Here is a 55,794-nt window from a genome sequence, read left to right as displayed (position 1 = left end):
GCGGAACGCCGAGGCGGCCCACGACGACCTCACCGTGCTGCCGCCGAGCCCGAGCCGCACCCGGCTGGCCCGCCTCGCCACCCTCGCCGTCGACCGGGACCGGTAATGCTGAGGGCGCACCTGGAGACCTGGCGGCCGTACACGCTCTGCTACCCAGGGCTGGTCGGTCTCGCGGGAGCCGTGCTGGCGGGCGACCCCGGCCCGGCACGGCTGGCCGCCGCCTGGGCGGTGCCCACGCTGGGCTGGCTGGCCGGGCTCTACGGCGGCGACTACTTCGACCGGAAACTCGACGCGGCCGCCAAGCCGCACCGGCCCATTCCGTCCGGCCGCATGCGCGCCGGCACCGCGCTGACCTGCATGATCGTCTGCGTGGTGCTCGGCGCGGTCCTGGCGCTGGTGCTCAACTGGCGGACCTCCCTGCTGGCCGCGGCCGCCCTGGCCATGGGCATCGCCTACAGCAAGGTCTTCAAGGCGCGTGGGCTGTCGGGAAACCTGGTGCGCGGGGCGATCACACCGCTGGCCTTCCTGGTCGGCGCCATGTTCGCCGCGCCCCTGCCGCATCCGGCGCTGCTGGCGGCGGCGGTCGTGTTCTGCCTGCAGGACGCGGCCTCCAACCTCGTCGGCACGCTGCGCGACATCGACGGGGACCGCGAGGGCGGCTACCACACCCTCCCGGTACGGCGCGGGCCGCGGGTGGCCCTCGCCGTCGTGACCGTCCTCGCCGGGTACTGGGCGCTCCTGGCCGTGGCGGTGCCCGCCGTCCTGCCCCGGACTCCCGGCACGGCGGCGTTCTGGCCGCTGCTCGCCGTGGCCTGTGCCCTGGCGGCGGGCGCGATCATCCTGCTGTACCGGGGCATCGACCCGGAGCGTGCGCTGCGCGCGCACGGCGTGCTGGTGCTGGAGCGCACGATCCTGGCCGGGGCGTTCGTCGGGCTGGGCACCGGCCCGGCACTCGCGCTGCCGGTCACCTTCGTGTCCCTCGCGGTCACCTGGGCCGCCCAGCACGCCATGCGCGAGCGGTACGAATTCGGTTCCGGCGACGCCCGCGGTGACCACTCGCCTTCGCCCGGTTCCCGTCACGACGTGCTGAGCTATGTGGACGCGCGGCTGGTCGCGCTGGAGGGGCGGCGGCTCACCGCGCTGGACGGCTGGGAGCGGCGGATCGACGTCGAGGTCACCGACCTAGGCCTGCGGATGACCCTGCTCGCCGAGCACGGCGCCATCCGCCGCGTCCCATGCGACGGGGACGGCGCGGGCACCATGCCCGCACCCGTGGTCACCGGCTCCAAGCCCACGGTCACCATCTCCACGACGGCGGGGACGTTCCGCGACATTTTCCTCCTCGGCCGGACGAGCCCGCGCCGGGCCTACCTCACCGGGGCGATCAAGATGAACGCCTCCGCCCGCGACATGCTCCACATCAACCAGCTGTTCAACGAGTTCCGGCGGACGGACGCCGGCGCCGTCACGCCGGTGGAGGTGCGCGAGCCCGAGCCGTTCTCCGAGCCGGGCCCTGACGCACTGCCGCCCACGGTGGTCATCAGCGACACCACGCTGCGGGACGGCGAGCAGATGCCGGGCGTGGCGTTCGCGCCGGAGGAGAAGGTCGAGCTGGCCCGTCGGCTGGCCGCCTTGGGCGTGCCGCTCATCGAGGCCGGATACCCGGCCGTCTCGGCCGAGGAGGCGCACGCCGTTCGGGCGATCGTGGACGCCGGGCTTGACGCGGCCGTCCAGGTGATCGCCCGGCCGCTCCCGGCCGACATCGAGGCGGCGGTCGAGTCCGGCGCGCACAGCATCGCGCTGTTCACCGGCACCTCCGAGGCCCACGTACGGACCAAGCTCCGCACCACCCCCGAGCGGCTCGTGGCCGGGATCCGGGACGCGGTGACCCTGGCCAAGCAGTCCGGCCGCAACGTGGTCTTCGCCGCCGAGGACGCCACCCGCACCGACCCGGCCTTCCTCGTGCAGGTCTACCTCGCGGCGGCCGAGGCCGGGGCGGACGCGATCGGCCTGGCCGACACGGCCGGCGTGGCCACACCCTGGCGGATGGCCGCCCTGGTACGGCACGTCGCCGCGGCTTGCCCGCTGCCGATCGCCGTCCACTGCCACAACGACCTCGGCCTGGCCACCGCCAACTCCGTCGCCGGGCTGCTCGCCGGCGCCTCCGGGGTGCAGTGCTCGGTGCTCGGCGTCGGGGAGCGGGCCGGCAACGCCCCGCTGGAGGAGGTGGTGATGACCCTGGAGGTCGCGTTCGGGCACCGGACCGGCCTGGACCTCACCGCGCTCACCCCGCTCGCCCACCACGTGGCGACGCTCACCGGACACCTCGTGCCGGCCGGCAAGCCGGTGGTGGGCGGGCACGCGTTCGTCCATGAGAGCGGCCTGCACGTGGACGGGATCGCGCGCGACCCCGGCACCTACGAGCCGTACCCGCCGGAGCTGCTGGGACGCGAGCGCAGCTTCGTCTTCGGCAAGCACTCCGGGCGCAGCGCGCTGCGCCGGGTGCTGGACTCCCACGCGGTCGGGCTGGAGGAGGGGCAGTTGGCGGCCCTGCTGGCAACCGTCAAGGAAAGGCGGGAAAGGCGTACTGCCGCGCCGCTGGACGAGCGCGCGGTGATCGAGATGGCAAGGACACTCCTGACGGCGGAAGGACAATCATGATCACCGTCCACGGACTGGCGAAGCGCTACCGGCGCCGCCGGGTCCTGGAAGACGTCAGCTTCACCGTGCCCCGGGGCATGCTCGTCGGCATCCAGGGAGAGAACGGCGCGGGCAAGTCCACCCTGCTGAAGTGCCTGGTCGGGCTGCTCAAGCCGGACGCCGGCCAGATCATGCTGGACGGCCGCGTCGGCTACTGCCCGCAGGACCCCTCCCTTATCGAGAGCCTGACGCTGAAGGAGCAGTTCCAGCTGTTCGGCGCAGGGTACGGGCTGACGCCCGGCCGCGTCGCCGACCGGTCCCGCGAGCTGATGAACGAGTTCGGGTGCGCGAAGTACGAGACGACGCGGGTGGACCGGCTGTCCGGCGGGACCCGGCAGAAGGTCAACCTGATCGCGGCCCTCCTGCACCAGCCCGACCTGCTGGTCCTCGACGAGCCCTACCAGGGCTTCGACTACGAGACCTACCAGCACTTCTGGGCGTACACCGAGCGGTTCCGCACCGAGGGCGGGTCGGTGATCGTGGTCAGCCACATGCACACCGAGCTCGCCCGCTTCGACGCCATGCTCGACCTCGCCGCCGGTCAGGTCACCGCCAGTGGCCGCCGCGCCGGGGACGTCCTGATCTGACCGGGAGGAACGATGACCGTGCGGCTCGAACCCGCTGCTTCCGACACGGTGCGCGACATGCGCCCGTACCGGGCCATCAGGACCGCCACCCGCATGTCGGTGCTGGAACTGCTCCGCCGCTGGCCCTCCATGCTGTTCATGATCTTCATGCCCGCGTCCTACTTCCTGGTCAGCTACCTGACCAGCGACGCGGTCACCGTCGTGCCCGCCAAGGTGTACGACGGGGCCGCGCAGACGGTCGCCCAGGTGCTGGACCGGGACTTCAAGGCGCTCTACCTGGCGGTGCTGGGCATCAGCGTGACCGCCTCGTTCGCCGCCATGACGGTCGTGCGGCCGGGCATGACCGCGTTGCGCAGGCTCCGGCTGGTCGGCTACCGGGCGCACCACCTGCTCAGCGCCCGCCTGTACGTCCTGCTCATCATCACGGCCGTGTCGACGGCCGTCTTCATGGTGATCTTCGTGCCGCTCGTCACCCTCAGGTCCGTGGCGCTCGCCGGGGCCGCCCTGCTGCTCGTCGGCCTGGTCGGCGTCGCGCTCGGCACGCTCGTCGGGCTGCTGGTCCCGCGCGAGTTCGAGGCGTCCATGCTGCTCGTCGCGGCGGCCGGGGTGCAGATGGCCCTCGGCCGGGCCGGCGCCGACGCCGAGCGCTTCCTGCCGTACTGGCCCGGCATCGAGGCGCTGAAGTCGGCCGCGTTCGTCCCCGGCGCCGACGTCACCCGGTTCCTCGGCCTCGGCGCGCTCTACGCCCTGGTCCTGTTCGGCCTGTCCCACATCGTCTGGAACCGCCGCACCCGCCTATGGCGGCGGTAGCAAGGGAAGAGGCGCCATGCAAACCACGCAAACCGGTATGAGCTGGCTCAAGGACTATATGCAGACCGCCAAGTCGGGCGAGCTGACCGCTCCGCCCTCCGCCTGGTGGATCGTGACCCGGGCCTGCAACCTGAAGTGCTACTACTGCTTCGCGGACGCCCGCAAGCGCGACCCCGACGAGCTGGACACCAACCAGGCCAAGGCCGTGCTCGACGACTTCGCCGACAGCGGCGTGATGTTCGTGACCTTCCTCGGCGGAGAGCCGCTGACCAGGAAGGACATCTACCAGCTCGTCGACTACTCCACCGACCTCGGCATTTACACCGCCCTGCTCACCAACGGGCTCAACGTCCGGCCTGAGAAGGTCGACCGGCTGGTCGACGGCGGCCTGGAGATGATCGGCGTCTCCATCGACAGCAAGGACGAGGCCGTCCACGACGCCGTCCGCGGCGTCAAGGGCTCGCTGGCCGGCGCCCGAGGCACGATCAGGCACGCCATCAAGCGCGGCCTGCGCACCAGCATCCGCATCGTCGTCAGCGAGGACAGCTACCCCGCGATCCCCGACCTGTTCCGCTGGGCTATCGACGAGGGCGTCGAGGAACTCATCCTGCTGCCGATCTTCATGGTCGGCCGCGCCGCGGGCGGCGCCGAGGACCGGCGGGCCGACCTCATCGGCAAACAGCTCTTCATGAGCACACTGGAGCGCCTGCGCGACATCGGCGCGCCGCTCGGCATCAGCGTCCCCACCCAGACCCGGCTCGCCTGTCCCCAGGGCATCGAACTGCGCGCACCCGACGACGACCTGCACCACGCCGGGCACGCGGTGGGCTTCGAGCAGAGCGCCGGCTGCAAGGTCGGCCGGTTCATGGTCAGCGTGCAGCCCAACGGCGACGTGTTCTCCTGCCCCTTCGTCCACGCGAAGATCGGCAGCCTGCGCGAGCAGAGCATCACCGACATCTGGCAGGCCCCGCTCCTGCGCAAGGCGCGCGGCGAGGACATGGGCTGCCTGGCACGCTCGATCATCCACACCGGCCAGGTCGACGTGCCCGACCCCACCTATGTGCGGCCCGCCGCCGAGATGCTCGCCGAGCTGCCCGACCTCCCGGCCGCGGCGGCGGCCAAACCCCTACCCGCCGCCGACCAGCCCTTCTTCCCCGTGGACGGGCTCTCCCTGGCGTCCTACAAGGCCCGCGCGGTCACCACCACACCGGCGAGGAGCTGACGATGCGAGACACCATGACCGTGCAAGAGGCCGTGGCCGAGCTGCGCGAGATGCTCGCCGCGAGCGGCAGCAACACCACGATCGCCGACCGGCTGGCCCGCGGGTCGCTCAGCGTGCTGTACGAGTTCCTGGGCCCGGACGGCGCGGTCGAGCCGTACGTCATGCGGGTGCGGCGCGACCTGCGCGAGGTCGCGGCCGGCGCGGTCCCGTACGACCAGGCGGACATCGTGATCAGGACCGAGCCGCTCACCCTGCACCGCCTCACCAGCGGCGAGCTGGGCGGGCGCGAGGCCATCGTCAGCGGCCGCCTGGACATCCGCAAGGCGCCCTCCATGCCGAAGCTGCTGTTCATGCGCTCGCTGTTCAACAGCTACAAGAAGACCCGCCTGCGCGCCGGCCCGCCGTCGGAGTGCGCGGTCGAGGCGAGCACCGAGGCCGCGCAGGCCGCCCAGCAGGGGACGTCCGGCTCGACGTGCGCGGTGGAGCTGGTCATGGAGAACGGCGCGGCGGCATCGTCCCCAGCCCTCGGCGGTGCGGCGCCGGAGTCCTCCTGCGGGGTGGAGACGAGCCAGGCGCGTGTCGCGGAGCCCGCGCCGTGACGACGACCCTGTCGGTCGACGCGGGCATCGCCAAGGCCGCCGAGGGCCTGTTCGCGCGGCAGCGTCCGGACGGGTCGTGGGAGGGGTTCCTCTCCTCCTCGGCCGTCTCCACCGGGTCCGTGATCATCGCCCTGCGAGTGGTCGACCCGGACACCTCCCGCGAACTCGTGGCGGCCGGCGCTTCCTGGCTGCGCCGGCATCAGCTCGACGACGGCGGCTGGGGCGACACCCCCGAGGCGCCCGCGAGCCTCAACGCCACTGCCATCGCCGTCGCCGCCCTCCGCCTCACCGACGCGGCGGCGAGCGAGGAGGCGGTGGCCGCCGGGCTGGCCCGGATCGAAGGGTTCGGCGGATGGGACGCGGTCGCCGACCGGCGTCGGTGCACGCTCAAGGCCGTCTGCGAGCAGTACCTGGCACTGGCCGGCTTGTACCCGGCCGAGCGGGTGGGTCGCATGCCGTTCGAGCTGGCCCTGGCCTCGTCCTGGCTGCGGAAGAAACTGTCCTTCACCGTGCCCGGCCTGATGTCCTGGGGCGTCATGCAGTCGCGCACCCAGCGCTCCGGGCCGCTGCGCCGTGCCGTCAACCGGCTCGCCGAGCCTCGCGCGCTGGACTACCTGGAGGACCTGCACGACCACGAGGGCCCAGACGGCGCCGTCGAGGAGTCTGCGCTGATGGCGTCGGTCGTCTGCCTGGGCCTCGCCCGTGCGGGCGCCGCCCCCGGCATCGTCGCCGACTACCTGCGCTACCTGCGCCGCACCGTCCGACCCGACGGAGCCTGGCCCGTCGACCGCGACATCGAGTTCTCGGTCAGCATGTACCTCACCCACGGACTGGTCGACGCCGGCTTCGGCGACGACCCGCGGCTTCGGCGCACCGGCGAGTGGATCAGGGCGAGCCAGCGCAGCCGCCCGTTCGCACCCACCGGTTGCCCGGCCGGCGGCTGGGGCTGGTCCCTGCCCTCGGGCTGGCCGGACACCGACGACACCTCCTGCGCGGTGGCGTCGCTGGCCGCGCTCGGCGCCGGTGCCGACGACTCCAGCCTGCGGCGCGGTACGGCCTGGCTGCTCACCATGCAGAACAGCGACGGCTCCTGGGGGTGCTTCGCCAGGAACGCCAAGGTCAGCATGGACGCGCCGTGCTCGGTCATGACCTCCCACGCCGTCCTCGCGCTGCACGCCGCCGCAAGCCCACCGCCGGCCCACGGCCTCGGTGACGACTTCGCGGCGCCGCTGGCGCGCGCCGTTCGCTGGTTCGACAAGGCGCAGCGGGCCGACGGATCGTACCCCTGCATCTGGTTCCGCGACAGCACCGCCGGTACCGCCCGCGTCCTGGACGCGCTCGGCCGGCTGGGCCTCGGCGGCACGCCAACCGCCACCCGCGCCCTGACCTGGCTGCTCGGCCACCAGCGGAGCGACGGCGGCTGGGGCGACGGCGGATCGCAGCCGTCCTCGGCCGAGGAGACCGCGTGGGCCGTCCTCGGCCTGGTCAGCGCCGGGCACGCCGACCACCCCGCCACCGGCAAGGGCGTGCGGTGGCTCCTCGACCACCAGCGAGCCGACGGCCTGTGGGACGCCACCCGCCTCGGGGTGTACTTCCTCGGGCTCACCTACTGGTGCGACCACATCGCCGACGGCTACGCGCTGCAGGCACTGGGCCGCTACCGGGCGGCCACGAAGGAGTGAGCGACCGATGCCGGACTACGACGTCATCGTCTGCGGCGGGGGCATCGGCGGCCTGACCCTCGCCCGCGCCCTCGGGCGGCAGGGACGCCGCGTGCTGGTGCTGGAGAAACAACGGCACGTGCCGCAGGTGCACAAGGGCGAGCTCCTCCAGCCCCGGTCCCTGCACATCCTCGGCACGCTGGGCGCCCTCGACGGGCTGCGCGCTGCGGGCGCCCTGACCGCCGAGCGGCTGAGCTGCCGTACCGAGAAGGGCGAGGAGATCGGCGCGCTGGACTATCGGGGCCTCGAGGACCCGTACCGGTACTGCCTGGTGCACACCTACGCCGCCATCAAGGGCACGGTGACCGCCGGACTCGACGCCGAGGTACGGTACGGTGCGCGCGCCGACAAACTGCTCCGCTACCGCTCCGGGCGGGTCCGCGGGGTCACTGTCGTGGCGGGCCGGGAGCGCGAGGAGGTCACCGCCGCGCTCGTCGTGGCCTGCGACGGGTCGGGGTCCCGGCTGCGCACCCAGGCCGGCATCGAGGTGCGACGCACGCCGTACGGGCATCAGCTCGTCGGCTACGACCTCGCCGACCCCGGGCTCGGCCCGGACATCGCCGCGCATCTGACCCGGGACGGGCTGCGCCTGCTGTTCCCCATGCCCGCCGGCCGTGCCCGGCTGTACGCTCAGGTGCCCGCCGGAGGGGTACGCCGGCCCGAGCTGGCCGCCTGGACCGACGACATGCTCCGCCGGGTCCCCGCGCTCGCCGAGGTGGCGGAGCCGCTGCGTGCGAGCGTGCACGACGCCCAGGTGGTGGCGGCCTACCGGTACAACGCCGCCCGCTGGGTGACGCCGGGCTTCGCGCTGACCGGCGACGCCGCCCACTGCGTCCACCCCATGGCCGGGCAGGGCATGAACGCCGCCATCGCCGACGCCTGGACCCTCGCCGAGAACCTCACCGACGCCGGGGAACTCACGCAGGAGTCGGTGGACGCCGCGCTCGGCCGCTACGACGCGATCCGGCGGCCGGCCATCGACTACGTCTCCCGGCTCAGCCACAACCTGGCGATGCTCTTCACCGACACCTCCTGGCGCATACGCGTCGTCGGCCGGCACATGCTGCGCCGCAACCAGGACAACCACCGGCTCCAGACAATCATCACCTACAACATGTCCGGTCTCGGCGTGCGCCGCTTCACCGTACGGGACAGATTCGTCCAGTTCGGCCTGCTGCACGACCGTGAGGAGGCCCCGACCTATGCCTGAACTCCTCGAAGAGACTTCCGCACCGGGGGCGCCTCCGTCCGGTTCCACTCGCCGCGCGTCTGTGAGGAGCCGTTGACGCATGTCTGAAGTGCTGCAACAAGAGCCCCGCGTGGTCGACCGGCGACCGACGGGTCCGCTGGTGATGGCCGGGCTGGTGTGCGGGCCCATCGCGTCCATGGTCGACTCCAACGCGGTCAACGTCGCGGTGTCGGAGATCGGTCAGGAGCTGAACGCGCCGCTCGCCACCGTCGGCTGGATCGTCAGCGCGTACCTGCTAGGCATCGGCGTCTGCCTTCCCGCCACCGCGTGGCTCGCCCGCCGGATCGGCAACCGGCGGCTGTACATGATCGCGCTCGCCGCCTTCGCGCTGTCCTCGGCCGCCTGCGGGCTCGCGCCCGGGATTGAGGCGTTGATAGCCCTGCGCGCGGTGCAGGGGTTCGCCAGCGCCCCGCTCATCCCCCTCGCGCTGACCCTGCTGTTCGGCGGCGAGCGTGAACGGGGGGCACGTCCCCCGATGGTGGCCGGCCTGCTGTTCTTCCTCGCCCCCGCGCTCGGCCCCACCATCGGCGGGCTGCTCGTCGCAGCGGGCGGATGGCGGCTCATCTTCCTGATCAACGTGCCGCTCGTGGCGTTCGGCCTGCTCGGCGTGAGCCGGCTCCCCGCCGACCCACCCCGCACCGACGCCGACCGCGGACCGCTCGACCTGGTCGGGCTGGTGCTGCTGGCCCTCGGCGCCACGGCGGCCATCTACGGCGCCTCGCTCATCACCAGCGGCACCCGCTGGGGCTGGGCGCCTGCGGTGGCCGGTCTCGCGCTGCTCGGCGGGTACGTCCTGCACGCCCGCCGTACCAGCCACCCCGCCCTCGCCCTCGGCCTGCTGTCGACACTCGGGAGCCGCGTCGCCGTGCTGGTCTCGGTGGTGGCCTCAATCGTGCTGTTCGCCGTGATGTTCCTGATCCCGGTCTTCCTGCTGCAGGAGCAGGGCCTGTCCCCAGTGGCCGCCGGGCTGGTCCTGCTGCCCCAGGGCATCGCCATGGGTGTGTGCACGGGACTGGGGGAGAAGCTCGCCGCCGCCCGTGGCCTGCGCACCACCGTCGCCTGCGGGATGCTGCTGCTCGCCGCGGTCACCGGGCTGCTGCTTCTGGTCACCGCCACCACCCCGCCCTGGCTGCTCGCCGCGCTGCTGGCCGGACGCGGCGTGGCGCTCGGGCTCACCCTGCAGCCCATCATCATGGGCATGATGAACAGCCTGACCAAGGAGGACATGGCCGACGGCACCACGGTGTTCAACGTCGCCCAGCGCGTCGGAGGCTCCCTCGGCATCGCCGGGATCGCCGCCTTCTACGAGGCCAGAGCCCCGCACGGCGACGCGTTCCACGAAACCGTCCTGCTCCTCGTAGTCCTCTCCCTCACCGGCCTGGCCCTCACCCCCGTCCTCAGCCGCCCCACCGCCTCCTCCGGGTGAACCGTCGGTGACCTCGGGGAAGTTCTCGACTGCTTCAGCCCTTCAGGCCGGGCCAGGAGTCCGGCCGCGAGCGGTCCTTCCGCCGGGCGTGTGCGGCGCCGCCTCGCCCGAGCGGGGAGGCGATTGCGCGGTTCAGCGCATGAAGGGTTTGAAGATGGAAACCACCTTCGTGGCAGCACGGTCGGCGTCCCCGTCCGCGATCGCCTCGACCAGCTCGTGGTGGTAGCGGTGTGCCGCGTCGTCGTCCTCGCCCTTCTCGTCGCGCATGTGGGCAGCGAAGATGTCGAGCATGCTGGAGTACAGCTTGACGTAGAGAGGGTTGTGCGTCGCTGCCACGATCGCGCGGTGCAGGGCGAGGTCCGCGCTCGCTCGCAGGTCGAGATCATCGGTCGACCAGCTCGCTTCTCGACGGTCGCGCAGCTCGCGCAGCAGCTCGACGTCGGCATCTGACCGGTTCAACGCGGCCAGTGACGCTGCAGCGCTGTCAAGGGCAAGGCGTAGTTCCAGGTAGTGGCGACGGGTGCCACCGGCGAGCTGACGCTCAAGAGTGCCTGTCAGCTCAGAGCTGGAGATGACGAAGGTACCGCGGCCTTGCTCACGGCGCAGTAGGCCTGCGTGCACCAGCGACTGCAGCGCCTCGCGCACCGTGTTCCGGCCTATCCCGAACTCCGACACCAGTGCGGCCTCGGTCGGTATCCGCTCGCCGACCGGCCACCGTCCAGATACCACCTCCTCGCGGAAGTGCTCGGCAGCCTGGTCGATGAGTCCCACTCGACGCATCGGCTGTCGCGTGCCAGACTCTCCGGAACTCATCCCATAATCCCATCATCTGCTGACCTTGCACCGGAGTATAACGTGACATCGCTCTCCTCATCGCTCGTTCCCTTGCACCGTGGGCGGCTGATCTTGTGGGCCTGGCTCGCCATCGCCTTGACAGCGGTCAACCTGCGAACGGCCGTGACCGGGTTCACCCCGCTCCTGGAGATCATCGGATCCGATCTCGGCTTCGGGGTGACGCTGTCCGGCCTGCTCGGCACTGTGCCGGCGGCGTCCTTCGGCATCTTCGGGTTTCTCGCCCCAGCGGTGACGAGGAAGTTCGGACTCGAGCGCACGGCCACTGTGGCGCTGGGCCTGACGGCTCTATCGCTCCTGATGCGCGCCTTGTCTCCAAGGCCCTCGTTGCTGGTGCTTTCGACCGTGCTGGCCCTGGCCGGGATTGGAGCCGCGAACGTCGTCATCGTCCCGTTGGTGAAGGTCTGGTTCGCGGATCGACTGGCCCTGGGGACCTCGCTTTACCTGATCCTCCTGCAGGCGGGTCAGTTCATCGCCCCGCTCCTCGCGGTCCCGGTAGCGGAAGCGGCGACGTGGCGGCTCTCAGTAGGTATCTGGGCGGGACCGGCTGCTGTGGCCGGTGTGGTCTGGCTCATCCTGGCAGTCAGGCTGCCCGCCGATCACCACGCGCCCGCGGCCGTGACGGCGACCGATGCGGGCCCGAGGATCAGCCGATCATCAACCGTCTGGGGCCTGGTGATCCTCTTCGCGATGCTGTCGCTGTCCAACTACGGGATCATCACCTGGGTCCCGGCAGTGCTCAGCGACGCAGGAGGCGGCGCGGCACTGGGCGGCTCCATGGTCGCGCTCTACTCGGCATGGGGCATGCTCGCGGCCTTGGTGGTTCCGCACCTGGCCACGCGCATGATGAACCCGTTCATCGTGGTCGTCGGGTGCGCGATCTTCCTGGTAGCGGGATATCTGGGCCTGCTCCTGTCCCCGCTTGACGGCACTCTGATGTGGATGTGCGCGCTGGGAATCGGGGTGAGCACCTTCCCGCTCTGCATGACCCTCATCAACCGTCGAACCAAGAGCCCGCAGACAGCCTCTGCCGTGTCGGGCTTCGTTCAAGGCATCGGCTACGGGCTGGCGTGCTTCGGCCCGATCGGATTGGGCGTTCTGCGCGAAGCGACCGGATCATGGTCGATCCCGCTCCTTGTGCTCGCTGTGACTGCCATCCCAGGGGTGATCGCCGGCTGGTTCGCTTGCCGTCCGCGCTTCGTGGAGAACTCTGCGCCACAGCCGACGAAGCGCGACGCTGACCAGCAGCGCCCCTGACGGCCAGGCCAGCCCACGACGCGTGCTCGTCGCCACGACGGCGGCGGCGTCGTCGACCGGATATCGGATGGCGATGTACTCGGCGCCGCCGACCAGGGCGGTCTGTTCGGTGACGGTGCGGGCTGGGGTGGTGCCGATGGTGGCCACCTCGGGCCGGTCGACGACGTCGGCGGGGCTGGTCGGGGTGGGCGGCGCCGGGGTCCCACCCGCTGACGCCCACCATGCACGCCGGACCGGCATGAGGTGCCCGCCCAGCCAGCGGGTCATGGCGACCTGGTGCACGATGCCCGAGGAGCGCACCCGCAGGTGCGCTCCGCCGGCGTAGGCCGCGCGGGCGGCGGCCGCGATATCGGCCAGCGCCTCGTGGGAGCCGCTCACCTCTACGGCCCGGTGACGGGGTTGTCGGTCCAGCGGTCGCCCTCTTCCAGGTAACCCAGCAGGGCCCGGGAACCGTCGGCCCATCCGCCGTGGCGGCCGATGCGCTCCAGCGTCTTGCCTTCGCGGCGGGCGGCGGTGGCGAACCCGTGCCGCAAGCTATAGCCGGCCCTACAGCGCGGCGGCTGCGGCAATGCGCGTGACGCTGTCGGCGACGGCCTCGGCGGTCATACGGCCGTCTGGGTCGCCGATGGGGCGCCCGGCCCGGGTGAGCGGCGGGTTGAGGCGGCCGTGCTTGTCGATGCGCACCAGCAGCGGGCCGACGGTGCGCCCGGCCTCGGCGAGTGCGGCTAGTAGGTCGCGCACCGCGCGCACCGGGACGGCGGCGTCGGCCTTGCGCGGCCGGGCGGCGGGGTCCTTGGTCACGGCCAGGCGCTCCGGTAGCCGGACAGCACCTTGCCAGCGGCCTTGGTCTGCGACGGGGGAGCGTCGGATTCCCCGCCCCCGAGACCGTCAGCTTCCTTCAAGCCTTGAGCGACACCGGAACTTCATCCGCGACGATAAGAACTCTCGCGAAGGCCTCAGAAGCTATGGACATCACCCCCTGGCCGCCAAGCTCCGCGTCGAAGGACTGGCCGTCGAACTCAGCAAAGCCGAAACCAGCGCGAATCGCCGCCTCACCACCTCCGCCGTTCACGACCTCGAAACCAAGATCACGAGTTGTGGAACAAGCAAGCCAACTCCCCCACCTGGTCGCCACCTACGCCCGCGTCCTCAGCGTCCAGTTCCCACACTCAGGCGAGCCAACCGGTCTCGCTGACCCTGCCTCCCTCGAGCAGGGGTGTCGCGATCGACGGCAAGCCGTGAGGCGCTACCTATGCTCGAGCAGGAACTGCCGGGTGAGGGTAAAGGCATGTGCAATTGGTTCGGCTCCGACCTCGGACACGCACTCTGGTACATGCTGGGCCTGGCCTCGACGTGAACGACTCTCTCTGAAGGGTCGTAAACGAGGCGCAGGCCCATCTGCGTGTAGAGATCGTTTCTATCCGCCGGGTCCGCCTCGCCCAGCAGCCGGACCATCTCGGTCATCTGCGGGATCATCTCTTTGATCTCCTTCTCCGTGAGTTCGTGCTTCTTCCTGATCGCCCGCATGCGCCCCTCCGCCTTCATGCGCTCGGCGCGGGTCTCGGCCATCCACCGGCCGACCTCCTGCGGGTCTGCGCCTGCCGTTAATGCCATCCGGCCAGGTCATAGCCTTGCGCCGCCGGATTCCTGCTCAAGGACACCCTCGCCGACGAACTGCTCCAAGCCGTCCGCGCTGTCGCCGGCGGACACAACGTCGCCGCGCCGACCGTCACCCGCCGGCTCATTCAGCACTTCGTCGCCGCCGGCCCCCGCGTCACCGGCACCGCGCCGCTCGGCGCACTCACCGCCCGCGAGCGCGACGTACTCGAACTCATCGCCATGGGCTTGTCCAACCAGGAAATCGCTGACCGGCTGGTGATCTCCGAAGGCACCGTCAAGACCCGCGTCAGTCGCATCCTGGCCAAGCTCGGGCTGCGCGACCGCATCCACGCCGTCATCTACGCGTACCAGAGCGGCATCGCCTCACTCCTGCCGGTGCTCGCTGGAGTACTAGCCCGGCAGGCTCACGGTGACGGTCAGGCCGCCCCCTTGTCGTGCCAGAGCGAGGACGGTGCCGTTGTGGGCGGTGACGATCTGGGCGACGATCGCCAGGCCGAGGCCATGCCCCGCGACGCCGGTGCGCTCGGCCAGTCGGCGGAACGGCTCGAAAAGCCCGGGCACCGCTTTTGGATCGATCATGGGGCCGGTGTTGTCGACCATGAGTACGGCGCGCCCTTCCAGGTGGCCGGTCTTCACCCAGACCTCGCCACCGGGGACGTTGTGCCGGATGGCGTTCTCGACGAGATTCGCGACCAGACGTTCGAGGGTGACGGGGTCGCCCAGTGTGGGGGCGGCCTCCAGGTGCGCGTGGACGGCCTGCCCGGTGGCGTCGATCACGTCCTCGGCGATCGTCGCCAGGTCCACCTCCTCGTGCGTCGGCGGCCGTTCCGTGCGAGCCAGCGTCAGCAACCCGTCGATCAGCCCCTCCGCTTGGTGCACGGCTGTGGCCACCTCGTTCCCCATGCCGGTCAGCTCGGCATTCGTGGGCACGGGTTTGGCCAGCACGACGTCAACGGCCGTGCGCATCACGGTCAGCGGGGTGCGCAGTTCGTGCGCGGCGTTGGCGACGAACCGGCGCTGCGCCGCGTGCGCGGCCTCGACCGGGCGCAGCGCACGGCCGGCCACCAGCCATCCGGCGGCGGCCGACAGCACGATCGTGGCCAGCAGCGTCAGCGTCGAGTACTGGAGCAGATTGTCCAGTGTGAGCTGCCGCTGGTTCTGCGCTCCGGCGGCCAGGCCCTCCTGGTAGAGCCGGTCACAGCTGAGCCTGAAGGCCGGGTCGGCGGTGTACTGCGGGTCCTGGCACCTGGCCTGGAAGTCGTCCTGGTTCCCGGCCGGGCGGACGCCGACCTCCGCCGGCGATGAGGGCAGCCCGGCGACCAGGCCGTACGTGATGGTGACCACGACAGTGCCGCAGACGGTGAACAGCACGACGTACAGCAGGGTCAGCCGGGCCCGGACGCTGTTCACAGCCGGTAACCCCGGCCCACGACGGTCTCGATCACCGGCGGCGAGCCGAGCTTGCGGCGCAGCCGGGCCATCGTGACCGACACGATGTTGCTGAACGGGTCGGCGTGCGCGTCCCAGACGTGTTCGAGCAGATCCTCGGCGCTGACGACGGCGCCTTCCGCGGCCGCCAACATCTCCAGCACGCCGAACTCCTTGCGCGTCAGCGACAGCGCGCGCTGGCCGCGGGCGGCCCGGTGACGGGCGCGATCGACGGTCAGATCGCCCACGCGCACCACGGGCGGGGCCGACGGTGCGCGCCTGCCCAGCGTCCTGACGCGTGCGACCAGCTCGTGGAAGGCGAACGGCTTACCGAGGTAGTCGTCCGCGCCGAGTTCCAGGCCGTCCACGCGGTCGTCGACCGAGGCGGCGGCGGTCAGCATGAGGATGCGCGGCCCGTGCCCGGCGAGTGTGCGGCACACACGGTCGCCGTGCACCACGGGCAGGTCCCGGTCCAGCACGATCACGTCGTACGCCGCGCCGTCCGCGGCTTCGAGCGCCGCCGCGCCGTCGCCGACCACGTCGACGGCCAGGCCGGCGTCGCGCAGCCCTTCCGCCAGCCGGGCCGCGAGTACCTCATGGTCCTCGACCACCAAGACACGCATGCGTCACATTGTGCGCGAAGCACATGACATCAGCCCGACATCGGCGGTAGCGGCCGTATCACCACCGTTTCGCTAGTTCTTGGCCCCATGAGACGGATCGTGTTACTTCTACTGGTGGCCGCCACCGCGTGCGGTGCGCCCTCGACCGCTACACCGTCGCCGCCGCCGAGCGCCGGGTCGATGGCCGCGTACGCCGCGTGCATGCGCCGCCAGGGCCATCCGCTGCCCGAACCGATCGACGTGAACCACCTGCCCGCCGACGCGCGGGCCGCGGCCGAGAAGTGCCGTCCGCTGCTGCCCGGCGGTGAGGCCGCGCGCCAGGCGCGGCCCCCCGCCGAGGACATGGCCAAGCTGCGCGCGTTCGCCCAGTGCATGCGCGCGCACCGGATCCAGATGTCCGATCCGCTGCCCGACGGCAACATGCGCATCCTCGGCCGGATGCAGCAAATGACCCGCGCGCAGCTCAACGCCGACCCGGCCTACAAGGCCGCGCTCGCCGCCTGCCGCGATCGGCTGCCCGAGGAAACGGGGAAGAAAGGGTGAGACGCGCTCTCGTGCTGGGCGCCGGAGCGCTGGCGTGCGCGGGCGCGATAACCGCGGCGGCCGCCGGGTTCGGGGGCGAGACCACTGCCCCGCCGGTCGTGCGGCAGGCCGTCGAGCCGGTGCTCCGCCAGACGCTGACCAGAATCGAGCCGGTCAACGGCGTCCTGGGCTACGGCCCACCGATCCCGGTGCCGGGCGCCGGCCAGGGCACGATCACCTGGCTGCCCGCCACCGCCACCGTGCTACGCCGGGGTCGGGCCGTCTTCCGGGCCGACGACCGCCCGGTCCCGCTGTTCTACGGTTCGCTGCCGTTGTACCGGACGCTCCGCACTGGCTTGTCCGGCCGCGACGTGCGCCTGGTCGAGCGCAACCTGTGGGCGCTCGGGTATCGCGGCTTCACCGTCGACGGCCGCTTCACCCCGGCCACCTCGGCCGCGGTGCGCGTCTGGCAGCGGAAGCTGCACCTGCCGCGCACCGGTGTCGTGGAGCCTTCGAGCGTCGTGGTCGCCCGTGGAACCGTCCGGGTGGCGGTGGTGAGCGCGCATCTCGGCGATCCGTCGTCCGGGCCGGTGTTGTCGTACTCGGGGACCACGCGGGTCGTGACGGTCGCCCTCGACGTGGCGCTGCAGGAACTCGCCGTGCGCGGCTCGGCGGCCGAGATCACGCTGCCCGCCGGCCGGATAGTACGGGGCCGGGTGACCAGAGTCGGACGGGTGGCGAGCGTGGCCCAGCAGGGCGGGCCTGCGACGATCGCGGTCACCGTCGCGATCCGGGACCAGAAGGCCCTCGGGCGGCTCGACCAGGCTCCGGTCGTCGTCGGACTGCGTGGCGCGAGCGCCGAGAACGTGCTCACGGTCCCGGTGACCGCGCTGCTCGCCCGGCCCGGCGGCGGCTACGCGGTCCGGGTGGCGGGGCGCGAGGTGCCGGTCGAGCTAGGCCTGTTCGCCGACGGCCGGGTCGAGGTGCGCGGCGTGACCGAAGGCACCCTGGTCGGAGTCCCCTCGTGATCGTCTTCGAGGATGTGCGCAAGGAGTACCCCGGCGTGGTCGCGCTCGACAGGGTCAGCCTCCGCGTCGAGCCGGGCGAACAGGTCGCCGTGGTCGGCCCCTCCGGCTCGGGCAAGTCCACGCTGCTGCACCTTATGGGCGCACTCGACATCCCCACCTCCGGCGCGGTCAGCCTGGCCGGCCACCCGCTGCGCGGCCTACCGGACGCGACGCTGTCGGCGCTGCGCGGCCACGTGATCGGCTTCGTGTTCCAGCGCTTCCACCTGACCTCCGGCGTACGGGCGGTGGACCTCGTGGCCGACGGACTGCTCTACCGGGGCGTACCCGCCGGGACCAGGAGGGAACGAGCCGCCGAGGCGCTGCGCCGAGTCGGTCTCGGCGACCGGCTCGCCCACCGGCCGCACGAACTGTCCGGCGGCGAACGCCAGCGAGTCGCGGTCGCCCGCGCGGTAGTCGGCGACCCCGAGGTGCTGCTGGCCGACGAACCCACCGGCAACCTCGACTCGGCCTCCGGGGCGAATGTGCTGCGGCTGCTGCGCGGCCTGTGCCCCACCGTCGTGGTCATCACGCACGACCGCGACGTCGCCGCCGCGTTGGACCGCCGGATCGAGCTACGTGATGGGCGAGTGGTCGTATGAGATCGCGTTTGCTGCCCCGTGATGTACTGCGCACGGGCGCCGCGGGGTTGCGTGCCCGCCCGGGACGGATGACGCTCGCCGCGATCGGCATCGCGATCGGCATCGCGGCCATGGTCTGCGTCGTCGGGGTGACCGCCTCCAGCACCGAGAACCTGAACCGGCTGCTCGCCGTCCTCGGCACCAACCTGCTGACCGTCGCCCCCGGGCCGTCGGTGGACGGCAGTCCCACCCACCTACCTGTGGAGGCGCCCTCAATGATCGCGGGGATCCCCGCGGTGACCGCGGTGACCGCGACCGGCACGGTGACGGCATCGGTGTTCCGCAGCGACCTGATCCCGTCGATCGAGAACGGCAGCCTCGCGGTCCTGGCCGCCCACCCCGATCTACCGGACACGCTGCGCGCCACCCTCGCCCGAGGTGTGTTCCTCGACGCCGCGACCGCGCGCTTCCCGGTCACCGTGCTCGGCTCGTCGGCCGCGGTACGGCTGAACGTGGCGGCCCCCGGCGAGCGGGTGTGGCTGGGCGGCCACTGGTTCACGGTCGCCGGCATCCTGACTCCCACCGCGCTGGCGCCCGAACTCGACTCGGCCGCCCTCATCGGCTGGGACGTCGCCGAGCGTCTGCTCCGCTTCGACGGTCACCCGACGACCGTGTACACGCGCACTCATGACGACGCGGTCGAAAGTGTGCGCGCGGTCCTGGCCGGCACGGCCGACCCGGAGACACCCGACGAGGTCCAGGTCTCCCGGCCTTCGGACGCGCTGATCGCCAAGCGCGCCGCCGGCGACACGCTCACGGGCCTGCTGCTCAGCCTGGGAGCGGTGGCGCTGCTCGTCGGCGGTGTCGGAGTGGCCAACACCATGATCGTGTCGGTGCTCGAAAGGCGATCGGAGATCGGGCTACGCCGTTCGCTAGGGGCCACCCGGCGCCACATCCGGCTGCAGTTCCTGGCCGAGTCGCTGGCCCTCTCGGCTGCCGGCGGGTTGAGCGGCGTCCTTTTCGGCGCGGCATTGAGCTCGGCATACGCACTCAACAAGGGCTGGCCGGTAATGATCCCGCTCTGGGCAGCCGGCACCGGCCTAGCCGCCGCCATGTTCATCGGAACCGTCGCGGGCGGATACCCCGCCTGGCGAGCCGCCAGAGTCTCACCGACCGAGGCGCTTCACTGAGCCCATCCACTGAAGTATCCGGACTCGCAGTTCTCACCCATGCTTCTACTGCTGCTACACCCTGAGGTGCCCCGGGTTACGTGAAGTCCGGTTTACCTGGCGCCGGTCGGCGCTGGTGTGTTGGCCGAGCGGTAGTAGTTTGCCTCGTATTCGGCAGGTGGCACGTTGCCGATGGCTGAGTGCAGGCGGCGGTGGTTGTACCAGCCGATCCACTCGACGATGGCGTATTCCACCTGGTCACGGGTCCGCCAGGTTTGCCGGTGGATCAGCTCGGCCTTGAACGTGCCGTTGAGTGCCTCGGCCATGGCGTTGTCATAGGAATCGGCCACCGACCCCACCGACGCCATCACTCCCAGATCCGCCAGACGGGTGGCGTAGCGGAAACTGGTGTATTGGGCGGATTCAACTGGTCGTCGCAACACTCCGTCCCTGGAGGTGTTGTGCATTATGGGCCTGGGCAAGAAGCAGCAGGCTGTCCGGTTGTATCGCGGTCAGGTCCCGTCTCCGGGGCGGCCGACGGTCGCCTGGCGACAGGACCGTGTCCGGTTCTGGTAAGCGATCGCTCGAGGGTTGACGTCGGAGGACGCCGCAGCGGGGATCGGTGTGTCGCCAGCGGTCGGGACGCGCTGGTTTCGCCAGGCTGGCGGGGTGAATCCAGGCATTGCCCCGACCGTGTCGGGCCGCTATTTGTCGTTCGCCGAACGGGAGGAGATCGCGTTGTGGCGTGCCCGGAAGGCCGGCGTGCGTGAGATCGCCCGGCGCCTGGGACGGTCGCCGTCGACGATCTCCCGAGAGCTGCGGCGCAACGCCTCGACGCGGACGTATGACGTGGAATACCGGGCGACGGTCGCGCAATGGCATGCCGAGCGCCGGGCCCGCCGGCCGAAGACCGCCAAACTGGCGGCCAGCCAGCAGCTGCGTGAGTATGTGCAGGAGCGGCTGGCTGGAGGGGTCCGCCACCTGGACGGCACGCCGGCGACGGGACCACGGACGGCGCCCTGGAAGGGGCGCAACAAGCCCCGGGCGGCAGGACCGTCGCTGGGCGAGGTCGTGGAGCCCTGAACAGATCGCTCATCGGCTGAAGGTCGACTTTCCCGAGGATGACGCCATGCGGATCTCACCTGAGGCCATCTATCAGGCCCTGTTCGTCCAGGGGCGAGGAGCGCTCAAGCGGGAGCTGGTCGCCTGCCTGCGTACCGGGCGGGCCCTGCGGGTCCCGCGCGCACGCACCCGGCGCAAGAACGGTGGCCACGTGACGCCTGAAGTGCTGATCGGTGAGAGGCCGGCCGAGGCCGACGACCGCGCGGTCCCGGGCCACTGGGAAGGTGATCTCGAGCGCCACGAGGCGCCATGCAACCGAGCGGAGGTGAAAGGACTCCGCCGCTGTGCTGTCGTAGCAGCGTAGCGAAGCTGGGGGCAGGCTGATCCGGGGAACGCCGGTGAGGCTGGCAAGCAGCCCCGACAACGACGGGACGGGCCAGTACTACCGGATGGCCCGGGTCCGGCAAGCGAGACGGGAAGGTGGACGAGAGAAACCAGCGCTGTCACGCCCCTTAAGTTTCCCGCCAGCTCAAAATCCGGTGGATCTGGGCTGGATCGCGGTGCGCACCCGTCCCTTCATCACGGGGCGGGGAACTCCTGGGCCGGTATTGAGGTCGCCGGTCGGGAGGCCACGGTGAAGGTCTGCGGCGTAGCCGTGGCGAAATCGCAGGGGTATAGCTGGCCACCTCACCCGACGATCGGTTCATGGTGAACGTGGGAACCATTCCCCGGTTCCCGTCTGGGCCCGGCCATCCAGGCCGGAGGCAGCGGGTTGGCGCGTTGTCCGCCGACGACTGCGGGGTGGGGCGGAGGACCCGTAGTAGTCCGAGCCGGGGAAAGCCCGAGCACATGGCGAAGGGGGCCAGCGGGTTCACGCACGCGAGACGCTGCAAGGGACGGAGACGCTGGTGAATACCGGTGAACCGTGGCCCGACCCGTACTGGGCGGAGCGACGGGTACGACGGATGCAGGCCAAGCTGCACCTGTGGGCGACCAACGATCCTGGTCGTCGGTTCGATGATCTGTACAACCTCATTCATCACCCGGACTTCCTCGCGGTCGCGTGGGAGCGGGTGAGCGGCAACAAGGGCGCACGGTCGCCGGGGGTGGACCGGGTGATCCCGGCCGCCATCGGCGGCGAGGCCGAGGTCACGGCGTTACTGAACGACACGTGCGAGCAGCTCAAAGCCCGCACGTTCACCCCGCTGCCGGCCAGGGAACGCATGATTCCCAAGGCTGGTTCTCCGGGGAAGTTCAGGCGTCTGGGCATCCCGTCCGCGATGGACAGGCTCGTGCAGGCAGCTCTTGTGCTGGTGCTGGAACCGATCTTCGAGGCGGACTTCAAGCCGGTCTCCTACGGCTTTCGCCCGAAGCGACGGGCCCAGGACGCGATCGCCGAGATCCACGCCTTCGGCACCCGGAACTACCACTGGGTGTTCGAGGCCGACATCGCGGCGTGCTTCGATGAACTGTCACACTCGGCGATCCTCGACCGGGTGCGGAGGCGCATCGGAGACAGGCGAGTTCTGGCCCTGATCAAGTCCTTTCTCAAAGCGGGCATTATGTCCGAGGCGGGACAGATCGAGGGGACGGCATCGGGCACGCCGCAAGGAGGCATCGCCTCGCCGCTGCTGGCCAACATCGCTCTATCGGCGTTGGATGAGCATTTCTGCGCCAAGGACGATCACGGCACCCGGTGGCAGCGAGAGAAGCACCGCAAGACCGGCGGGGCCTATTACCGGATCATCCGTTACGCGGACGATTTCGCGATCATGGTATGCGGTTCCAAGGCTCACGCGGACGCGCTCTGGGAGGAGGTCTCCGACGTGCTTGCCCCGCTGGGGCTGCGATTGTCGGAGTCCAAGACCCGCGTGGTCCACTTGGACGAGGGGTTCGACTTCCTGGGCTTCCATATCCAGCGACGCACCAAGAAGGGAACCACGAAGAAGACCGTCTACACCTACCCGTCGAAGAAGGCACTGCTTTCGATCGTGGCGAAGGTGCGGGCGCTTACCAACAGATCACGACATCTGACGCTCGAAGCCCTGCTGCGCCAGCTCAACCCGGTGCTGCGGGGATGGTGCGCCTACTTCCGGCATGGGGTCTCCAAAGCGACCTTCCACTACCTCGACGCCTACGCATGGCGGCGGGTTGCGGCATGGCTGCGCAAACGACACCTCGGGATCACCTGGAAGGAGCTCTACCGGCGCTTCCTGACCGGCAGGCCAGGCAACCGACCGGCGGAGAACGGGATCGTCATGTTCGACACCCTGCAGGTCGAGGTCACTCGTTACCGATGGCGCGCGAACAACATCCCGACACCATGGATGAGCATCCTGGAGGCAACAGCCGCCAGATGACACGGGAACCCGTGGAGCGCCGGATGCGCGGAGACGCGCTTGTCCGGTGCGGAGGGCGGGCCGGGGAGACGGTCCGGGAGAGATCCCGGAACCGCGCCCCGGTCCGACCCCTACATCATCGGCACCGGCCGCTCAGCGATCGGCACTCTGGTGGAGCGCACGACCCGGTTCACCCTGCTGTTGCACCTGCCCCCGATGGAGGGCTACGGCGTTCAGGAGCGTGTCAAGAACGGTCCGGCGCTGGCCGGCCGCGGCGCCCAAGCCGTGCGGGACGCGATCACCAAGGAGACCACCGGGTTGCCCGGACAGCTACTCCGCTCGCTGACCTGGGACCGGGGGACAGAACTGGCCCAGCACGCGCAGCTGCGCATCGACACAGGCGTGCGGGTCTATTTCGCCGACCCGCACAGCCCCTGGCAGCGAGGCAGCAACGAGAACACCTATTGGGCAATCTGGGTCGCGCGGGGCTTCTTCGACGGGAGAGGCTCGGTGCTGGGCGGCTGGGTGACTCGGAGAACACGTGCCGGAAGGCTTTCCGTTGATCTGTCCACAGTCGCCCGCAGGGCAAGAGCCCTGGCCGGGAGTGACTTGATAGAAGCCTGCTGAGCCGTCAACTCGCAATAGGTCTGTCCCCTGGCCAGGGCCCTTGCCTCTGTTCGTCATCCGCTCCAGCAGAGGACAGGATTTCTCGATGGTGACAGTGGGGATCGACCCGCACAAGCACGTCCACGTCGCGGTGGCCGTCGGACCTGACGGCCGGCAGATCGGCAAGCCGTTCACGGTGAAGAACGACGCTTGGCTGATCACCGCGCTGCTCGGCTGGGCCCGGACGATCATTGACAGTACGCCTGTCGTCTGGGCCATCGAGGATGGCCGCGGATTCGCCCGCCGCCTGGCCGACGGGCTCCTGCTCGCAGGCCACGAAGTGGTCTGGGTTCCCACCCGGCTGACCGCTGCCCACCGCAGACTTCACGCCGCCACGGGCGCCAAGTCCGATCCCGCCGACGCCGCCGCAGCCGCCCGCGCTGCCATCGCTACCCCTGAACTGGCTCGGCACCGCATCGACGAACACGTCCGCGAACTGCGTGTACTGGTTGACTACCGCACCGACCTCATCAAACGCCGCACCACGCTGATCAACCAGCTCAAAGCCCAGCTCCACCTCTGGCTCAACCACACCCCGGGCGATCTGGCCCGGCCCAAAGGCACCAACGCCCTGGCCTTGCTGCTGACCGCCGCCCACATAGGCGCCCACGTCCGCAGGGTCCTTTTGGACATGACCACTGAGCTTTCCGAGCTCAACCAGCGTGTGCACGACCTCGACACCACGATCAAGGAAATCGTCATTCCGCTGGCCCCGGCCCTCCTGGAGATCACCGGCATCAGCCACACCTCCGCCGCGGTCCTCATCGCCGAGATCGGCGACATCACCCGCTTCCCCACCTCAGCCAAGCTCGCCCGCTACACCGGCTGCGCCCCCATCCCCGTCTACTCCTCAGACCAACAACGCCACCGCCTCCACCGAGGCGGCAACCGCCGCCTCAACAGCGTTCTCTACACCGCGGCCATCGTCCAGAAACGCTTCCACCCCGCCGCCCAGGAACTCCTAGCCCGCCATGAACCCGCCAAAGGCAAACGCGGCGCCCGCCGCATCCTCCAACGCCACCTCATCGACGTCATCCACCGAGCAATGACCACCGACCGAGCATCCTGGCAACACCAAATCACACCACCAGCCCGCAGCTTGACATAGAAGCATCAACGGACTGTTGCGCCAGTACTTCCCCAAAGGCACCGACCTGTCGCGATGGAGTGCCGAAGAGCTGGCAGCCGTGGCGTTCGCGCTCAACACCAGGCCTCGAAAGACCCTCGGGTGGAAGACACCGGCCGAAGCCTTCACCGAGCATCTAAACTTGCTGATAAGCAGCAGTGTTGCGACGACCGGTTGAGCCCAAGCAGTACACCGCGATTCGCTTCACCCGGCGGCTTGCTGACGCCGGCGTCGCCCCCTCGACCGGCTCGGTCGGGGACAGCTTCGACAACGCCCTGGCCGAAAACCTGTGGTCCACCCTCAAGACCGAGTTGATCTTCCCCTGAATACGCCCGATTAGGCTTTATGCCCGCCTTGCTGTGAGGGGAGCCCAAGGAGCGTACGGATCTCCTCCTGGACGGTGTCCGGATCGCGGCTCGCGTCGACGACGAAGAGCGGAGCCTTGCGCCGGAGCCGGTCCAGCAGGGCGGCGATGCTCTCCCGGTGGTCATCGATCCGGGCGGTGAGCGCTTCCGGGGTGTCGTCCTCCCGCGCCTCGAGAGGGCCGCCGCAGGAGTCGCAGACGCCCTCGCGCCGGGGCCGACCCCCGATGAGGTTGTAGTCGAGGCCGCAATCGCCGCACATCCGTCTGGACAGCGCACGGTCGCGAGCCTGCGCGTCGGGCACGTCGAGGCAGATGACGGCGTCGACGTCGTAGCGCTCGAGGAAGAACTCCGCCTGCCGCTGGTTCCGCGGGAATCCGTCGAGGACGAAGCCGTGGTTCCAATCGTGCTGCTCCAGGCGCTCACGCATGATCCCTTCCACGAGGGAGTCATCGACGAGCCGGCCTGCCGCCATGGTCTCCCGTACGCGTGTGCCGATCTTGGTGTGGTGGCCGACATGCCACCGGAGGATGTCCCCGGCGCTGATCCGCACGAGATCGAAGTCCCGGGTCAGCATGGCGGTGTGGGTGCTCTTACCACCGCCGGGCACTCCTACCAGCAAATACTTACGCATCGTAAGACCATCACACACTCTGTGTATCGCCCGCCAGCAGGGCACCCAGCGAGGCGCCGCTGCAACCGGCTCGGCTACGCGCTGTGACAGCATTGTCCGATACATCATGCATTTGTCGCGCGACAGCGGGTAGTCATCCCGGGATTTCGCCTGGCTACCGGCGAGGAGCGCCAATGGCCACCAGTGATCAGCGCCGGCCGGAGATCGTCGTCGGACTCGTGGCGACCCCGCCGGACTACCCGGCCCTGGTGGTTGCGCGGCTCACCGCCGAGCTGGCCGACCGGCTCGCCGAGCAGGTGGACGCGGACGTGCGGTGGATCGTCCGTGAAGGCTGGGGGGAAGTGGCTCCGCGGCGCGACGGCGGCGTCGAGGGGCTACTCGACGATCTTGCTCGCCGGCGCGCCGAGGCCCGGTGGGACGTCGCGATCTGCCTGACCGACCTGCCGCTGCACACCGAGCGGGTGCCTCTGGTCGCGCAGACGTCCGCCCGGCGCCGAGTTGCGATGGTGTCCTTGCCCGCGCTGGGGCTGCGCCAGCTGCGAGCGGTCCGCGCAGCCGTTCCGAATCTCGTGGGCCGGCTACTCACCGACGCTACCGAGGAGCGGGTGCTGCTGGCCGGCTGGACACCGGCCGAGCTGACCAGCCAGGTCACCGCCGTTCACCGGGTGGTCGGCGAAGTCGACGCCGGGGAACTGGGCTACGTCGCCTCGCGGCTGATCGGCCGGCTGCGGCTGGTGATCGGAATGGTCCGGGCCAACCGCCCGGGGCGCGCCCTGCTGGGCTTGTCCAAACTGCTGGTCGGCGCCTTCGGCACGGCCGCGTTCGCGCTCACCACCGACACCATCTGGCAGATGGGCGATGCGCTCGGCGGACTCCGCCTCGCCGTGATCATGATTCTGGGGCTGACCGCGCTGGTCGCCTGGCTGATCGTAGCGCACGACCTATGGAAGAAACCGGACCGGGAGACACCGGCTGAGCTGGCCCGGCTGTTCAACCTGGGCACGATCCTCACCCTGACCCTGGCCACCGCGGTGTCCTATCTGGTGCTGTTCGCCGGAACGATACTCGCCGCAGCGCTGCTGATCGACACATCCTTGCTGGAACGGGTCCTGGAGCGGTCGGTCGATTTCACCGACTACCTGATACTGGCCTGGATCATCAGTTCGCTGGCCACCGTCGGCGGCACGATCGGCTCCGGGCTGGAGGACGAGGAAACGGTGCGGGCCGCCGCTTATGGCTACCATCCCGAACCCGGCGGCTGGCGGGACGAGAAGGACGCGTAGTTCCCGCCCCGGGGCAGGGCTCGTCCGCATTGCCGGGCGGGCACCGCGGACCAGCGCCGCCGGATGGACCCGCATCCTGCCGACACGCTCGCCGCGGCGGTCGGATGGGGGTGGTCGTCAGGGTTTGAGGACGACCTTCTCGCAGTTGTCCTGCTTGTTCTTGAAGAGCTCGAAGCCGCGTTCCGCCTCGTCGAGCGGCAGCCTGTGGGTGATGATCCGGGTGGGATCGAACTCTCCGCGCTCGATGCGCCGCAGCAGCGGCTTCATGTAGCGCTGCACGTGGCATTGCCCGGTACGCAGGGTCAGCGCTCGGTTCATCCACGCGCCGGCGGGGAACTTGTCCAGCAGGCCTCCGTAGACGCCGATCACCGAGACCACGCCGCCGCTGCGGCACGACAGGATCGCTTGGCGCAGCGCGTGCGGGCGGTCGCTCTCCAACCTGACGGCCTGCTTGAGCCGGTCGTACGCGGCGATGTGCGCACTGCCGTGGGTGGCCTCGAGGCCGACCGCGTCAATGCACTTGTCCGGTCCTCGACCACCGGTCAGTTCCAGCAGCCGGGACCGTACGTCGACCTCCTCGAAGTTCACCGGCGTGTGGCCCGCCCGTTCGGCCATCTGCAGCCGGTACGGCTCCTTGTCGATGGCGATGACCTTCGCGGCGCCGAGCACCCGGGCGCTGTCCATGGCGAACTGGCCGACCGGGCCGGCCCCCCACACCGCCACCACGTCACTGGACTGGATGTCGCACATCTCGGCACCCATGTAGCCGGTGGGCAGGATGTCGGAGAGGAACAGCACCTGCTCGTCGGTCAGATCGGACTCGATCTTCAGCGGACCGACATCGGCGAACGGCACCCGCGCGTACTGTGCCTGACCGCCCGCGAAGCCGCCGGTCAGATGCGAATAGCCGTAGAACCCGGCGACCGGATGACCGAACATCTTCTCCGCGATCCCGGCGTTGGGGTTGGAGTTCTCGCAGCAGGAGTAGAGTTCGGCGGCGCAGGCGTCGCACGCGCCGCAGGCGATCGGGAACGGCACGACGACCCGGTCCCCGATGCGCAGCCGATCCGGATCGACGCCCGGGCCGACCTCGATCACCTCACCCATGAACTCGTGACCCATGACGTCGCCGTCCTGCATCGTGGGCACATACCCGTCGACCAGGTGCAGGTCCGAGCCGCAAATCGCGGTGGAGGTGATCCGTACGATGGCATCGCGCTTGTTCAGGATCCTCGGGTCCGGCACGTCGCGGACCTCGACCTTGTTGCGGCCCGCCCAGGTGTTCGCCCTCACTCGTCCGCTCCCTTCGCCAGTTCGGAGTCCGAGAGCGGTTGCGCCGGACGCTGCGGGAACTCCTTGCGGGCCTGCTTGCCCCACGGGGCGCCGTCGGAGCGGACCACCTCGCCGGTCTCCAGCACCTGCTTGAGCCGGCGCAGGTCGTCGTCGAGCTGCTGGTGCGGTTCCTCGCCGAAGTACTTGGCGATCACCTTGCCAACCACGCCGCCTGGAATGTCGTACCTCAGAACAACCTGCACCTCGGTGCTCACACCGTCCGGGGCCGGCATGAACCGGACCGTGCCGGCGTTCGGCACGTCGGCATCGCCGATCGACCGCCACACGATCTTTTCGCTCAGCGCATCGTCGACGATCTCCGCGTCCCACTCGACGTCCTTGCCGAACGGGGCGCCGGCGACCCAATGGCTCGTACGGTCACCGGTGGCGCGGACCTCATCGAGATGCGCCATGAACGTCGGCAGGTTCTCCAGATCGCGCCAGAACGCGTAGACCTCCGGTACGGGTTTGCGAATGGTCGTCGTGGCCGTCAGCTCCATAGATCCTCCTCCGCGTACGCCCCGCATCGCCGGCACGGAGTCCATTTGCTTCGCCCGCATAGCCGCCACGCCGGTCAAAAGGTCCACCACTGTGATCCGAAGACGACGCCGGTGACACCGATAAGCCGCCGCCGAATGCGCTCGCCACGGTGGGCGATGGCCATCCGAGCGAGGTCAGGTTCACCTCGTCGCCCCCGACGCAGGGCACGGCTGATTTAAGCTGTGCCTACCCCTCGGGATTCCACCCAACCCACCGACCGACCACCGCGGGTGAATCGCACGGTTACCTGGGCCGCCGCATAACGACTTTGGGACAAACCGTGGGACGGTCAATTCAGTGGCGGTGGGACGGCTGCCGCGAGGGCTGCGCCGATGCGATCTCGCCGCTGGAGGCGTAGGCGGCGACAGCCGGAGAAACCGTGCTGTCCACGATCACTGTGATGAGTCCAGACGATCCACCCCCGTCCCCACCTGGTGCCCGACCCGGATCGCCGCCACCCGGCGTTGGGGGTCGGCGCGGTGGTACACGGTCTTCCGTTCGCGGCGGGAGGTGAGGACGTCACCGTCGCGGAGGGTGGACAGGGCCAGAGAGTCGGCCGGCGACTTGGGTGACTTAAATTTCCGGAATCCGAATAACCGCGGTTCAGAGATAGGGTCGTTGGATTTTCCGCGATTGCTGCCGGGACCCCAGGAGTGTCCTTGGCTTGAGTAGGCTCGCGTATTCGATCTTGTCGCCTGCCGTACCCGCTGTTTGAGCCAAAAATGGATATTTGGGGGTTTCGGGGGAGCCATCCGTGCCCTTTGACTGGGTCTGTAGAGGTCAGAGAGCGGAGGGCCGATCTTTGGGCTATGGCCGATAACACGTGACCGAGGCTTCTCGGTAGCCGGAACAACCGACACAGGGGTTGATCCATGGGAACCCGAGACATCCACGAGAGCCACCAGACAGTGCTGGCGACCTACGCGCCCACGACGCGGCCCGGCACGCGATGGACACACTCGACGAGGTCGTGGAGCTCGGCGCGGCGGTCCAGGCGGCCGTCATCAGGGGCGAGGTCAAGGACGTCGTGCTGCTCGACGTCACCTCGCTGTCGCTCAGCGGAGCCGAGCGGCGCATCACGATCAGCGAGAGCTCCAACCTGGACACACGTGATCGACGCCGAGTTCACCAGGCCGGAGTGACATGACCGGCAAGGACAGGATCCCGCGTCAGTGGCGTGTTCCAGCGGCCGAGGCCATGGGGGCCGGACCGGCCGGGAGCACGGTGGAGGACCCGGAGGCCGAGGCGGGTACGGTCGTCGCCGTCATGCGGCCCGGCTACGGTGACGGCCCCGACCAGTTGCGCCTCGCGTCGGTCGTCGCGTCCACCAAGGCGGAGGACTGATGGCGGATCGCGACTTCTACGAGATCCTCGGGGTGCCGCGAACGGCCGGCCGCGAGGAGATCCAGCGGGCCTATCGCAAGCTCGCGCGCTCCTACCATCCCGACGTCAACAAGGACCCCGAGGCCGAGGACCGCTTCAAGGAGGTGTCGGAGGCCTACGACGTGCTGTCCGATCCCGAGACTCGGCGGCGCTACGACGCGTTCGGCCGGGACTTCCGGCAGGTGCCCGAGGGAGTGGACCCGGCGGCGTACGCCCGGGCCGGGGCCGGGGCGGGCACCGGAGGCCGGGCCGGATGGGCACGCGGTCCGGCCGGGCCGGAGGTCCGGTTCGAGACCGGAGAGGGCATCGACTTCGAGGAGCTGTTCGGCGGCAGGTTCGCAGGGCGCCGGGGCCGTGCGGGCCGCGGCTGGGGTCCGATGCCCGGCGCCGACCAGGAGGCCGAGTTGCCGCTGACGGTCGAGGAGGCCTACCGCGGCGGCCGCCGGACGATCACCCTTCCCCACCGCGGAGGTTCCCGGACGCTGGAGGTCACGATCCCCCCGGGCGTCCGGAACGGGCAGCGGATCCGGCTCGCAGGTGAGGGCGCCGGCGGCGCGACGAGGGGCGACCTCTACTTGATCGCGAGAATCACTGATCATCCCCGCTACCACGTCGAGGGACGGGACATCCATGTCCGGCTTCCCCTCACCCCGTCGGAAGCCGCGCTGGGCGCGACCGTGGCGGTCGAGACCCCGGGCGGGGAGGCGAAGGTCAAGGTTCCGCCCGGTTCCTCCTCCGGACGCCGCCTGCGCCTGCGGGGGCAGGGCATGCCCAACCCCCGCGGCGATCCCGGGGACCTGTTCGCCGAGGTCCAGATCATGGTCCCTAGCACGCTGAGTGCCGAGGAGCGTCGCCTCTATGAGCAGCTGGCCGACGTCTCCGGCTTCGACCCGCGCTCCGGATCGGGAGGGAGGACCCGGCCATGAGCCATCCCCGCGTACGGTTCCCGCTCCTGCACCTGGAGTCCTTCGCCCGGGTGACCGGTGTGCATCCGGAGTTGGTGCGCCGCCTGGCCGCGCTCGACCTGATCGATGCTTTCCGCGACGCGGCGGGGAACCTGTGTTTCCCGCTCTCCAAGCTCGCCGCCGCCGGGCGCCTCCAGCGGCTGCACACGCAACTGGCCGTCAACTACGCCTCGCTGGGCCTGTGGCGGACCTGCTCGACCGCATCGCGGAGCTCGAAGCGGCTCCGCGGACCCGCACGAGAACTCCGGGAGGTACGCCGTGGACGTGAACCGCCTTACCCAGAAGTCACAGGAGGCCCTGCACAGCGCGCAGACCAAGGCGACCCGCTTCGGGCACACCGAAGTCGACGGCGAGCATCTCCTGTCCGCGTTGCTGGAACAGCCCGAGGGGCTGGCCCCTCGCCTGCTCTCGGCCACCGGCGCCGACGTGGACAAGCTGGCGCTGGAGCTGGAGGCCGAGCTGGAACGCCGGCCCCGCGTGACCGGTCCTGGCGCCGCACCGGGCCAGGTGTACCTGACCCAGCGGCTGTCCCGTCTGCTGGAGGCGGCCGATCGGGAGGCCAAGAGGCTGAAGGACGAGTACGTCTCGGTCGAGCACCTGCTACTGGCGCTGCTTGAGGAGGGGCCGGACACCGCCGCCGGCCGGCTGCTCAAAGCGCACGGGCTGAACCGCGAGCGCTTCCTGGAGGTCCTCACGCAGGTGCGTGGCAACCAGCGAGTGACCTCTGGCAACCCGGAGGTCGCCTACGAGGCCCTGGAGAAGTACGGCCGCGACCTGGTGGTCGCCGCCAGGGCGGACAAACTCGACCCGGTGATCGGCCGCGACGGCGAGATCCGCAGGGTCGTGCAGATCCTGTCGCGCAAGACCAAGAACAATCCCGTTCTCATCGGCGATCCGGGAGTCGGCAAGACCGCGATCGTCGAGGGCCTCGCCCAGCGCATCGCCCGGGGGGACGTCCCGGAGGGCCTCAGGGACAAGACGATCTTCAGTCTGGACGTGGGTGCCCTCGTCGCGGGGGCGAAATACCGCGGCGAGTTCGAGGAACGCCTCCAGGCCGTGCTGACCGAGGTCACGTCGGCGGAAGGGCGGATTCTGCTGTTCGTCGACGAGGTCCACAACGTCGTCGGGGCGGGCGCGGCCGAGGGTTCCATGGACGCCGGGAACATGCTGAAGCCGATGCTGGCCCGCGGCGAACTCCACATGATCGGCGCCACGACGGTCACCGAGTACCGCAAGCACATCGAGAAGGACGCCGCGCTGGAGCGCCGCTTCCAGCCCGTCTTCGTGGACGAGCCGTCGGTGGAGGACTCCGTCTCCATCTTGCGCGGCCTGCGCGAGCGCCTCGAGGTGTTCCACGGAGTGCGGATCACCGACGGCGCCATCGTCGCGGCGGTCGTCCTGAGCCATCGCTACATCAGCGACCGCTTCCTGCCCGACAAGGCGATCGACCTGGTCGACGAGGCGTGCGCGATGCTCCGTACGGAGATCGACTCCATGCCGGCCGAGCTGGACGAGCTCACGCGCCGGGTGACGCGCCTGGAGATCGAGGAGGCGGCCCTCGCCAACGAGGACGACCCGGCGAGCCGGTCCCGCCTGGAGGCACTGCGCGCCGAACTCGCCGATCTGCGCCCCCAGGCCGACGCCATGCGCGCCCAGTGGGAGGCCGAGCGGCACGCTCTGCACAAGGTGCAGCAACTGCGCCAGGAGATCGAGGTGGTCAGGCGCGAGGCCGAGCAGGCCGAACGCATGTACGACCTGAATCGCGCCGCCGAGCTGATGCACGGCAGGCTGCCCGAGCTGGAACGCAAGCTGGAGGCCGCAGACAGGCAGCTGGAATCCAAGCACGGCGCGGGACGCCTGCTCCGCGAGGTCGTGACGGAAGAGGAGATCGCCGGCATCGTGTCCCGCTGGACCGGCATCCCGGTCAGCAGGCTCCAGGAGGGCGAGCGGGACAAGCTGCTGCACCTGGACCAGATTCTGCACGAGCGCGTCATCGGTCAGGACGAGGCCGTGCAGGCCGTCACCGACGCCATCATCCGGGCCCGCTCCGGCATCAAGGACCCGCGCCGGCCCATCGGCTCGTTCATCTTCCTCGGCCCGACCGGCGTCGGGAAGACCGAACTGGCCAAGACCCTCGCCGAGGCGTTGTTCGACACCCAGGACAACATGGTCCGCGTCGACATGAGCGAGTACCAGGAGCGCCACACGGTCAGCCGGCTTGTCGGCGCCCCGCCCGGGTACATCGGTTACGAGGAGGGCGGCCAGCTCACCGAGGCCGTACGGCGCAAGCCGTACTCGGTCGTGCTGTTCGACGAGATCGAGAAGGCGCACTCGGACGTCTTCAACACCCTGCTGCAGGTGCTCGACGACGGACGCCTCACCGACGCGCAGGGCCGTACGGTCGACTTCCGCAACACCGTGATCATCATGACGTCCAACATCGGCTCGCATTATCTGAGCGAGAAGCCGGGGCCCTCGGGCGAGATCGACCCCGAGGTGCGCGAGATGGTGATGGCCGAACTGCGCGCACGGTTCCGGCCCGAGTTCCTCAACCGGATCGACGACGTCGTGCTGTTCAAGCCGCTCACCGAGCCGGAGATCGAACAGATCGTGTCACTGATGTTCACCGAGATCAGAATCCGGCTCGCCGAACGCAGGATGACGCTGGAGGTCACACCCGAGGCCGTGCGCTTCATCGCCGAGCAGGGCTTCGACCCCGTCTACGGCGCACGGCCGCTGCGCCGCTTCATCGCCCGTGAGGTCGAGACCCGCCTCGCCCGCGCCCTGGTCGCCGGCGACGCCGTCGACGGCGCGGTCATCCGTGTCGGACTGACCGGCGGCACCCTCTCGGTGACGTATGAGAATCCGGAGGTCTGACAATGCGGTCACAGGCCAAGGACGCGAGCGTCGTCCGATGCTCGAAATGCGGACGGAAGAACCGCCTGCCCAGTGCCGCCTCGGGGATCCCGCGGTGCCGCGAATGCCACCAGCCGCTTCCCTGGGTCACCGAGGCGGGGGACGACGACTTCAGCGAGGTCGTCGAGGCGGCCCAGGTCCCGGTGGTCGTCGACTTCTGGGCACCCTGGTGCGGGCCGTGCCGCATGGTCAGCCCGGCGCTGGAACAGGTCGCGGCCGATCTGGCCGGTCGCCTGAAGCTGGTGAAGGTGAACGTGGACGACGCGCCCCGGCTCTCGGAACGCTTCACCGTAAAGGCCATCCCGACGCTTGTCCTGATCGATCGGGGCCGAGTCGTCACCCGGCGATCGGGAGCGGCACCGGCTCCCGCGCTACGCGAGTGGGTGGACCATGCGCTGGCCGCCTGAGCTCCGCGAGACGCCGGACCCGCTGGGGGCCTACCCGCGGCTGAGCGACGCGCAGCTCCAGGCGCTGGCCCCGCACGGCGAGCGGCGCCGGGTCCGCCAGGACGAGGTCCTGTACACCGAGGGCCTTGCGTGCACCGAAATCTTCGTGGTCCTGGCCGGCAAGGTGGCGACGGTCGAGGGATTCGGGACGGACGACCAGGTGATCGGTGTCCACGGGGCAGGCCGGTTCCTCGGAGAACTCAACGTGCTCACCGGCCAGGTGGGCTTCGTCACCGGCGTGGTGGCCGAGGACGGCGAGGTCCTCGCTGTGCCGGCGGACGCGCTCCGCCGCCTGGTCGCCGGGGATCCGGCGCTCGGTGACCTCATCCTGCGGGCCTACCTCATCCGCCGCACGATGCTCATCGGACTGGGGGCGGGCTTCCGCATCATCGGCTCCCGCTTCTCGGCCGACTCCCGGCGGCTGCGGGAGTTCGCGGCACGCAACCGGCTGCCGCACCGGTGGAGCGACCTGGAGCAGGACCAGGAGGCAGAGCGGTTCCTGCGGAGCATGGGAGTCACCCCCGAGGAGACCCCGGTCGTGATCTGGCGGGGCGAGACGGTGCTCCGCAATCCGAGCAACGCGGAGCTGGCCCAGGCGATCGGGCTCCCCACACCACGGGTTGAGGAGACCCGATGCGACCTGCTCGTCATCGGGGCCGGGCCGGCGGGGCTGGCGGCGGCGGTCTACGGGGCGTCGGAGGGCCTCGCGACGATGGTCCTGGACAATGTCGCGGCGGGCGGCCAGGCGGGCACCTCCTCGCGGATCGAGAACTACCTTGGCTTCCCGTCCGGGATCTCCGGCGGCGAACTCGCGGACCGGGCGGCGATCCAGGCCGGCAAGTTCGGCGCGCGTTTCTACGTGCCCGCACAGGCGTGCGGACTGCACCTGAATGCGGGCGATCACATCGTCACCGTGCGGGAGGGCGGCGCGATCCACGCGCGCACCCTGATCATCGCGACCGGCGTCCGCTACCGGAGGCTCGACATCCCGAACCTGGAACGGTTCGAGCCCACGAGCGTCTACTACGCGGCGACCATGTTCGAAGCCCAGATGTGCCAGCGGGACCCGATCGTCGTCGTGGGGGGAGGCAACTCGGCCGGCCAGGCCGCCCTGTTCCTGGCCCGGCACGCCGCCTGCGTCCGGCTGCTCGTGCGGGATGACGCGCTGTCCAGGAACATGTCCCGCTACCTGGCCGTCGAGATCGAGCGGCACCCCCGGATCCAGATCATGCTGAACACCGAGGTCCGGGAGCTGATGGGGGAAGAGTCGCTCGCCGCGGTCATCGCCGAGAACAACGTCACCGGCGAGCGTTCCACGATCGAGGCCCGCGCGATGTTCATCTTCATCGGCGCGGAGCCGTACACCGCCTGGCTCCCCGACGAGATCGCGCTCGACCGGCGGGGCTACATCCTGACGGGCGCGGACGCCTCCGGGTCCGGCAAGGAAGGCGCGCCCGACTCCGCCGGCCGGCCGTTCCCGCTGGAGACCAGCAGGGCGGGCGTGTTCGCGGCCGGGGACGTACGGAGCGGGTCGGTCAAGAGGGTGGCCTCGGCGGTCGGTGAAGGCGCCATGGCCGTACGGCTGATCCATGACTACCTCCAGGCTGGCGAGTGACTCAAGGCCGGAAGGAAGGAGACCTCCATGGTGCTCATGGCGGTGTCGAGATTCAAGCGCTTCTTCCGCAGCGCCGCTGGTGTCGACGTCGACAAGGACGACCTCCGGCGCTACAGCGACTTCGTGAACGACAAGGTCTACGACCTTCTGGTGATCGGCCAGGCCCACGCCAAGGCGAACCGTCGCGACATCATCGAACCCTGGGATCTACCCGTCACCAAGGGCCTGCAGGAGAGCATCCACCGGTTCCGCCGCCTCGACGAGGACATCGAGCTGAAACCCATCCTGGAGCAGCTCGCCAGGCTGCCTCCGCTCGACCTGTCGATCGGCGAGGAGACCGTCGGCCGCCTGCCCGAGATCGTCGGCGGACTGTCAGTGGCACTGGCTCAGGCCTTCAAGATCGTGGATCCGGAGGTGAAGAACCCCGCGACCGAGCAGTGGGAGCGCACGACAAGTGTCTTCGACCTGCTGCTCTGAGGCGGTGGGGACGGCCTCTTGACCTGCTGTAAGGCGTGGGACCTCTCGTCCGTCCTTGACGGGTGAGGCGATCCTTCGCAATCAACCGCACGGGGAGGAAATCATGAGAGCAGTCGTCTACCAGGGACCTCGGCAGGTCAACGTCGAGAAAGTCCCAGACGCGCGCATAGAGCGGCCCACCGATGTCCTGGTTCGCATCACCACGACCAACATCTGCGGGTCGGACCTGCACATGTACGAAGGCCGGACCGACTTCGAGACGGGTCGCGTCCTCGGTCACGAGAACCTCGGCGAAGTGATCGAGGTCGGACCGGCCGTCGACCACGTCCGCGTCGGCGACGTGGTCTGCGTCCCGTTCAACATCTCGTGCGGCTTCTGCCAGAACTGCGAGAAGGGCCTGACGGCCTACTGCCTCACCACCAATCCCGAGCCGGGCATGGCGGGGGCGGCGTACGGCTTCGCGGACATGGGGCCGTACAGCGGCGGCCAGGCCGAGTTGTTGCGCGTGCCGTACGGCGACTTCAACTGCCTCGTCCTGCCGGACGACGCGAAGGAGAAGCAGAACGACTACGTGATGCTCGCCGACATCTGGCCGACCGGCTGGCACGCGACCCAACTCGCCCAGGTGGAGGCGGGCGACTCGGTCGTGATCTACGGGGCGGGGCCCGTCGGGCTGATGGCCGCCTACTCCGCCACGCTCAAGAGCGCGAGCAAGGTGATGGTCGTCGACCGCCACCCCGACCGGCTCGCCAAGGCCGAGGAGATCGGCGCGATCGCGATCGACGACTCCCAGTCGTCACCGGTCGATCAGGTCATGGAGCTCACCAAGGGCCTGGGCGCCGACCGGGGCTGCGAGTGCGTGGGCTACCAGGCACACGACCCGCAGGGGCACGAGCACCCCAACATGACGCTCAACGACCTCGTCAAATCGGTCAAGTTCACCGGGACCATCGGCGTCGTCGGCGTCTTCATCCCGTCGGACCCCGGCAGCCCGGACGATCTCTTCAAGCAGGGCGAGATCGCCTTCGACTACGGGATGTTCTGGTTCAAGGGCCAGACGATCGGCAACGGCCAGTGCAACGTGAAGCGCTACAACCGGCAGCTCTGCACGCTCATCCACGAAGGGAAAGCGCGGCCGTCCTGGGTCGTCTCGCACGAACTGGGCCTGGACGACGCACCGGACGGCTACGAGCACTTCGACCGGCGGGATCTCGGCTGGACCAAGGTCGTCATCCATCCCGGCGAGCTCAGCTGACACACGGCGCCCGGACCACCGCCGCGAGTGCGCACGCCATCACCGCGGCCGGCCCCGAGCGAGGGCCGGCCGCCGTGATGGCGCATCCGTCGCCGGAAGGGTCCCTCTCGAAGGGTGATGACGATGGGCGACGCTCGCGCGCTCAAGGACAAGCTGTACGAGGCCTTCAACGCCCACGATCTGGATCGTGTTCTTCAGTGCCACAGCCGGGACGGGGTCCTGGTGACCCCAGAGGGCGTCGCGGAAGGACACGATCAGATCGCCTCGTTCTACGAGGAGGTCTTCAAAGGGTTTCCAGACCTGCACATGACGGTCTGGCACACAGTGTTCTGCGCCGATCCCGCGGTGACCGAATGGATGCTCACCGGCACGCACAACGGGCCTCTCATGCTGCCCGGCGGGGGCGTGCTGGGCGGAACCGGCCGTTACGTCGCCGTTCGCGGCACCAGCACCTGCACTGTGGGCAACGACAAGATCATCACTCATCGGATCTACTACGACCAGCTGGAACTGTACAGTCAGCTTGGTGGCGAACTCGTCTTCGACGATCGCTCGTCATCCGCGGGCGAGGGACGGCCGTCGCCCGGCGACTGAGGATTCGATGCCGCCGCCGTCTGGCGTGGCTGCCGGGCGGCTCCGCGGGCATCCTCCGGTCACTCCGCTGACAGTGGTCCGCCGCCGGTACCGCGCCCGACGGCCGGTTCCTGATCGGCCACCCGCTGGGACCATCGCGCGACGGCCAGCGCGGCGACCAGCAGGAACGCCACGCCTGCGTAGACGGCCAACTCGATCCACTGCGCGCGGCTCTCGGCCGCGGTCATGGACACGGTGAGCCGGACGACCACCGACAGGATGTGCCGGACCACCGCGATGACGCCCACGATGATGAAAGGCTCCAGTTGGAGCCGCCCGCCTTCGAGATGCGCCAGAACGGTGACGAAGATCTCCAGAATGATGAGGACGAGAAGCAGCTCTTCGATGACGACGATCGTCTTGGTCGTCCACGATCCGGAGCTCTGCGCCACTGTGATCCACATGAAGACGACGACGGCCGCGGCGACAACAAGCAGCATGAGCGAGACCAGATAGAGCACCACATGCTCGGCCCAGACGAGGAAACGCAGCATCTTCCGCGCCGACCCGTTCCGCATGATCTCGGTCCCCCCCGGAACCCCGCCTGCCCCCGGGCAGTTGCCCACCCTCCATGGCCTCGCCGCTCTCCTTGGACGTCCGCGCGGCCGGAATGCCGGGAAGATGGCCGCGCCTCCGATGCCAAGACCCGCCGATTGCCGTCCCCCAGCACGCCGGTACGCCGCGACAGAAGGTTAGGTACCCGTCCCACCATCGGTGCCGTATCCGTACCGCGCCCTCTTGCCATGCTTCGCCCAAGACGTGACAGCTTGTTTATGGTCGACGCACATCCGAGACGTCAACCGGCGGCTGGCGTCAACCAATAGCGCCTCCGCCGATCCCGGAGCGGTTCAGCACTGCCGAATTAGGCTCAAAGCTTAGAAGCTTTAGAACACCTCGCCCGAGCAGGCCAGGTGCTGCTCGCGTTTTAGGCAGACTTCGCCCATAGCCGGTCCTTCGAGGCGTGCTCCACCAGAACAGGGATGTAGTCACGCACCGTACTGGCCTTGAACGGCTCGTAGCACTGCATCACCACGGCTTCGACTTGATCGGGCGAATATGAATCGCTGAATCTGGCCGTCAGCCGAGTCACTAGATCATGCAGCGCCTCATGCTCACGACTCTCGCTGTAAACCATGACCCCTCCCTAGCCCGTTCCCAGCGCAGCAACCACGCTGCTCCAAATCGTAACCCGCTGTTTCCCGCACGGCCATCTACCGAGGTGTAATCCGACCACTGTCCGAGCATCGCGGAAGCGTCATAGCTCAGTAACGGTTGAAGAACAGCAGGTAGCATGCCGGGAAACCTGGCACACCATGGAACAAATGGCGGTACCACTGAGCGCTCCCCGGACCACCGAAGCGCCTTACCTGGAACAGGCCGTAGCCCAGCTCAGGGAGTGGCCCGCTCTAACGTTGAGTCAGATCCCCGGCGGATTCGCGTTCGCCATCCAGGACATCGAGATACTCCGGCTCACCGGCCACAGCACCGCCCAGCTTCACCTGACCGGACCCATGATCGAGCGCTTGCACCACGCTCTGTGTACCTCCACGCAGATCAACCCGGCACCGATCACGGATGGCTGACCATGCAAATCGAAGCCGCCCCAGACCTCGATCTACTCCTCGTGCTCGTCAGCGTCGCGATCAAAGCCAACACCTGACCCCACGCTCGATGTCAGTCTTCAGATGAGGCCTGTCGGATTCGTTTCGGGTTGGGCAATACCAGTGGGTTACCCGGGCGCGAGCGGAGGCTGCGGCGAGCCACGCTGGATGGATGATCAACGAACTGCCCAGTCCCGCTCTCGCGCAGGTGTTCCGCCTGCACGCCGTGCTGGGTGCCCCGCTCGATTTCGGCGAACTCGGGTACGGAAGGCGCCTGATCGTGCCGCTGACCGGTGGCCGGTTCACCGGTCCTGAGCTCAACGGCAACCTGATGCCCGACGGCAGCGCCGAGTGGCAGTCCACGCTCCCGGACGGCACCGTCCTGGGGTACCTGCGGTACACGCTCCGTACTGACGGGGGTGATCTGCTCCAGGTGCGCTCGCGAGCCGTCAGGTACGGCGGCTCGGCGGACGACTTCCTGGTCCGCGCCACCACGCGCCTGCAAGCGGCTGCCCCGCATCTCGGTTGGGTCAACCGGGGTGTGTTCGTCAGCGTGGGAGCCCATCGGGGCGTGGGCATGATGACCTACGAGACATACTTGGTGTCGTGAGATAGCTGCCTGTCACCAGGTGCGGTCATACTGTTGTGATGACGGGCAGCTCTGTCACCGAGCCACCGCTGCTTGGCCGTCAGGCCGAGTGTGCCGCCATCGACGCGGTGCTTGAATCCGCTCGAGACGGACAGGGGTCGGTCCTGGTCGTCCGTGGTGAGACGGGTGTGGGCAAGACGGCGTTGCTGGACCGCGGAGCCGCCCGTGCCTCGGCCTTCCGTCTCGCTCGTGTGGCCGGCGTGGAGTCGGAGTCGGAGCTGATGGGCGCGGGCCTGCAGCAGCTCCTCGGCCCGCTGATCGAGAAGGCCCGTCGACTGCCTGGCCCGCAACGCGAGGCCCTTGAGACCACGCTGGGGCTGCAGGAGGGACCTGCCGCCGACCGGTTCCTGGTCGGTCTCGCCGTGCTCGGTATGCTGAGCGAACTCGCCGACCAGCGTCCTTTGCTGGTCGTGGTCGACGACGCCCAGTGGCTGGATGCGGTCTCCACGCAGGTCCTCGCCTTTGTCGCCAGGCGCCTGGCCGCTGAGCGCATGGCGATGCTGTTCTCGCTGCGCGAGCCGGGCGGCGGCACCGACCTCGACGGGCTGCCCGCCCTGCACGTGAGCGGCCTCGGCGATCACGATGCCCGCCGGTTGCTGAGCTCGGTGATCCCGGGTGGCCTGGATGAGCAGGTGCGCGACCGGATCGTGGCCGAGACCCGCGGCAACCCCCTGGCCTTGCTCGAACTGCCTGCCGCGATGACGCCGGCGGAACTGGCCGGCGGGTTCGGGCTGCCCGATGCCCGCATGCTGTCAGGACGTATCGAGCACAGCTTCGTGCGGCGTGTGGAGGCGCTGCCCGACGACACGCGCCTGTTGATGTTCGCCGCGGCCGCGGAACCGGTCGGCGACATGCTGGTGCTGATGCGTGCGCTGGAGCGCCTCGGCATCGCCATCGGCGCCGCCGAGCCCGCCGAGTCGGCGGGCCTGATCGACCTCGGCCCGAGGGTCGTCTTCCGGCATCCCACGGTCAGGACCGCGGCATATCGGGCTACGCCGGCGCAGGTGCGCCGGCGTGGGCACGCGGCGCTGGCTGAGGCCACCGACGCCGAGGCCGACCCGGATCGCCGCGCCTGGCACCGCGCCCACGCGACGGCGGCGCCGGAGGAGGATGTCGCGGCTGAACTGGAGCGCCGCGCGGCTCGCGCGCAGGCCAGGGCCGGCGCTGAGGCGGCGGCAGCCTTCCTGGAGCGGGCGGCCGAGCTGACACCCGACCCGCGATTACGTGGGGTGCGGGCGCTGGCCGCCGCCCAGGCCAAGCTGGATGCGGGTGCGCTCGGCGCGGCCGAGTCGCTGCTCGCTCTGGCCGCGATCGCCCCGCTGGAGATGGCCGATCGGGCGCGGCTGGAGCGCGTGCGCGCCCATATCGCGTTCGCGCGCACCCGGGGCAGCGGCACCCCCACCTTGCTCAGCGTGGCGGCCAGGCAGCTGGAGCCGGTCGATCCCGAGCTGGCCCGCGAGACGCACCTGGAGGCCATGTGGGCACTGATGCGCAGCGGCCGCTTCGGCGGTGCAGACGGCGTGCCGGCGGCCGCGAAAGCCGCGCTGGCGCCGGTCGGCGATGAGCCCGTGCGGGCCGTCGATCAGTTTCTCCAGGTGCTCGTCATCCGGCGCACGCAGGGTCACAGCCAGGTGCTGCCGGCGGTGAGGCGGGCGATCGCGACCTTCCAGCGCGAAGGATTACGCCGCGACAACATCGCCTGGTGCTGGCTGGCCTGCCAGCTGGCCATGGACGTCTGGGACGACGAGGCCTGCGCGGCGATGGCCGGCGGTCTGGCCGAGGTGGCCCGCGAGCGCGGCATGCTCACGGTCCTGCCCTTCGCGCTGAATTACTCCGCCGCCCACCAGCTGTTCGCCGGACGCTTCGACCTCGCGCAGCAGCTGATCGGAGAAGCCGATTCGATCACCCGCGCGACGCGCAACGTCGCCATCGCCGACTTCTCCGTCCTGCTCGCCGCCTGGCGAGGAGAGCGCGATCGAACCCTCGGCATGCGCGAACGTATCCTCGCCGACGCGACGGCGCGCGGCGAGGGTTTCGCCGTGGAGGCGGCCGAGTGGGCCGCCGCGACCCTGTATCTGGGCTACGGCGAGTACGGCGCGGCCGCCGAGGCCGCCCGGCGAGCCTACGAGCCGGAGGGGCTCGGGTTCACCGTGTGGGTGCTGCCCGAGCTGATCGAGGCGGCCGTCCGGGCCGGCGACCCGGCCACGGCGCAGCAGGCTTTCGAGCGGCTGGCAGAACGCTCGGCGACCAGCGACACGGCCTGGGCGCGCGGCATCGAAGCCCGTTCCCAGGCGTTGCTGAGCGATGACGGCAGCGCGGAGGAGCTGTATCAGCAGGCGATCGAGCACCTTGCCCGATCCCGCGTCGCCGTACACCGGTTCAGGGCTCAGCTGATCTACGGCGAGTGGCTGCGCAGGCAGAACCGGCGGGTCGACGCACGAGTTCAGCTCAAGGCCGCCTACCAGGCCTTCGACGCCATGGGCGCCGAGGCATTCGCCAGGCGTGCCGAACGGGAGCTGCTGGCGACCGGGGAGACCGTGCACAAGCGAACCGGTGACGCGGGCGTGGAGCTCACCTTTCAGGAAGCGCAGATCGCGCGGCTGGCCCGCGACGGGCACACCAACCCGGAGATCGCCGCACAGCTGTTCCTGAGCCACCGCACCGTCGAATGGCACCTGCGCAAGGTCTTCACCAAGCTGGACATCACCTCGCGCAGGGAGCTCGCGCGAGCGCTTCGGGCCACCGAGCCCGCGACAGCCTGACCGTCGTTCGTCCCATCCCCAGTGGACGGCCCGTGGACGGCCAGGGTGAGGGCCAGGGGCTGTCACGGGCGCGAGAGGCGGTGACCGCGCGCGATCGTGAAGACGTCACCCCCCAAGGGGAGCCCCGAAAGAGCGGCCCCCGCAGCCTCCGTCACAAGGACGGAGGAACCCAAGGAGGAATCCTCATGCGACGTCTCCAGAAGGCCCTGATCGCGACCGCTACGACCCTGGTCCTGGGCATCGGGATCACCGGCCTCACCGCCGGCCCCGCCGCTGCCGCCACCGGCACGTGGAAGCTGTGCGACGACTGGAACATGTGGACCATCACCCGGGACTGTCTGACCGGCACCGACAGCAACCCACCCAGGGTTGCCGACCTGCGGACCTGGGCCTACAACGACGCCATCTCCTCCATCAAGACGAACTCGGTCGCCATCGAGGCTTGGACGAACGTCAACTTCCAGGGCACCTACGGCTACTTCGCACCGAACTCCGTCTGGAACGCGCTGGAGTACCCCTACGACAACTCCATCAGCTCGATCTCCTACCCCGGAGCCTGACGTCCCCCTGCGGGGGTGGACGCGCCCCCACCCCCGCAGCCCCCGTGAAACGATGAACGGAGGTGCGCCATGCCAGGCAAGCCGCGCAGAACAATCCGGTCCTTCGCGTCGATCGCCCTGCTCGTCCTTGCCATCGCCGGCTGCGCTTCTGCCCGGCCCGCGGAATCCGCCTCGGCGGATGTGTCCGCCCAGCACATGGTGCACCTGCTCCAGGTCCAGCTCCCGCCGGGGAAGGTCTCAGGGCAGCAGGGGCAGGGATTGAGCGCCGAACCCGGTCCGGCGCCCTCCGCGCAGGTGCTCTTCGAGGCGGGCGGGAGCGCGGCGAAAGTGGCGGTGAAGCTGAACAGGTGGCCCGTCCCCGTTCCCGTTCAGTACGCGCAGTGCCCCGACTCCGCCTACCACCCCTACAGCCGCTGCAGCCAGACCTTCCTGCCAGGCGGCGCCAGGCTCGTGCTGGACCGCTCTCCGAGCGACGAGGACGACCCGGCAGGTGGCGAGCTCCTCAGCGCCCTGCTCACCTACCGGGACGGCAAGCAGGTCCTGGTGTCGGAGGCCGGTCGCGCCACCCTTCCGCTGACGCATGAGCAACTCGCCGCCGTGGCGACCTCTCCGCTGTGGCATCCGGTTCTCGCGGCCATGCCCGCGCCGCCTGCCCGTCCCCGGACCGGATCGGTCGCCAGACTGACAGCGCCGCAGATCAGCCGCATCATCGAGAGACTGCTTCCGGAAGGCGTGCGCGCCGGGCAACCGGGCGGCGCGGACGGCTTCGGACACATCACAGTCGACGACGGCCGCGGCAAGAGCCTGCTCGCCGTGAACGTCCAGCAGTGGAAGCCCGGCGATGCGGCCATGACGCAGGTGTTCCAGAACGCTGTGACCCTGCCCGACGGCACCCACGTCAGCGTGCGCCAGGGTCCCGCTCCGCGCGGCGGACCAGGCACGATCGAATGGACCGTCGACACCATCGGTACTGACGGCCTGCGGGTCGTGATCTCGGCGCTCAACGCGAGCGCCTACCGCCTTCCCTCCGGCCGCAGCACACCAGCCCTCAGCCTTGAGCAACTCCGGCGGATCGCGCTCGATCCGGCCTGGCGGCAGGCCATTGGCTGACACCACCAGTAAATCCCTTCGATGCACGGCATCGGGGGCAAAGCGGATGACGATGCCATGCGGGTGCGGTTCAAGTGAGGGAACGGAGGACGGGCTGGAGCGCGCGGTGAAAGGTCGGGTACGCGAAATGCATTCCGGCCAGTGTGCTGACCGGGACCTCCGCGTGGATCGCCGTCACAAGCGCGCCGAGCACCTCGCCGCCCGCGCTTCCGACAACGGTGCCGCCGACCAGCACGCCCCGGTCGGCGTCCGCGACCAGCTTGATCGGGCCGGCCTCCTCGGCGATCCAGCCGCGGGTCCCCAAGTCGCCGATCGCTGTGCGGACGTTGACGCCGCGTTCGCGGGCCGCGGCCTCGGTCAGTCCGACCGAGCCGACCTCGGGGGCGGTGAAGGTGACTCGGCCGACGGCCCGGTAGTCCGCCCACGGGCCGTCCACGCCGGTGAGGTCACGGATCGCCACGTCGGCCTGGTACATCGACATGTGCGTGAACGCGCCCTTGCCGGTGATGTCACCGATGGCCCACACGCCTTCCGCCACCCGCATCCGCTCGTCGGGATCAAGCACCCGCGCCTGCGGGTCCAGGCCGACATGCTCCAGGCCGAGGTCCCGCAGGTTGTTGCGCCGGCCCGCGGCGACCAGCAGGCTCTCGGCCGCGACCGCGCCGTCGGCCAGGCTGATCTGGAAGCGGTCGCCGTCGTGCTCGACCCGCTGGGCCCGCGCCGACGTGCGCACCGAGACACCGTCGGCGGCGAACGCCTTCGCCACGGCCGTGGAGGCTTCCGGCTCCTCGACCGCGAGCAACCGGCCGGATGCCTCGATCACGGTCACCTGGACGCCGAAGGCGGCGAACGCCTGCGCGATCTCACACCCGATCGCGCCGCCGCCGAGCACCGCCAGCGAGGCCGGTAGCTCGGTCAGCCGGACGACGTCCCGGTTGGTCCAGTACGGCGTGTCCGCGAGCCCGGGAACCGGTGGCGCGGCCGGGGAGGTCCCGGTGTTGAGCACGATGCCGCGCCGGGCGGTGTACGACGTCAGCGACCCGTCGGGGCCGGTGACGGTCACCACGCCGGGCGCGGTGATCCGGCCACGGCCACGCGCGAAGACGCCGCCGGCATCGACCAGCCGGTCCACCGCGACCTGGTCGTTCCAGTCGTCGGTGGCCTCATCGCGGATCCGGTCCGCGACCGGCTTCCAGTCCGGGCTGACGGTCGACGAGCCGGCGTGGCCCTCGACAAGCCGGGCGACGCGCAGCTTGTCGGCCGCGGCGATCATCATCTTGGTCGGGATGCACCCGAAATACGGGCACTCACCACCGACCAGGCGTTCGTCCACACCCACGACCGACAGCCCGGCCTTGGCCAGGCTCCCGGCCACGTGCTCGCCACCGGGGCCTAAGCCGATCACTACAACGTCGCATTCGCCGGTCTCGCTCATATCCGTGCACCTTTCGGGGTCGTGTCGTCTCGGCATCCGACCATGCCGCACATTCCGTGTCGTCGCACCTGTGACAGCCCCGCGGCTGTTGCCCGGTCCCAGGGCATCGGCCTGCCTGCTCGGGGCGGGACCAGGGGGTCTCCCTGGTGCGACGGCACCACCGGCGGACGAAGCTGGCAACACAACCTCACCAGCGGAGGAAACATGAACACCTCGCTGATCAACCCCAAGACCATCACGGTCGACGGGCTCACCGTCCGCTACGCCGAGAGCGAGCAACGCGACACGCACGCGCTCCTGCTCAGCCCGTGGCCCGAGAGCGTGTACGCGTTCGAACCCACATGGGCCGAACTGGCGGCAGACGTCCACGTGGTCGCTGTCGACCTGCCCGGTTTCGGAAGGTCGCAGAGCCGTCCGGACCTGTTCACCCCGCGAGCCGCCGGTGCGTTCGTGCTTCAGATCCTGGACGCGCTCGAACTCGACAAGGTCCACATCGTCGGCCCGGACATCGGCACCAGCGCCTCCCTGTTCGCGGCGGCGCGACAGCCGGGCCGCTTCCACAGCATCGTCATCGGCGGCGGCGCCGCGTCGGCGCGGCTCGAACTCGGCGAGCCCCTCGCGAGCTGGGTGTCGGACCCCGACATCAGCTGGTACGAGCAGAACGCACGCCGTGTCATGCAGACGACGTTGGACAACATCTTCCCCGCGACGCCTCTCGGAGATCATGTGCGAGAGGACTACCTCGCGTCGTATGACGGCCGCCGGTTCGCCGAGTCGATGCGGTACGTCCGCAGCTACCCGACCGAACTCAAAGTGCTGGAGCGTTTGCTCCCGACGGTCGAGACACCGGTGCGGATCATCGTGCCCGAGCGGGACCAGGTCGTCCCGCGCGCGCACGCCGAGTTCCTCGCCGACCGGCTACCCACCAGTGCACTCGACGTCGTCGACGCCCGGCACTTCATTTGGGAAAGCGATCCGAAGTCCTACGCCTTCCTGGTCCTTGACTGGTGGGACCGCCACCGGCCCGACAACAACCACGCCATCAACGCTGAAAGGTGACCACCATGACCAGCACCACCCCCGCCGCGCAGAAGGCGGATCTGAAGCTTGAGGCCGTCGTGATCCCCGTGTCCGACGTCGACCGGTCGAAGAAGTTCTACCAGGATCTCGGCTGGCGCCTCGACGCCGACTTCGCCTTCGACAACGGCTTCCGCGTCGTTCAGGTGACGCCTCCGGGATCGCCCGCCTCCATCCAGTTCGGAACCCAGATCACCAACCAGCCGCCCGGCACCGCCGAAGGCATCTATCTGGTCGTCTCCGACATCGCCGCGGCCCACGACCAGCTCACGGTCCTCGGCGCCGACGTCAGTGACGTCTTCCACCCCGAAGCCCCGGGAGCCCAGTTCGGCCAGGTCCCCGGCGGCCAGGCCGGCGGGCTCGCCACCGATCAGGCCAGCTACGGGTCCTTCGCGACCTTCCACGACCCGGACGGCAACGAGTACCTGATCCAGGAGGTCACCACCCGGCTCCCCGGGCGCGTCGACTCCGGCACCACCGCGTACGCGTCGCTGAACGACCTGGTCGGCGCGCTGAAGAGAGCAGCGGCCGCGCACGGCGAGCACGAGGCCCGCAACGGCGGCACGTTCGACGAGAACTGGCCGGAGTGGTACGCGGCCTACATGGCCGCCGAGCACCACGGCGACGAACTTCCCCGCTAAGGAGCCAGTTCGCGGCGCTCGTCCATGAGCTCCCGAACGGCCTTGCACACTTAGTGCCACCCAGGCGACTGATCGTTAGAATCGAGACGTGGCAGCAGCGCCGGTGCTCCGAGGACGCCAGCATGAGCGTGATCGGCTGGATCAGGCGCTGCGGCACGTCAGAAGCGGCGAGAGCGCCGTGCTCGTCCTGCGAGGCGAGGCCGGGGTGGGCAAGACCACCCTGCTGCACTACGTCGAGAGCCAGGCCGTCCGATGCCGGGTCGCCCGGATCACCGGCGTCGAGTCCGAAATCGATCTGCCCTTCGCCGCCCTCCACCAGCTCTGCGGCCCCCTGCTCGCGTCGGCCGACGCGCTCCCGATGCCCCAGCAGCACGCGCTGAACGTGACGTTCGGGCACGCCGCCGGAGCCGCGCCGGACAAGCTCGTCCTCGGCCTGGCGGTGCTGAGCCTGCTCGCCGATGCGGCTTCGGAGCAACCGCTCGTCTGTCTCATCGACGACGCCCAGTGGCTCGACGTGGCCTCCAGGCAGGTGCTCGGGTTCGTCGCCCGGCGATTGCTCGGCGAATCAGTGCTGCTGCTCTTCGCCGTACGGGAGCCGAATCCGGACACCCTGCTGGCCGGTCTTCCGGCTTTGACCGTAGGCGGTCTCGAAGACGCGGACGCCCGCGCGCTTGTGATCGCGACGACCCCGGGCCACTTCGACGACCGGATACTCGACCGCATCGTGGTCGAGACCCGCGGCAACCCTCTGGCCCTGCTCGAGCTGTCCCGCAGCAGCCGGGCCGAGCTCCTCGGCGGGTTCGCCCTCCCCTCGGTCGGCACCGACGCCCTGCAGGACCGATACGAGCAACGCATCCGCGCCCTGCCCGAACCCACCCAGCGGCTGCTCCTGCTGGCCGCGGCTGACCCCACCGGGGACGCCGCCTTGCTCTGGCGTGCCGCGCAGGACCTCGGCCTCGGGCCGCAGACGGCGGCTCCGGCGGAGAAGGTGCAGCTCGTCGAGATCGGCCGGAGCGTCCGGTTCCGCCACCCACTGGTGCGCTCAGCGGCCTACGCCGCGGGCGGCATCGAGGACCGGCGTGCCGTACACCGTGCGCTCGCCGATGCCCTCGACGCCGGAAACGACCGGCAACGCCGGGCATGGCACCTGGCCGCGGCGGCAGCCGGTCCCGACGACCGGCTCGCCACCGAACTCGCCGACGTCGCACAGGACGCGCAGTCCCGCGGCGGGATCGCGGCCGCGGCGGCACTGCTGCGGCGTTCCGCCGAGCTGACAACGGACCACCGGCTCGGGGTCGAGCGTACGCTGTCGGCGGCCGAGGCCTACCTTGACGCGGGCGACTTCGCCTCGGCGCTCGGTCTGCTGGCCAGAGCCGAAGCCCTCTCGGCCGACGACCTGCAAGGCGCCCGGATCGACGTGATCCGCGGACTCACCGACCGCGCCGCCCGCTCCGGAAGGGAGGCGCCGGCGACGCTGCTCCGCGCCGCCCGCCGGCTCCAGCCCCTGGACAGCCGGTTCGCACGGCTCACCTTCCTCGACGCGTGGGGGGCGGCCCTCGTCGCCGGACGGCTGGCGTACCCCGGCAGCGACCTGGCCACCGTCTCCGCAGCCGCCCGCGAAGCACCTCCGGCGCCCGGCGAGATCACCGCCGCCGATCACCTGCTCGACGGCCTGGCGGCCCTCGTCACCGACGGGACCGCGACGGCACATCCGCTGCTGCGTGAGGCGGTCGCGGGCTTCCTCGACAACGAGGTTCCCCCCGCTCAGTGGTTACACTGCGGCGTGCTGGTCGCCAACGCGGCCTTATCGCTCTGGGACTACGACCGCTGGGAGGCGGCGAACGCCCGGCACGTCGAACTGGCCCGCGCCGGCGGCGCACTCGCGCCCCTCGCCAACGCGCTGAACGTCCGCCGGGTCATCGCGCTGTGGCGCGGAGACGTGGAGCACGCCCGCGAGCTGGGCATGGAGGAGTCGACGGTAAAACAGGCCACCGGCATGCGCAGGGCTTCCTACGGAGACTTGTTCCTGCTCGCCTACCAAGGGCATGCGGCGGAAGCGTTGCCGCTGCTCACCGAAGCGGCCGCGGAGTCCACCGCGCGTGGGGAAGGGCTCGGCCTGTACTTCACCGACCGAGCCACCGCATTGCTCCACCTGGGCCTCGGGCACTACGCCGAAGCGGCGGCCGCGGCCGTACGGGCCGCGAGCGGCGACCTCGGCCCGTTCACCGCGCAGGCGCTGCCCGACCTGGTCGAAGCCGCGGTGCGAAGCGGCGCGACCATGATCGCCGAAACGGCCCTCGAGCGCCTCGCGGCGTACACCGCGGGCTTGGACCTGGAATGGGCGACCGGCCTGCGAGCCCGTTCCCAGGCCCTCGTCAGCGACGGGGAGCAGGCCGAACAGAGCTACGCCGAGGCCGTCGACCGTCTCGGCCGAACCCGGCTGACGTTCGAACTGGCCCGTACCCGGCTGCTGTACGGCGAGTGGCTGCGCCGCGAACGCCGCCGGACCGACGCACGCCGCCAGCTGAAGCAGGCGTTCGAGGAGTTCGCCGGGATGGGCGCCGACGGATTCGCCGAACGGGCCAGGCACGAACTCCTGGCGACCGGCGAGAAGGTGCGCAAACGCACCGCCGGCACCGTCGACGAGCTCACCCCGCAGGAGGAGCACATCGCCCGCATGGCCAAAGACGGCCGCACCAACACGGAGATCGGCGCCGAACTGTACATCAGCGCCCGCACCGTCGAATGGCACCTCCGCAAGATCTTCGCCAAACTCGGCATCAGCTCACGCAAGGAACTCCGGGATGCGCCGATCCACCTGCGCAGCCGGACTCACTGACGCGGAAGCCCGCCCAGGGGAAACAGCTCATCCGCGCGGCGATGCCTGTTACTAACTCGTCCAGTTCGTCGTCAGGGACCGCACGGTTGACCCATCCATAGCGTTCGGCGAGGTCGGCGTCGAAGTCCGACGAGGTCAGCACGACTTCGAGTGCTCTGCCCCGGCCCATCAGACGAGTGAGGTGCTGAATGGCACCCGCTCCGGGGGGTGTTCCGAGTCCCACTTCAGGCTGGCCCAGGACGGCGTTCTCGCGGGAAGCGAAGCGCATGTCACAGGCAAGGAGGAACTCGCTGCCGGCTCCCCGGGCGCGGCCGCGCAGCTTGCCGATCGTGACGACCGGCAACTGGCTCATCTTACGAAACAGCATTCCCAGGGAGGCATCGCCAAGACCTCCGCCCTTCGCAGCCTCAGCGGTGTACTCGGAGACTTTCGTCATGTCGACGTGCGGGAAGAAAAAGTCGGCGTCCGCGCTCTCGAAGATCACCACGCGTGGAGCAGTCGGGTGTGACAGTTCGTGCAGCAGCGCGACCAGGTCCCGCACGACCTCAGGACCGATCAGGTTCATCGGCGGTGCATGGAATGTGGCGGAAAGGACGTTACCGTCCTGCCTGATCTTGATGGTTTCGTGAGAAGGGTTCATCCCGGCTCCCTGTCATCACTCGGCCCTAGCCTGCGCAACCAGCATGGCAGTGGTCATGGCAGTGGTCATGGTGGCGGCGGAGGTGCGTGGGCAAGCAGGGCGGACTCCTGCGCGCGGTGATCGCGTCCCGCCTCGTTGACGACTAGTAGCCGGTGAGCCACTCCAGACCCTGCTGAAGCGGCGGATCATGGCATCATCCGCGCTCACCTGGCCGAACCTGATCTCAGCGCGGCGGGGGATCGCGAACGACTCGATCATGGCGTGAGCGGGCGTCTCCCCCGCTTCAGTCATGCGGGCATTGAGCCGCTCCCGGAGCACGCCGGCCTCCACCTCGTCGTGTCCTGGCCAGTAGCGAGGTGAGCCCGCCAGGCGGCCACCTCCCGGACGGTGATCGCCGAATCCGATCACGACCAAGGCCGGCCTCGCTTTGGAGTTCACCGCGCTACGGGACTGGCTCAGCGGCGAGCGAGCTTTGGCCGGCAGGGTGCGTCTGGTGCAGCGGGCGCCCGGTGAGGACGAGTTGGGCGGGGCGTTCGAGATGCTGGCGGTGGCGGTCAGTTCAGTGGCGCGGGGATCGCGTTGGCCAAGGCGCTGACCGTATGGCTGCAGACCCGCCGCGCTGATGTGACCGTCACGGTGACCTCCGCGTCTGGAAGCGTGAAGCTCGAGGTTCAGCGGATCAACGACGCCGGCGTGCTGCCGCTACTGGAGGAAGTGCTCCGAGAGCGCGATGAGCCCTGAACTGCCCGGCTACTCCCGGTCCAGGGCAATCTGATCGGCACCTCGACCTACCAGGATCCGCTGTTCCCGACACTGCCGGCGGTCGCCAACAACCTGCACGGACTACGGGAGGTGCTCACCGATCCCGGGCTGTGCGGCTGGCCGGTGGATCGGCTGACCGTCCTGCACGATCCCTCAAACGTCCGGCGGCTCTTGAGACCCTGCGCCGTCTGTCGCGGGACACCGAGGATGTGTTGCTTGCCTACTTCGCCGGGCACGGCACCATTGTGCGGCGAGGACAACTCTGTCTTGTGCTGACCGACACCGACACCGACGCCGACGATCCCGACATCACCGGCCTGGAGTTCGAGCGAGTCCGGGAAGCGCAGCTGACGCCTACACGTCGTTCACCGGGGAACTATTGGACTTGGTCCGGACCGGCATATCCGGTGGCCCGCAGCAACTGCCCCTGAGCCTGATTTACCTTCACCTGCGGCGCCGCCTCCGGGAACGCGGGCTCCCCGATCCCCAACCAACGCGGCACCGACACCGCCGACCGATACGCCTTCACCAGCAACGCCGCCATCCTTTCCCCACCGCACGAGCCCTCCACTCCAGAGCCCCCATCCCCAGGGCCGGTATTTCGAAAGAAACCCCGCGCCACCGGCCACAACCCCCGGCCGGTACCGCCGGCGCAGAACCGGCCGGGATGCCAACCGCCGCCACCCGGCCGCCGGGACGTGCGACGAGACGAGGCCGGCGCTGCCGGATGCCACGCAGAGCCCCCCGAGCCTCACGAAGCCGCCCCCACCGCGACGGGGCAAGGGCCGCCGCTCGCTGCTGCGCGTTTCCCTCATAGGCGGGGGCGCTTGGCCTGTCAGGGCTCCGCAGCCCGACGATCCACGTCGTCCTGTCCGCTGTTGCCGCCGCTGTCGGCTTCCGCTTTGCCGAGGTCGCGGCGGTCGTCGCGGCGGCGGATGGGCTCCGTCTTGAGCCACTTGATGAGGAGCGGGAGTCTTCTCCCCACTGCACTTGGTCGGTCGATTCGTGCTTAGTAGATGACCGACCTCGTCTGGATGACGGTCCCGCCGTCGCAGTAAGCCCACGACCATTCAGTTGTTTCGGCTTTCCTGGGCGGGCCGTAGCGCTCCCAGTAGAAGGGCGGCGTAACTCTGGAGTCAACGCATTTGACCCAGGCTCCGAACCAGCCGGTTCCCTGGCAGTCCCACGCGCGATAGTACGAGTCCTGAGCTTGGATAGTGCATAGTTCTGGTGCCGCGTTGGCTGGTGTCGCGACCGCAATCGCGGACATGACGCCACATGCCGCAGCCAGGCCAGCCATGGCCATGCGTAACTTCATGATTCCTCCTGGAATTCCTCCGCTCGCTGAAACCGCTTGGGCCAGTGTCCGATTTGTCGGTACTGGTCGACAACATGTTTCGACCCAGATGAAAAGTCGTAGGTCACTCGCTTGCCGATCGAATTCCGGAAAGGAGTCGCCGTGCGCGCGGACATCACGCTCGCTACCCCCGTGCGACGCACGGCCAGGGTGTTACAGCTTCAGGGCATGTTCGACGTGCCGTCGGAGGAGAAGCTGACGAACTCCTGATCGGTGCACCTGCCCGTCGAGGAGCGGAAGTGGACTGTTGGCCTGCTCGTCGGCCCGTCCGGCTCTTCCGCGTCGGCCGTGGCATCAGCCACACCGGCTGCCGGGCCGAAATCCCCGGCGACGACTGCATGCCCATCGCCCACCTCCTCGACCAGCTCACCCGGTGACCAGCAGCACACGACCACCTCGGCCGGGCCGCCCCGTCTCCTCGTCGCTGACGGGTTGACCTGACCGCCAGTGTCCACGCCGCGCTACCGCTCCGGCCACGGCCGCCGGCTCGGGCTTCACGCCGGACTCAGCGCAGTGCACGCTGGTCGGCGCAGGCCGCTACCTGGTCAAGTTCGGCGAGTACGGTCTGGGCGGCAAAGAGATCGAGCCGTACCACGACGACGTCACCGACGCAGAGCACCTGCGCGACGAGCTGGCCGCGCTCGTGACGGCACAGGGCTGGTTCGGGTTCTACATCAAGCTCGATGGCCTGGCCGACCGGGTCCGCCTGGACGTGGAGCCTGGCAACCCAGACCTCCTCGGCACGTTCACCCTGCAGCCTGACCCCGAAGTAGAGGGTCCGGTCGAGTTGTCGGGGGCGTTCTCGGACGACGTGTCCGGCGGTTGGCCGCTCGCCCGCGACGAGCAGGCGACGGAGGTGTTCCATGCCAAGGTCGCCGGGCGGGCCGATCTATTCGCATGTGGCGACCTCGCGCCTGCCCGGGTTCACCGGCGCTGGGGTGGCCAGTATGGGTGGGCGGCACCAATACTTGCTGGAAATGCTTCGGCGAAACGGGGGGTATATGTGGCGCTTTCACTTCACTGGCGAGGATTTGGCTCGGTTACGGTTCGAGACTTCACCTGGGCCCGTCATGGAGTCCTGGTTCGGCCTTAGCGTGTTGGTGAGGCGGGGCTCGGAAAGGACCCTGTTCGACCCGTGGCGGCGCGGTGTCGAGCCCCGCGGTTCTCTTCGTTTGCTGTCCGAGCTGATTGGTGTCCATCCCCTTGATGTGTACACCTTGGCCGGTGGGGGAGCTCATGTTGAGGAGGGACTGGACCGGCTGTTGTCGGCACCCGCTTATCAGGTGAGCATCGAACTCGACACATGGGGATGCTTCAGCCGTCTGCCTATCTGGACCGGGCACCTGCCCGATGACGCTGGTATACGCAAGCACTTCGCCGCGGCCGTGCAGGACATGCATGCCGCTCTGGTCGCGCCGTATCGTGATCCGATCCGCGCGCATCTGGAGGCGGAGGTCGCCTCCCGCGGCCGCACCATGGCGCGCGAGGGCGCCGAGCGCATGTTGTCTACGCTCCACCCCGACCTGGTTTGGGGGGAGATGACCCTCACGGTCCCCACCCGTTTCACCACCATGACGGTCGAAGTACACCTGGGTGGGAGGGGCCTCGTGCTGGTCCCCTCGATCTTCTGCCGTCTCCCCTTGGCGAGCTTCGATGATGCCCGGCCTGATGGTCCGCCGGTGTTGTTCTATCCAGCTCTGCGGGACCCTGCTCATGCCTTCGCTGTGTGGGGACGTCGTACGAGTGCTTCCAGTCAGACAAAGGTTCTGGCCGCCCTGCTGGGCGAAACCCGCGGCCGCTGGTTGCGTCCACGGAGGTGGTGTACGAGTTTTCGCTGGTGACAGGCGTGGCGTCGTGAAATGAGGACGGCCATCGCGTGATCCTTTTCGATGTTCCA

General features: G+C 69.6%; 53 protein-coding genes and 7 pseudogenes (1 of these 60 only partly in view). 44 read left to right on the top strand and 16 right to left on the bottom strand.

The genetic code is table 11. The features are described from left to right. From ACFP1K_RS22960 to ACFP1K_RS22920, 9 genes are all read left to right on the top strand, one after another. On the top strand, positions 1 to 106 hold the final stretch of the coding sequence (locus tag ACFP1K_RS22960; RefSeq protein ID WP_380756666.1) for a polyprenyl synthetase family protein. The gene continues 869 nt to the left of window position 1, outside the view; 106 of the gene's 975 nt are visible here — the last part of the coding sequence; its start codon lies off the left edge, out of view; it ends in the stop codon at positions 104 to 106. After that, entirely contained in the window at positions 106 to 2,661 is a 2,556-nt protein-coding gene (locus ACFP1K_RS22955) for a UbiA family prenyltransferase (RefSeq protein ID WP_380756664.1), read from the top strand. The genes ACFP1K_RS22960 and ACFP1K_RS22955 overlap by 1 nt, the downstream gene beginning before the upstream one ends. Further along, positions 2,658 to 3,287 carry an ABC transporter ATP-binding protein gene (locus ACFP1K_RS22950; protein ID WP_380756662.1) on the top strand — a complete coding sequence of 210 codons (630 nt, stop codon included), beginning with the start codon at positions 2,658 to 2,660 and terminating at the stop codon, positions 3,285 to 3,287. The genes ACFP1K_RS22955 and ACFP1K_RS22950 overlap by 4 nt, the downstream gene beginning before the upstream one ends. A gap of 12 nt (positions 3,288 to 3,299) precedes the next feature. Continuing rightward, positions 3,300 to 4,097 (top strand): hypothetical protein, encoded by a 798-nt coding sequence (locus ACFP1K_RS22945; RefSeq protein WP_380756660.1) that lies wholly within the window; start codon positions 3,300 to 3,302, stop codon positions 4,095 to 4,097. Between the two features lie 16 nt (positions 4,098 to 4,113). After that, on the top strand, positions 4,114 to 5,319 hold the full coding sequence (locus tag ACFP1K_RS22940) for a radical SAM/SPASM domain-containing protein (RefSeq protein ID WP_380756658.1): 1,206 nt from the start codon (positions 4,114 to 4,116) through the stop codon (positions 5,317 to 5,319). 2 nt (positions 5,320 to 5,321) lie between these two features. Continuing rightward, positions 5,322 to 5,918: a hypothetical protein gene (locus ACFP1K_RS22935; RefSeq protein ID WP_380756656.1), complete on the top strand. Its 597-nt coding sequence runs from the start codon at positions 5,322 to 5,324 to the stop codon at positions 5,916 to 5,918. Next, positions 5,915 to 7,600, top strand: a complete 1,686-nt coding sequence (locus tag ACFP1K_RS22930; RefSeq protein WP_380756654.1) for a prenyltransferase/squalene oxidase repeat-containing protein — start codon at positions 5,915 to 5,917, stop codon at positions 7,598 to 7,600. Before ACFP1K_RS22935 ends, ACFP1K_RS22930 begins: the two co-directional genes overlap by 4 nt. A gap of 7 nt (positions 7,601 to 7,607) precedes the next feature. Continuing rightward, positions 7,608 to 8,849: an FAD-dependent oxidoreductase gene (locus ACFP1K_RS22925; protein ID WP_380756652.1), complete on the top strand. Its 1,242-nt coding sequence runs from the start codon at positions 7,608 to 7,610 to the stop codon at positions 8,847 to 8,849. A gap of 79 nt (positions 8,850 to 8,928) precedes the next feature. Continuing rightward, complete coding sequence (locus ACFP1K_RS22920) at positions 8,929 to 10,314, top strand: MFS transporter (protein ID WP_380756650.1); 1,386 nt, start codon at positions 8,929 to 8,931, stop codon at positions 10,312 to 10,314. A 132-nt stretch (positions 10,315 to 10,446) separates the two neighbouring features. Here the strand turns inward: ACFP1K_RS22920 and ACFP1K_RS22915 are convergent, their stop codons facing one another. After that, on the bottom strand, positions 10,447 to 11,085 hold the full coding sequence (locus ACFP1K_RS22915) for a FadR/GntR family transcriptional regulator (protein ID WP_380756648.1): 639 nt from the start codon (positions 11,083 to 11,085) through the stop codon (positions 10,447 to 10,449). 84 nt (positions 11,086 to 11,169) lie between these two features. On the opposite strand from ACFP1K_RS22915, the gene ACFP1K_RS22910 reads away from it, so the two are divergent. Further along, on the top strand, positions 11,170 to 12,423 hold the full coding sequence (locus tag ACFP1K_RS22910) for an MFS transporter (RefSeq protein ID WP_380756646.1): 1,254 nt from the start codon (positions 11,170 to 11,172) through the stop codon (positions 12,421 to 12,423). 380 nt (positions 12,424 to 12,803) lie between these two features. Here ACFP1K_RS22910 and ACFP1K_RS22905 read toward each other — a convergent pair whose 3' ends face one another. The 4 genes from ACFP1K_RS22905 to ACFP1K_RS22890 form a co-directional block, all read right to left on the bottom strand. Continuing rightward, positions 12,804 to 12,956, bottom strand: a complete 153-nt coding sequence (locus tag ACFP1K_RS22905; RefSeq protein WP_380756644.1) for a hypothetical protein — start codon at positions 12,954 to 12,956, stop codon at positions 12,804 to 12,806. A gap of 13 nt (positions 12,957 to 12,969) precedes the next feature. After that, entirely contained in the window at positions 12,970 to 13,224 is a 255-nt protein-coding gene (locus ACFP1K_RS22900; protein WP_380756642.1) for a hypothetical protein, read from the bottom strand. A gap of 97 nt (positions 13,225 to 13,321) precedes the next feature. Beyond that, the gene (locus tag ACFP1K_RS22895; protein ID WP_380756639.1) at positions 13,322 to 13,495 is read right to left on the bottom strand and encodes a hypothetical protein; all 174 of its coding nucleotides are present in this window, start codon (positions 13,493 to 13,495) and stop codon (positions 13,322 to 13,324) included. Between the two features lie 77 nt (positions 13,496 to 13,572). Next, the gene (locus ACFP1K_RS22890; protein ID WP_380756638.1) at positions 13,573 to 13,992 is read right to left on the bottom strand and encodes a hypothetical protein; all 420 of its coding nucleotides are present in this window, start codon (positions 13,990 to 13,992) and stop codon (positions 13,573 to 13,575) included. A gap of 270 nt (positions 13,993 to 14,262) precedes the next feature. Here ACFP1K_RS22890 and ACFP1K_RS22885 point away from each other — a divergent pair. Beyond that, positions 14,263 to 14,328, top strand: a pseudogene (locus ACFP1K_RS22885) (LuxR C-terminal-related transcriptional regulator); the annotation flags it as partial. A gap of 105 nt (positions 14,329 to 14,433) precedes the next feature. Here ACFP1K_RS22885 and ACFP1K_RS22880 read toward each other — a convergent pair. Both ACFP1K_RS22880 and ACFP1K_RS22875 read right to left on the bottom strand, forming a co-directional pair. After that, the gene (locus ACFP1K_RS22880; protein ID WP_380756636.1) at positions 14,434 to 15,453 is read right to left on the bottom strand and encodes a sensor histidine kinase; all 1,020 of its coding nucleotides are present in this window, start codon (positions 15,451 to 15,453) and stop codon (positions 14,434 to 14,436) included. Further along, complete coding sequence (locus tag ACFP1K_RS22875; RefSeq protein WP_380756634.1) at positions 15,450 to 16,094, bottom strand: response regulator transcription factor; 645 nt, start codon at positions 16,092 to 16,094, stop codon at positions 15,450 to 15,452. The genes ACFP1K_RS22880 and ACFP1K_RS22875 overlap by 4 nt, the downstream gene beginning before the upstream one ends. A gap of 99 nt (positions 16,095 to 16,193) precedes the next feature. Here ACFP1K_RS22875 and ACFP1K_RS22870 point away from each other — a divergent pair, with 99 nt between their 5' ends. The 4 genes from ACFP1K_RS22870 to ACFP1K_RS22855 are packed head-to-tail and all read left to right on the top strand — an operon-like array spanning position 16,194 to position 19,451. Continuing rightward, positions 16,194 to 16,637, top strand: a complete 444-nt coding sequence (locus ACFP1K_RS22870) for a hypothetical protein (protein ID WP_380756632.1) — start codon at positions 16,194 to 16,196, stop codon at positions 16,635 to 16,637. Beyond that, positions 16,634 to 17,644: a peptidoglycan-binding protein gene (locus ACFP1K_RS22865; RefSeq protein WP_380756630.1), complete on the top strand. Its 1,011-nt coding sequence runs from the start codon at positions 16,634 to 16,636 to the stop codon at positions 17,642 to 17,644. Before ACFP1K_RS22870 ends, ACFP1K_RS22865 begins: the two co-directional genes overlap by 4 nt. Continuing rightward, a complete protein-coding gene (locus ACFP1K_RS22860) occupies positions 17,641 to 18,282 on the top strand; it encodes an ABC transporter ATP-binding protein (protein ID WP_380756628.1) in 642 nt (213 codons plus the stop codon). Before ACFP1K_RS22865 ends, ACFP1K_RS22860 begins: the two co-directional genes overlap by 4 nt. Then, positions 18,279 to 19,451 (top strand): ABC transporter permease, encoded by a 1,173-nt coding sequence (locus ACFP1K_RS22855; RefSeq protein ID WP_380756626.1) that lies wholly within the window; start codon positions 18,279 to 18,281, stop codon positions 19,449 to 19,451. Before ACFP1K_RS22860 ends, ACFP1K_RS22855 begins: the two co-directional genes overlap by 4 nt. Positions 19,452 to 19,543: 92 nt before the next feature. Here ACFP1K_RS22855 and ACFP1K_RS22850 read toward each other — a convergent pair whose 3' ends face one another. Next, complete coding sequence (locus ACFP1K_RS22850) at positions 19,544 to 19,870, bottom strand: transposase (protein WP_380756623.1); 327 nt, start codon at positions 19,868 to 19,870, stop codon at positions 19,544 to 19,546. A gap of 28 nt (positions 19,871 to 19,898) precedes the next feature. On the opposite strand from ACFP1K_RS22850, the pseudogene ACFP1K_RS22845 reads away from it, so the two are divergent. From ACFP1K_RS22845 to ACFP1K_RS22820, 6 genes and pseudogenes are all read left to right on the top strand, one after another. Further along, a pseudogene (locus ACFP1K_RS22845) lies at positions 19,899 to 20,784 on the top strand (transposase); the annotation flags it as partial. 673 nt (positions 20,785 to 21,457) lie between these two features. Beyond that, entirely contained in the window at positions 21,458 to 22,852 is a 1,395-nt protein-coding gene (gene ltrA / locus ACFP1K_RS22840; RefSeq protein ID WP_380756621.1) for a group II intron reverse transcriptase/maturase, read from the top strand. A gap of 72 nt (positions 22,853 to 22,924) precedes the next feature. After that, a pseudogene (locus ACFP1K_RS22835) lies at positions 22,925 to 23,293 on the top strand (IS30 family transposase); the annotation flags it as partial. Positions 23,294 to 23,543: 250 nt separating this feature from the next. Next, entirely contained in the window at positions 23,544 to 24,605 is a 1,062-nt protein-coding gene (locus ACFP1K_RS22830; RefSeq protein WP_380756718.1) for an IS110 family transposase, read from the top strand. Then, a pseudogene (locus tag ACFP1K_RS22825) lies at positions 24,601 to 24,801 on the top strand (transposase); the annotation flags it as partial. The gene ACFP1K_RS22830 and the pseudogene ACFP1K_RS22825, both read left to right, overlap by 5 nt. 7 nt (positions 24,802 to 24,808) lie before the next feature. Next, positions 24,809 to 24,940 (top strand): annotated as a pseudogene (locus tag ACFP1K_RS22820) (IS3 family transposase); the annotation flags it as partial. A 19-nt stretch (positions 24,941 to 24,959) separates the two neighbouring features. Here the strand turns inward: ACFP1K_RS22820 and ACFP1K_RS22815 are convergent. Continuing rightward, positions 24,960 to 25,619, bottom strand: a complete 660-nt coding sequence (locus tag ACFP1K_RS22815; RefSeq protein ID WP_380756619.1) for an adenylate kinase family protein — start codon at positions 25,617 to 25,619, stop codon at positions 24,960 to 24,962. Between the two features lie 173 nt (positions 25,620 to 25,792). On the opposite strand from ACFP1K_RS22815, the gene ACFP1K_RS22810 reads away from it, so the two are divergent. Beyond that, positions 25,793 to 26,902: a hypothetical protein gene (locus ACFP1K_RS22810; RefSeq protein WP_380756617.1), complete on the top strand. Its 1,110-nt coding sequence runs from the start codon at positions 25,793 to 25,795 to the stop codon at positions 26,900 to 26,902. A 117-nt stretch (positions 26,903 to 27,019) separates the two neighbouring features. Here ACFP1K_RS22810 and ACFP1K_RS22805 read toward each other — a convergent pair whose 3' ends face one another. Both ACFP1K_RS22805 and ACFP1K_RS22800 read right to left on the bottom strand, forming a co-directional pair. Beyond that, complete coding sequence (locus tag ACFP1K_RS22805) at positions 27,020 to 28,195, bottom strand: zinc-dependent alcohol dehydrogenase (RefSeq protein WP_380756615.1); 1,176 nt, start codon at positions 28,193 to 28,195, stop codon at positions 27,020 to 27,022. Continuing rightward, positions 28,192 to 28,734, bottom strand: a complete 543-nt coding sequence (locus ACFP1K_RS22800) for an SRPBCC family protein (RefSeq protein WP_380756613.1) — start codon at positions 28,732 to 28,734, stop codon at positions 28,192 to 28,194. Before ACFP1K_RS22800 ends, ACFP1K_RS22805 begins: the two co-directional genes overlap by 4 nt. Positions 28,735 to 29,735: 1,001 nt before the next feature. Between ACFP1K_RS22800 and ACFP1K_RS41395 the strand changes: the two are divergent. The 9 genes and pseudogenes from ACFP1K_RS41395 to ACFP1K_RS22755 form a co-directional block, all read left to right on the top strand. Next, positions 29,736 to 29,831: pseudogene (locus tag ACFP1K_RS41395) on the top strand (Hsp70 family protein); the annotation flags it as partial. 86 nt (positions 29,832 to 29,917) lie between these two features. Further along, positions 29,918 to 30,118 (top strand): hypothetical protein, encoded by a 201-nt coding sequence (locus ACFP1K_RS22790; RefSeq protein ID WP_380756609.1) that lies wholly within the window; start codon positions 29,918 to 29,920, stop codon positions 30,116 to 30,118. Continuing rightward, the gene (locus ACFP1K_RS22785) at positions 30,118 to 31,083 is read left to right on the top strand and encodes a DnaJ C-terminal domain-containing protein (protein ID WP_380756607.1); all 966 of its coding nucleotides are present in this window, start codon (positions 30,118 to 30,120) and stop codon (positions 31,081 to 31,083) included. Before ACFP1K_RS22790 ends, ACFP1K_RS22785 begins: the two co-directional genes overlap by 1 nt. A gap of 297 nt (positions 31,084 to 31,380) precedes the next feature. Beyond that, positions 31,381 to 33,999 carry an ATP-dependent chaperone ClpB gene (gene clpB / locus ACFP1K_RS22780; RefSeq protein ID WP_380756605.1) on the top strand — a complete coding sequence of 873 codons (2,619 nt, stop codon included), beginning with the start codon at positions 31,381 to 31,383 and terminating at the stop codon, positions 33,997 to 33,999. A 2-nt stretch (positions 34,000 to 34,001) separates the two neighbouring features. Then, a complete protein-coding gene (trxA, locus tag ACFP1K_RS22775; protein WP_380756603.1) occupies positions 34,002 to 34,445 on the top strand; it encodes a thioredoxin in 444 nt (147 codons plus the stop codon). After that, a complete protein-coding gene (locus ACFP1K_RS22770) occupies positions 34,429 to 36,099 on the top strand; it encodes an FAD-dependent oxidoreductase (RefSeq protein ID WP_380756600.1) in 1,671 nt (556 codons plus the stop codon). The genes trxA and ACFP1K_RS22770 overlap by 17 nt, the downstream gene beginning before the upstream one ends. Before the next feature lie 27 nt (positions 36,100 to 36,126). Next, positions 36,127 to 36,576 (top strand): DUF1931 family protein, encoded by a 450-nt coding sequence (locus ACFP1K_RS22765; protein ID WP_380756598.1) that lies wholly within the window; start codon positions 36,127 to 36,129, stop codon positions 36,574 to 36,576. Positions 36,577 to 36,679: 103 nt separating this feature from the next. Further along, complete coding sequence (locus ACFP1K_RS22760; protein WP_380756596.1) at positions 36,680 to 37,831, top strand: glutathione-independent formaldehyde dehydrogenase; 1,152 nt, start codon at positions 36,680 to 36,682, stop codon at positions 37,829 to 37,831. 123 nt (positions 37,832 to 37,954) lie between these two features. Beyond that, positions 37,955 to 38,425, top strand: coding sequence for an ester cyclase (locus ACFP1K_RS22755; protein WP_380756594.1), 471 nt, complete (start codon positions 37,955 to 37,957; stop codon positions 38,423 to 38,425). 59 nt (positions 38,426 to 38,484) lie between these two features. Here the strand turns inward: ACFP1K_RS22755 and ACFP1K_RS22750 are convergent, their stop codons facing one another. Beyond that, on the bottom strand, positions 38,485 to 38,982 hold the full coding sequence (locus ACFP1K_RS22750) for a phosphate-starvation-inducible PsiE family protein (protein WP_380756592.1): 498 nt from the start codon (positions 38,980 to 38,982) through the stop codon (positions 38,485 to 38,487). 407 nt (positions 38,983 to 39,389) lie between these two features. Continuing rightward, positions 39,390 to 39,599 (bottom strand): three-helix bundle dimerization domain-containing protein, encoded by a 210-nt coding sequence (locus ACFP1K_RS22745; RefSeq protein ID WP_380756590.1) that lies wholly within the window; start codon positions 39,597 to 39,599, stop codon positions 39,390 to 39,392. Between the two features lie 187 nt (positions 39,600 to 39,786). On the opposite strand from ACFP1K_RS22745, the gene ACFP1K_RS22740 reads away from it, so the two are divergent. From ACFP1K_RS22740 to ACFP1K_RS22720, 5 genes are all read left to right on the top strand, one after another. Beyond that, the gene (locus tag ACFP1K_RS22740; protein ID WP_380756588.1) at positions 39,787 to 40,047 is read left to right on the top strand and encodes a luciferase family protein; all 261 of its coding nucleotides are present in this window, start codon (positions 39,787 to 39,789) and stop codon (positions 40,045 to 40,047) included. A 190-nt stretch (positions 40,048 to 40,237) separates the two neighbouring features. Then, positions 40,238 to 40,675, top strand: a complete 438-nt coding sequence (locus ACFP1K_RS22735; RefSeq protein ID WP_380756586.1) for a DUF3237 domain-containing protein — start codon at positions 40,238 to 40,240, stop codon at positions 40,673 to 40,675. 38 nt (positions 40,676 to 40,713) lie between these two features. Next, positions 40,714 to 43,476, top strand: a complete 2,763-nt coding sequence (locus ACFP1K_RS22730) for an AAA family ATPase (protein WP_380756584.1) — start codon at positions 40,714 to 40,716, stop codon at positions 43,474 to 43,476. Positions 43,477 to 43,661: 185 nt separating this feature from the next. Further along, complete coding sequence (locus tag ACFP1K_RS22725) at positions 43,662 to 44,036, top strand: hypothetical protein (protein ID WP_380756582.1); 375 nt, start codon at positions 43,662 to 43,664, stop codon at positions 44,034 to 44,036. A 69-nt stretch (positions 44,037 to 44,105) separates the two neighbouring features. Beyond that, entirely contained in the window at positions 44,106 to 45,146 is a 1,041-nt protein-coding gene (locus ACFP1K_RS22720; RefSeq protein ID WP_380756580.1) for a hypothetical protein, read from the top strand. A gap of 70 nt (positions 45,147 to 45,216) precedes the next feature. Here ACFP1K_RS22720 and ACFP1K_RS22715 read toward each other — a convergent pair whose 3' ends face one another. After that, positions 45,217 to 46,581: a dihydrolipoyl dehydrogenase family protein gene (locus tag ACFP1K_RS22715; RefSeq protein ID WP_380756578.1), complete on the bottom strand. Its 1,365-nt coding sequence runs from the start codon at positions 46,579 to 46,581 to the stop codon at positions 45,217 to 45,219. Between the two features lie 204 nt (positions 46,582 to 46,785). Between ACFP1K_RS22715 and ACFP1K_RS22710 the strand changes: the two genes are divergently transcribed. From ACFP1K_RS22710 to ACFP1K_RS22700, 3 genes are all read left to right on the top strand, one after another. Next, a complete protein-coding gene (locus tag ACFP1K_RS22710; protein ID WP_380756576.1) occupies positions 46,786 to 47,640 on the top strand; it encodes an alpha/beta fold hydrolase in 855 nt (284 codons plus the stop codon). 5 nt (positions 47,641 to 47,645) lie between these two features. Beyond that, the gene (locus tag ACFP1K_RS22705; RefSeq protein ID WP_380756574.1) at positions 47,646 to 48,299 is read left to right on the top strand and encodes a VOC family protein; all 654 of its coding nucleotides are present in this window, start codon (positions 47,646 to 47,648) and stop codon (positions 48,297 to 48,299) included. Between the two features lie 88 nt (positions 48,300 to 48,387). After that, positions 48,388 to 51,138, top strand: a complete 2,751-nt coding sequence (locus ACFP1K_RS22700; RefSeq protein ID WP_380756572.1) for a helix-turn-helix transcriptional regulator — start codon at positions 48,388 to 48,390, stop codon at positions 51,136 to 51,138. Here ACFP1K_RS22700 and ACFP1K_RS22695 read toward each other — a convergent pair. Next, positions 51,080 to 51,778: an enoyl-CoA hydratase/isomerase family protein gene (locus ACFP1K_RS22695; protein WP_380756570.1), complete on the bottom strand. Its 699-nt coding sequence runs from the start codon at positions 51,776 to 51,778 to the stop codon at positions 51,080 to 51,082. The two genes, ACFP1K_RS22700 and ACFP1K_RS22695, sit on opposite strands and share 59 nt — an antisense overlap. Positions 51,779 to 52,262: 484 nt before the next feature. Between ACFP1K_RS22695 and ACFP1K_RS22690 the strand changes: the two are divergent. The 4 genes and pseudogenes from ACFP1K_RS22690 to ACFP1K_RS22675 all read left to right on the top strand — a co-directional run bounded on the left by ACFP1K_RS22690 (position 52,263) and on the right by ACFP1K_RS22675 (position 54,274). Further along, positions 52,263 to 52,519: pseudogene (locus ACFP1K_RS22690) on the top strand (effector-associated constant component EACC1). A 131-nt stretch (positions 52,520 to 52,650) separates the two neighbouring features. After that, positions 52,651 to 52,971, top strand: a complete 321-nt coding sequence (locus ACFP1K_RS22685) for a hypothetical protein (RefSeq protein ID WP_380756568.1) — start codon at positions 52,651 to 52,653, stop codon at positions 52,969 to 52,971. Positions 52,972 to 53,969: 998 nt separating this feature from the next. After that, entirely contained in the window at positions 53,970 to 54,107 is a 138-nt protein-coding gene (locus ACFP1K_RS22680; protein WP_380756566.1) for a hypothetical protein, read from the top strand. A 29-nt stretch (positions 54,108 to 54,136) separates the two neighbouring features. Beyond that, positions 54,137 to 54,274, top strand: a complete 138-nt coding sequence (locus tag ACFP1K_RS22675) for a hypothetical protein (RefSeq protein ID WP_380756564.1) — start codon at positions 54,137 to 54,139, stop codon at positions 54,272 to 54,274. Between the two features lie 128 nt (positions 54,275 to 54,402). Here ACFP1K_RS22675 and ACFP1K_RS22670 read toward each other — a convergent pair whose 3' ends face one another. Then, positions 54,403 to 54,762: a hypothetical protein gene (locus ACFP1K_RS22670; protein WP_380756562.1), complete on the bottom strand. Its 360-nt coding sequence runs from the start codon at positions 54,760 to 54,762 to the stop codon at positions 54,403 to 54,405. A gap of 307 nt (positions 54,763 to 55,069) precedes the next feature. Between ACFP1K_RS22670 and ACFP1K_RS22665 the strand changes: the two genes are divergently transcribed. Continuing rightward, complete coding sequence (locus ACFP1K_RS22665) at positions 55,070 to 55,738, top strand: hypothetical protein (RefSeq protein ID WP_380756560.1); 669 nt, start codon at positions 55,070 to 55,072, stop codon at positions 55,736 to 55,738. Positions 55,739 to 55,794 lie beyond the last annotated feature (56 nt).

Origin of the sequence: Sphaerisporangium aureirubrum (genome assembly GCF_042658925.1) — a bacterium.
Classification (GTDB): Bacteria; Actinomycetota; Actinomycetes; order Streptosporangiales; family Streptosporangiaceae; genus Sphaerisporangium; species Sphaerisporangium aureirubrum.
The sequence above is the reverse complement of the archived record's forward strand: the minus strand, read 5'-3'. Positions and strand labels throughout refer to the sequence as shown.

What these genes read in the sequence shown, in the direction of transcription:
- ACFP1K_RS22955 (WP_380756664.1), top strand. Translation starts at nt 106, where the DNA reads ATGCTGAGGGCGCACCTGGAGACCTGGCGGCCGTACACGCTCTGCTAC.
- ACFP1K_RS22950 (WP_380756662.1), top strand. Translation starts at nt 2,658, where the DNA reads ATGATCACCGTCCACGGACTGGCGAAGCGCTACCGGCGCCGCCGGGTC.
- ACFP1K_RS22945 (WP_380756660.1), top strand. Translation starts at nt 3,300, where the DNA reads ATGACCGTGCGGCTCGAACCCGCTGCTTCCGACACGGTGCGCGACATG.
- ACFP1K_RS22940 (WP_380756658.1), top strand. Translation starts at nt 4,114, where the DNA reads ATGCAAACCACGCAAACCGGTATGAGCTGGCTCAAGGACTATATGCAG.
- ACFP1K_RS22935 (WP_380756656.1), top strand. Translation starts at nt 5,322, where the DNA reads ATGCGAGACACCATGACCGTGCAAGAGGCCGTGGCCGAGCTGCGCGAG.
- ACFP1K_RS22925 (WP_380756652.1), top strand. Translation starts at nt 7,608, where the DNA reads ATGCCGGACTACGACGTCATCGTCTGCGGCGGGGGCATCGGCGGCCTG.
- ACFP1K_RS22920 (WP_380756650.1), top strand. Translation starts at nt 8,929, where the DNA reads ATGTCTGAAGTGCTGCAACAAGAGCCCCGCGTGGTCGACCGGCGACCG.
- ACFP1K_RS22890 (WP_380756638.1), bottom strand. Translation starts at nt 13,992, where the DNA reads ATGGCCGAGACCCGCGCCGAGCGCATGAAGGCGGAGGGGCGCATGCGG.
- ACFP1K_RS22875 (WP_380756634.1), bottom strand. Translation starts at nt 16,094, where the DNA reads ATGCGTGTCTTGGTGGTCGAGGACCATGAGGTACTCGCGGCCCGGCTG.
- ACFP1K_RS22855 (WP_380756626.1), top strand. Translation starts at nt 18,279, where the DNA reads ATGAGATCGCGTTTGCTGCCCCGTGATGTACTGCGCACGGGCGCCGCG.
- ltrA (WP_380756621.1), top strand. Translation starts at nt 21,458, where the DNA reads ATGCAGGCCAAGCTGCACCTGTGGGCGACCAACGATCCTGGTCGTCGG.
- ACFP1K_RS22830 (WP_380756718.1), top strand. Translation starts at nt 23,544, where the DNA reads ATGGTGACAGTGGGGATCGACCCGCACAAGCACGTCCACGTCGCGGTG.
- ACFP1K_RS22815 (WP_380756619.1), bottom strand. Translation starts at nt 25,619, where the DNA reads ATGCGTAAGTATTTGCTGGTAGGAGTGCCCGGCGGTGGTAAGAGCACC.
- ACFP1K_RS22810 (WP_380756617.1), top strand. Translation starts at nt 25,793, where the DNA reads ATGGCCACCAGTGATCAGCGCCGGCCGGAGATCGTCGTCGGACTCGTG.
- ACFP1K_RS22800 (WP_380756613.1), bottom strand. Translation starts at nt 28,734, where the DNA reads ATGGAGCTGACGGCCACGACGACCATTCGCAAACCCGTACCGGAGGTC.
- ACFP1K_RS22790 (WP_380756609.1), top strand. Translation starts at nt 29,918, where the DNA reads ATGACCGGCAAGGACAGGATCCCGCGTCAGTGGCGTGTTCCAGCGGCC.
- ACFP1K_RS22785 (WP_380756607.1), top strand. Translation starts at nt 30,118, where the DNA reads ATGGCGGATCGCGACTTCTACGAGATCCTCGGGGTGCCGCGAACGGCC.
- trxA (WP_380756603.1), top strand. Translation starts at nt 34,002, where the DNA reads ATGCGGTCACAGGCCAAGGACGCGAGCGTCGTCCGATGCTCGAAATGC.
- ACFP1K_RS22770 (WP_380756600.1), top strand. Translation starts at nt 34,429, where the DNA reads ATGCGCTGGCCGCCTGAGCTCCGCGAGACGCCGGACCCGCTGGGGGCC.
- ACFP1K_RS22765 (WP_380756598.1), top strand. Translation starts at nt 36,127, where the DNA reads ATGGTGCTCATGGCGGTGTCGAGATTCAAGCGCTTCTTCCGCAGCGCC.
- ACFP1K_RS22760 (WP_380756596.1), top strand. Translation starts at nt 36,680, where the DNA reads ATGAGAGCAGTCGTCTACCAGGGACCTCGGCAGGTCAACGTCGAGAAA.
- ACFP1K_RS22755 (WP_380756594.1), top strand. Translation starts at nt 37,955, where the DNA reads ATGGGCGACGCTCGCGCGCTCAAGGACAAGCTGTACGAGGCCTTCAAC.
- ACFP1K_RS22750 (WP_380756592.1), bottom strand. Translation starts at nt 38,982, where the DNA reads ATGCGGAACGGGTCGGCGCGGAAGATGCTGCGTTTCCTCGTCTGGGCC.
- ACFP1K_RS22745 (WP_380756590.1), bottom strand. Translation starts at nt 39,599, where the DNA reads ATGGTTTACAGCGAGAGTCGTGAGCATGAGGCGCTGCATGATCTAGTG.
- ACFP1K_RS22740 (WP_380756588.1), top strand. Translation starts at nt 39,787, where the DNA reads ATGGCGGTACCACTGAGCGCTCCCCGGACCACCGAAGCGCCTTACCTG.
- ACFP1K_RS22735 (WP_380756586.1), top strand. Translation starts at nt 40,238, where the DNA reads ATGATCAACGAACTGCCCAGTCCCGCTCTCGCGCAGGTGTTCCGCCTG.
- ACFP1K_RS22730 (WP_380756584.1), top strand. Translation starts at nt 40,714, where the DNA reads ATGACGGGCAGCTCTGTCACCGAGCCACCGCTGCTTGGCCGTCAGGCC.
- ACFP1K_RS22725 (WP_380756582.1), top strand. Translation starts at nt 43,662, where the DNA reads ATGCGACGTCTCCAGAAGGCCCTGATCGCGACCGCTACGACCCTGGTC.
- ACFP1K_RS22720 (WP_380756580.1), top strand. Translation starts at nt 44,106, where the DNA reads ATGCCAGGCAAGCCGCGCAGAACAATCCGGTCCTTCGCGTCGATCGCC.
- ACFP1K_RS22715 (WP_380756578.1), bottom strand. Translation starts at nt 46,581, where the DNA reads ATGAGCGAGACCGGCGAATGCGACGTTGTAGTGATCGGCTTAGGCCCC.
- ACFP1K_RS22710 (WP_380756576.1), top strand. Translation starts at nt 46,786, where the DNA reads ATGAACACCTCGCTGATCAACCCCAAGACCATCACGGTCGACGGGCTC.
- ACFP1K_RS22705 (WP_380756574.1), top strand. Translation starts at nt 47,646, where the DNA reads ATGACCAGCACCACCCCCGCCGCGCAGAAGGCGGATCTGAAGCTTGAG.
- ACFP1K_RS22695 (WP_380756570.1), bottom strand. Translation starts at nt 51,778, where the DNA reads ATGAACCCTTCTCACGAAACCATCAAGATCAGGCAGGACGGTAACGTC.
- ACFP1K_RS22670 (WP_380756562.1), bottom strand. Translation starts at nt 54,762, where the DNA reads ATGGAACACCTCCGTCGCCTGCTCGTCGCGGGCGAGCGGCCAACCGCC.